Here is a 57,671-nt window from a genome sequence, read left to right as displayed (position 1 = left end):
CGCATCCATGCTCTCCCAAACAGACATATTGATGATTAAGAATAGGTTATCAAATACGGTTATGGCAGTTGCATTTCCTTCATCACCTTTTAATCTCCATACAAAACCATCGCTTTGTTCTGCTAATTCGTTAATTCGATCCAGGTTGTTTACAAAATCAGCCATGATAGGATCGTTAATAGGGGCTAACATTTCGGCAATATTTACTTGTGCTAATTGCATATATTATTTGGTATTAAATGTTCCATTATCCACATCTTTGATAAATCTTATCAAACCATCGAAGAAGTTTTTTTGATCATCAAATTGTGATAAATGACTCCCATTTGGACAATGTAGATATCGACCATATTGCACTTCATTGGCAATCCATTCCATTTCTTTAGGATCCATAGTGTCGTATTTTGCGCCAATAGTTAGGGTAGGAACAGTGATTTTAGATAATTCATTTTTTACATCCCAATTTTTAAGGGTAGCATCACCTTTAATCCCAAATTCACTAGGTCCCTGCATAGTAACATATACATCCGGATTAAGATGTTTAAAAGATCTATTGATAGGTTCTGGCCATTTATCAACAGGCATTCTTATGACATGTTTTGTGTAGTAATGTTGTACTATAAGATTTAAGTATCGTTCATTAGAATAATCTTCCTTTTCTTCATAACTCATAATTTCCTTTAATACTTCTGGATCTAACTGAGGAGCCAATATTTCATCAGAATACTTTTGATACTCAGGAATAGATGCAACCATATTAGAGATTATAAGCCCCTTTAAATTCTTTTGATATTTTAATGCATATTGCATTCCTAAAATTCCTCCCCAAGACTGCCCATATAGATAAAAATTATCTTTATTTAATCCTAAAGCAATGCGTACTTGTTCGACTTCTTCTACAAATCGATCTAGATCCCATAGACTTTTGTCTTTAGGCTGATCACTGTAGTAAGACCCCAATTGATCATAATAGTAGTATTCTATGCCTTCTTGAGGAAAAAAACCATCAAAACATTCATAGATCTCATGTGTCATTCCTGGACCTCCGTGTAGCAACAGTACTTTGACTTTTGGATTATTACCTATTCGTTTTGTCCAGACTTTAAAATCTCCTTTTGGAGTGGTAATAGGTATCATTTTGATACCTCCCATGAATTGATCATCCCGATTGGTGTAATCAAAGTAGTTGATTGTTTGTTGTTCTTGTTCTTTTTTGACTATAACTTTTTCTTCGGTCTTAATTTTGGTGCAGCTTTGGACTAGTATTGTAATGAGTATAAAAAAAGAAATTATGTTTTTCATCGTCTTATATTTTAATTATGCCCTATATGGCACCCACAGCCAGGTTTCATAAAACTCTGTGAAACTTCATGCCAAGGAAATGCAGTGTTAGATTTTGAGTTTTCCCACCAGAACTTAGTTCTTTCTTTAGTAGTGTTACCAATTTCGTTCATCGTATCGGTATCATATAATCTACCATTAACCATGGTATATTTTACAGATTCCGTATTTCTAATATCTTCTAATGGGTTTTTATCGAGTACAATTAGATCGGCTAATTTCCCTTCTTTAAGCGATCCAATATCATTTCCTGCTCCAATATAATTAGCACCATTAATGGTGGCTGCTTGTAAGGCCTGCATATTGGTCATACCTCCTTGATGGAGCATCCATAGTTCCCAATGAGCTCCAAGACCTTGTAATTGTCCATGAGCACCAAGGTTTACTTTTACACCTTCATTGGTTAATTTTGTAGCTGTTTTAGAAACTAAAATATGTCCATTTTCATATTCTTCGTCAGGAACCATAGTTCTATGACGTGACCTGGCATCTACAATTGCTCTAGGAGTGTATTTTAGTAGTTTTTCATTTTCCCAAATATTATCTTTTTGGTAGAAGAAATATTCACCATTCATTCCTCCATAATTTACGATAAGTGTAGGCGTATATCCTGTTTTACTAGTTTTCCATAATTCATATACATCTTTATAGACAGGAGCTACCGGAATATTATGTTCCACACCAGTATGACCATCCATAATCATGGTCATATTATGATAAAAGGTAGAACCGCCTTCGGGAACTACATTGATCTCTAATTCACGAGCGGCTTGCATCACCTGTTGTCGTTGATCTCTGCGAGGTTGGTTATAGCTTTTTACAGATTTTGCTCCAAAGGCTTTTGTTCGTCTTATAGAAGATCTGGCATCCTCCAGGTTATTGACTACTGCTTTAAAATCCCCATCAGCACCGTATAATATAAAACCGGTAGAGTAGAGGCGTGGCCCAACCATTTCTCCACTTTTTATGAGCTCTGAAATGCTAAATACTGTTTCTGTATTCGCCGAAGGATCATGAGCGGTCGTAACTCCAAAAGCCAGATTAGCGTATAATTGCCAATGTTTTTGAGTAGTCAATCCGTATCTAAATGCTCCCACGTGGGCATGCGCATCAACAATACCTGGCATAATTGTTTTACCTTTTACATCAAAAACTTTAGCACCTACAGGAACTTGTACATCACTTGTTTTTCCGATTTTTTCGATAGTATTTCCATTAATAATGATGGTTCCTTCTTCTATTACTTTATCATTTTCCATAGTAATGATACGAGCATTGGTAAAAGCAATTTTTCCGGATGGGACATCCGTTTTAGCAACCAAATCGATAGCAATACCTTGGGATGTAACTTCTCCAACTTTTTCTGGAGAATTAGGTAAAAATGTGAATCGATCCTTAATCTCATTCGAAAAATATTCATCTCCTAATGTCCAGAATACTTTTTTACTGTCTTTAGACCAATGTAGATTAATCCCAGCATCTTTGGATAATTGGGATACCGGAACAGATTTAGATTTGTTATCCAGATCAATTTCTTTTCCATTGATGACTAATGGAGCAATATAGGCTTTATGTAAATTGGTAAAAGCAATCCACTTATTATCAGGACTAGGTACTAATCTGTTTGCGTATTTTGATTTAATATGTGTTTTTTTGTCTTTTCCATTAAGGTCAACTGATTTTAATTCTTTGGTAAGATTTCCAAAATAGGTTCCTCCTGTTTGATAGAAAATACGTTGTCCATCTTTAGTAAAAGTTGGATATGCTCCTTCTTTAGAAATTAACTTAGCATTAGCTCCAGAATCAGACATTGTATATATTCCGGTTTTTTTACCAAAACTTCTTCCTTGATCATTATTTCCACCTTCTTTTCTATAGGTAATTAGATTACCAGAAGGGTTATATGCAGGAGTTCTATAGATTCCTTTTTCTGATGTTAACTTGGTAGCAGTTCCTCCAGAAGCAGGTATTTTGCATACAGATCCCAGTGTTTCATCATTCCAGGTTACATATACAATTTGCTGACCGTTTGGAGAGAAGTTTGGTTCGAATTCGAAATCAGATTTTTGTGTGGTTAGACGCTGAGGTTTTCCTTTAGGTAGTTTTTTACTCCAAAGATATCCAAGAGCACTAAACACCAGCGTTTTTCCATCTGGAGAAGTCACCGCATGACGGATTACTTTAGTGATGAATTCTTTTGGTGAAACCGGAGCTTCAAAGTGAACGGTCTCTGCGATTTTTAAAGTAGCATCTAAAGTAAAAGGAATATTAGTTACTTGAGAATTTTCAATATTAATTGTATGAATCTTTCCGGCAGACCAGAATATGATTTCATTATTGTTAGGCATCCAACTGAAATTAGGATACACTCCAAATATCGCCCATGCTTCTTGTTGATCTTTATTTAATTGATCATAAATAGGCCATTCCTGACCTGTTTCTAAATCATGAATGTATAAAACGGTTTTTGTTCGAACTCTTTTTACAAAAGCCAGTTTTTTACCATCGGGTGATATTGTTGGTCTTGCAGCTCCACCAGGACCTCCAGTTATCGTGGTGGTTTTTCCTGTTTCAAAATCATATCTTTTAATCACATAGATTTGCTTGTTTGGGTCTTTGTTATATTGAAAAAATCCTCCGGAATACATATCTTCACTGTAGTACATATATTTTCCATCTGGGGAAATCGTCGGTTCATTTACGTCTTGTTGATCATTTTTCCTTTTGGTTAGCTGGATTCCGGAACCTCCAGTAATATGGTATTGCCACATTTCTCCTGCTCCTAATGAGCGTTGAGAAGTAAAGTGCTTTCTGGCGATAAGATAATTTCCATCAGGTGTCCAAACAGCGTTGTTCAATAGCCTGAATTTCTCTTTGGTAATTTGTTTCACATTACTACCATCTGCATTCATTATCCAAATGTTATCTCCGCCACCAGCATCACTGGTAAAGGATATTTTCTTTCCATCCGGACTAAAACGAGGTTGTATTTCAAAAGGGATTCCTGTACGTAAAACTTTTGCTTTTCCTCCAGAAATAGGCATAGTATAGATATCTCCCATAAGGTCAAAAACGATTGTTTTCCCATCAGGACTAACATCCAGATTCATCCAGGTTCCTTCATCCGTAGTAAAAGTGTGATTTTTATAGTTAAATTGACCATTAGGGTTAGATACATCCCATGTATCTTCTTTTTTCTCGTCTTTTTTTCCTTTCTGTGCTTGTGTATTGAATACTAGTAATACTCCTAAGAATAGGGTAGTGATGATGTGTTTGTGCATGATATTAGATTTATCTAAGCCGAAAATAATGAATTCGAGAATAAAATGTCTTAAAGTGTTGTTAAGGGAAACACTGCATTTTATCGTTTCTTGATGATACTACTCATCATATCCAACTAGAACTTTAAAAGATCCTTTAGTGTAATCCAAGGTTTTAGTTTCTATAACTTTTTATCAATGTCATGCTATAGCTATTTTTATCAAATAGAAAATAGTCTAAATTCTTTTCTTTTCGTCTTCCAATCCTGTTTTACGTTTTCTGGTTGCTTTTATTTCTTTTCTTCCGAAATTATAGGTTACATTAAATTGAACTTGTCTGCTATCCCAGCCACCGTTTCCTTCTATTCTAAGATCTCCAAATTGTGTATCACCTTTCCAAGGAGATGTATATAATATATCATTAAACCCAAGTCTTGCGGTTAATTTATTATCAAGAAAACGCTTTTGGAATGCGATATTAAGAGATCCTAAGCTTTCGGTTTGATACGTTCCTCCCCAAATTGAAGGAGAATTAAACCATCCTGAGACTTCCATCTTAATTCCTGCTGGTAAGGAAAAAGTATTTTGACCATAAAGGCTTACCGTATTTTGAGAAACAGAAACGAAATCATCGTTGGTTGCTTCAAAAATACTTCTAAACGCATTTAGACTATAATATATACTCCACCAGTTATTGATTTTTGTTGGATAAGAAATACTCAGGTTAATAATTTTTTGATTAGCAACATTTCTAGTAATGATAAAATTTTGATCTTGACCTTGTGCTTCTGTTACTTGTGCAAAATAGTCACCAATAAAACTATAGCTCAAAGCAGTCGTGAATCGATAATTATAGGTGTGAGAAAGTTTGATGTTATCCGTATACTGTGGTTGTAAAAAAGGATTCCCTTTTCTAAAAGATAATTCATCAATTTTGATTTCAAATGGATTTAAGTTTTGATAATTGGGGCGTTGTATTCTTCTACTATAGTTAAGAGCAATAGTATTTTTCTGATTTGCCTGATATGTAATTCCGCCACTTGGAAAGAAATCGGTATAATCTCTTTTTACTCGGTCATCTGCATTTTGTTGCTCACTAAATAATTGGCCATCTGATTGGGTTTGTTCAACACGCAATCCAAATTGCAAAGACATTTTTTTAAACTTACGATTATAATTGAAATAAGCCGCATTAATTTGTTCGTTATAAGTGAAATCATTAGATCTTTCTATATTAATAATATCATTTCCGTTGATGCGATCAAAGAAATCAAATTCATTATCTGTACTAATGTTAGAATACTTTAAGCCAGCAGCTAATGTACCCTTCCAAAGAGGTTGTTCATAATCAATTTTTGCCGTAAAAATTGAAATGTTAATAGGAGTAATCATAAAGTTTATTGTTTCACTTATAACTTCTGTTTCAGCACCATTAAAATATCTATTAGGTTGTAAATTTGTTCGATCACTCGAATATTTTCCATAATCCATATCGATATTTAGAGCGTGTCCCAATGTATCTTTATACTTGTAATTGATATTGCTATAAAGGTTGTTCGTTTTGTTTTCTACATCACTACCTGCGACTAATACCTGATCTGGAGTAGTATTACCTTGTTGGATAATTGGTGTTCTAGAATCACTATCGGAGCCACCATTGTTAAAATTACCACTTACGATGATTCCAAAAATTGATTTTGAATTAGCATAATAGTCAAAACCAAGTTTTAGATTATTACTATTATTATCGCTGATGGTTTCTGTCTTCGAATCGAAAATAGTGTTGTTTTGCGTTCTGTATAGGTTAATGAAACTAAAACTTTTTCCAAATCGATTACTGTAAGTTCCATAAAAGTTAGTTTTTTTGCTTCTATTGTTGAAGGAAAGAGAACTGGTATACCTAGCAAAATCTCCGTAGGTAATTCCTCCGGCAATCGACCCGTTTGTTCCTAATGTTTTATCTCTTTTTAGTTTGATATTAATTATTCCAGCATTTCCTTCTGCATCATATCTTGATGAAGGTTGTGTTATAATTTCTATGGTTTCAATATCACTAGATTGAATTGTTTTAAGGTAATTCACTAAATCTGGACCTCTTAGAACTGATGGCTTATCGTCTATATAAATAAGTACCCCTGTTTTTCCTTCTACAATTAGATTATCGTTATTATCAACAATAACACCAGGAGCTCTTCGCAATAATTCATAGCCAGATATTCCTGTTGCACCCAAGGTATTTTGAACATTAAAGACTGTTTTGTCAGCCATTACCTGTACTACAGGTTTTTCTGAAGTTATTATTACTTCGTCTAAATTTTCTGTTTTAATGATAAGTGTAATATCTCCCAAAGTATGATCTGTATCATCTAGAGAGAACGTATTCGAAGTATAATCTTTATATCCTAAACTTGATATGATAACTCTATAATCTCCTTTGCCAATATTCTGAATTTTAAAAGCACCGGTAGCATCAGAAATAACCCCTTTTATAAATTCATTATTAGGAACTTTTAGAAGTGAAATGGTAGCTGCCGATATAGAAGTAGCTTGTTCATTTATAACTTTACCCGTAATTGTAGATTGAGCATTTATGTTACTTAGAATAAAGTTACTCAATAGAATTAATACTATAATTGTTTTCTTATACATAATTAAATAATTTGATAGAGCAAATATGAGTATTAGCTTAGCGTCAGTCACGTGTAAACCGACGAGTGGTCTTTGGTATCGGTGAATGGGAAATCCCATTCATCTTGCTATAGGACCATTCATCGATTTTTGATATGTACATCGTATTTTAATTTTAGTTTTGTAGGTGTTGAATATAATTATGAAAAGAACATTATTACATAGAAGTTTTGCTGGTATTCGAGTTGTAGAATTTATTGCTTTTATAGGGTTTTATTTATTTTTTGCTAGTGCTTATCATATTGCATTGTGGATTAATCGCGGAGCATATAATGGAGAATCAGGAACCTTATTTGATCCAAGAAGTTTTATGGATGACAGTGGATTAGGTTATTCATTAAAATTATTAATTACATTACCAATTTGGTGGCTTTTGTTTAGAAAACTAAAAGCTTGGCCAATGAAAAAAAGGGTACTCTTGCATATTATATTACTACCTGCTTTTGTACTTATATGGAAACAAGGGTATTATTTGTTTAGTGAATTCTTTGGTTTTTTCTATTTAAAAGGAGTAGTGCAGATCTGGGACATATATCTACCCGCATTATTTTATGTACTACAGTTTGGGATTTTACATTCTTATCAATATCATATTGATAATCAGAAAAAAATAAAGGTTGAAGGAGAGTTAAGATCAGCAGCTTTAAAAAGTGAATTGTCTGCACTAAAAGCACAATTAAATCCTCATTTTTTATATAATGTTTTTAATACAATTAGTGCTTCAGTTCCTCCAGGTAATGAAAAAACAAGGCATATGATTGCTGAGTTATCTGATTTGTTTAGATATCAATTACAAGCTTCCAAAGTAGAAAAAGTACCTCTACAAGAAGAACTTAGTTTTGTGAAAAAATATCTAGCATTAGAAAAAGAAAGATTTCAGGAACGTCTTCAAGTTAATATTGAGGTAGCTCAAGAAGTAATGAATGAAATGATTCCTCCAATGCTATTGCAACCGCTGGTCGAAAATTCTGTCAAACATGGTTTAGCCTCTTTAATAAATGGAGGTACAATTTCTATTACAATCCAAAAAAGGGAGAATGGGTTGTTTTTTGAGGTTGCAGATACTGGTGTAGGAATTGAAGATAAGGAAGCAATATTCGGGAAGGGAATAGGGCTAACTAATACTAAAATGCGTTTGGAAAAAATGTATCAAACGACATTACATCTTACTGAAAATATTCCTCAGGGGCTAAAAATTAATTTTACTATTTAAAAAATGAAGAAAGTAATAATTGTAGATGATGAGGTTGCTGGGAGAAAGCTTATAAAGGAATACTTGTTAGACTTTCCTGAATTAGTTCTGTTGGGTGAAGCGAATAATGGTGTAGATGCAGTGAAGATGATTAACGAATTTAAACCAGATCTTGTTTTTTTAGATATACAAATGCCTGGAATGACTGGTTTTGATGTACTTACTCATATAGAAGAAATACCCCAAATCATTTTTTCGACAGCATATGATAAATATGCGCTACAGGCTTTTGAAGTTCACGCAATTGATTATTTACTTAAACCTTATACAAAAGAACGATTTAAAATAGCTGTCGAACGATTAACGGATCATAGTAAGGAAAGTGCGATAAGACCTTTAGCTGAAAGCCTGTTAATGGATCGAAATAGTTATCCAGAACGTATTTTAGTTCAGTCGCGTAATAAGCTTATTACCATAGCAGTAGAAGAAATTATTCGTGTAGAAGCCTACGGAGATTACTCGAAGCTAATCACGATAGAAGGAACGTATTTAAGTAATTTTGGAATTTCAGTTTTAGAAGAAAAACTTGATCCATCTTTATTTATTAGGGTACACAGATCTTCTATTATCAATCTTAATAAAGTAAAAGAACTCAATAAATATACAAAGACATATGATATCGTGATGCATAATCAAGATGTTGTTCGTGTAAGCCGCGGATATATGGATAATATCAAAAAAATAATGTTTTAAAGCTACCTACCATTATCTCTTGTTTTGATATTGGCTTTACAAAGTCTTATGATTTCCAGAATTCTTTTGTCCCTCGTTTCTTGTCGTTTTGCTTGATTGAGCCAATATAAGTAGTTTTTCCGATAGCTTGGTGCAAAATTTTGATAGTTAGTAAATGCTTTAGAATTAGTGTTAAAAGCTCTTTTTAGATCCTGAGGAATAACACCGTTTTCTACATCATCCAGTGCTGTCCAGGAGTTATTCTTTTTTGCAATTTCAATGATATTCAATCCACTTTGATGCATTAAATTATCTTTGATTAGATCAATGATATACGTTTTATTTAATTTACTCCATACGCTTTTAGGTTTTCGTGGGCAGAAATATTGTCTTCTTCGTTCTTCATCCAATCTTTTTACGGTAGAATCAATCCATCCATAACAAAGTGCTACCTTCACCGCTTCTTCCCAGCGCATACTAGGTTCCTTACTTTCTACTTTATAAAAAATCAAATATATACCATCACTGGTCGCATGATTTTCATGAAGCCAGGTACGCCATTCTGTATCATTTTTGAAATATAATTCGAGTTTAGTTTTCATTTTTGATAGATTTTAACCAGTCCATTGCATAGTAGTAATTAAAACTCAACCATAATCGATTTTTGGTTCCAGATTCGAGTAATTGACTTAACCGATAATCTGGTCCAATTTCAAGTTTACTTTTCGGATTAACTGCATATCCAATGAAAGGAATGATTCTTATTTCTAAATCCGCATTAGAACCTTGATAAGACCCTAAGTACTCATTATTTATTTTAATATAAAATTCTCCTGAGTCTACTCTGTATCCATTAAACGGTAATTCTACAGTAAAACGATATCGAAGTCTGAATTCTGGAGATTCTTTTCTGCTAAATGTTTGATCTGTAACAAAACGGTGAGCAACTCTTAAGTTTTCTAGTTGTTGTGCGATAGAATGTTGAAAGATGGAGCGATGAATTAGTTCATCTTCTTCGATTCGTAACAAGTATCCAATATTAAAAACCTTATCGGCTGATAACTTAAAAGAAAGGATATTAGTAAAATCGGTTAACAAATAATCATAAGATAAATCATTATCCGGTTGATGTTCCCATAATTGCTGACGAGATTCAATGCTATTAATTAATTTGATGTTATCCGAAAGTTTATTAGACACAACTATCTTAGGCAATAATCCTGAAGTGAAGGATGTTTGTGCTATCATTTGATAACAAATAACATTGAATACATAAACCAATATGAAAGCTCTTTTAGTTTTCATAACTTAATAAAGAAGATTATCTGTATTGGCGTGTATAATTTTCAGCATTTTTAATCGAACACCTTTGTCGTTATAAAGTATCTCATAGTAAGCATATTGAGTGTCTTTTTTACCCTTTACTATCAATTCATAGTTAACATCATAATTTTCTGTTACTATAGTTTGATTGATTAATGAAATAAGAGCTGAGCGAGAACCAACCCATTGTTTTTGAGTTTTTTTGACTTTTGATTTAGTGAAAATACTATCTAAAGAATTTTGAATTTGTTTTCTCAAATCTTCTGGAATGGAAGTGAAAGGAATCTTTTGTTCTACATCCTGTGGTTTTCCATCTACATTAAATTCGATGCTATACTTTTTGTTTTTATAAATCGTTTTTGCTTCGATACTTTTGCCATCCTGGCTTTCTTCCGCATACCATTTGATTTTTTTATCAAAAGGTCCATCAGTCATAAAATCTAAAGCCGATTTGGGAACAATCGAAGTTTTAATCCGATATTCTTTTTCAAACTTATTTTGAGCGTGAGCCGAAGAAGCAAAAAATATCGAAAAACAAAATAACCAAACGAGCGAATTGAGGTATGACATATACTTTAAAGTTGCTTTTGGAGTATACTAAAATAGTAAGAATCTATTATTGGAAAGAATCAACTATGGTAAATCTTTCTGAAATTTAATACTAATAAAATGAACCCTTAACATCACTAATGATGTTAAGGGCTCCATTATTTTTTGTGTAATATGGTTTTCTAGAAGAATCTAGTATAGGCTCTAAAAGAACCACTATTAGTTGGTCTTGTTCTTCTTACTTCTCTTTCTGTATAATCAGATGAATAGTAATTCGCATACCATATACCGTTGGTGAAATCTACCTGGTAATGTAATTGCCAAGAGTAACTGTTAAATGGCCAGATTCCGCTGCTTTTCCAAGCGTAGAACTGAACTCTGGTCAATCCACATTTTACATTAGTCCAGGTGTTTATGTCATCTCGTTCTCTCCAAGATCCACCATAATGTGAATTACGGGTATTGGAATACCATAATCCATTATCACAGAATCGGATATCGGTAGGAGTTGATGTAACCGGAGTACCACCACAATATGAGTTTCTAAACCCTGTAGAACCTACATCATAACAAGCTTTTTCAATAGTACTATCCGTATAGCTAGGGTCTAAGATTTCTATTGGTGCTAGAGACTCGTTAATTTGTCTTCCTGAATTAGCCAAAGCTGATCCTTCTGCAGTTTTTGCGATACGTTCCGGAACCTGAATACTAGCATTAGTCAAAGAAACAAAGATATCGAATGGTGTTAAGTCTTCGCCTAAGTTACTGTCTTCGTTGCTTTTTTCTGCAGTACCATATAGTTTTTCGATAACAACCATATCATCATTTTCTCCTACTGCTATAAAGCGATATTCATGGCCGTTTTTTTGGATTTTTGCCACTTCTAGTGAAGTCTCACTTACTTCTGTTGGGTAAATAGCGTCTTTTGTTGGAGTTTCATGTACTTCTTGTAATTGTTCATCTTGTAACTCTTCTTCTCTGTCTTCACATGCTACGAATACTACTCCAAAAGTCATAACGATGGCTAGTGTTTTAAAAATTGATTTTTTCATAATTAATAGGTTTTAAAAGTATGTAATTAATTTACTTAGGTATTCCGGAATTACCTTTGTGGGAGCAAATGTATTATGCAAGTGTTTGTCAATCAACAAGTAAAAAACGGTTTATGCACAGGTGTACAACCGGTAATGTTAGGGTTTTTTTCCCTTTCTTGACGTCCTAGGCAGGAAACAAAAGGAATAAAAATGCTTGTTTTATTTAAGGAAATAGAATGAAAAGCGATATAATTACACCTAGGTAAATACAATAGATATCATTAGAAGTAAACTAAAAATATTGCTGGATATGTTTTATGAGGATAGCGATAGTCTAAAACCATAAACGGAAAGTTCTTCTTGTTTAAAATCTAAATCTTCCGATCGTTTAAATCCAATTTTTTCATACATTTTCCAGGCAATTTGCATTGCCTTGGTTGAATGAATGATTACTTGATGTTGTTTTTCATCTTTTGCTAGTTCAATACAGGCTTCAGTAAGGAGTTTGCCAATTCCTTTTCCTCTAGCCGTTGGAGCCACAGCTAATAACCTAAAACCTGAAGCATTTTTTTCTTGGGTAGCAGTTCCGCCGGAGCCATAATATTTCATATCACTAAAATAAACAACACCACCACCGATTTCACCATTTTCAGAAATGGCAATTAATAACCTGGTTTTGGGTTTCTCTGTGAAACTCCCAATATTGGCAAGTGTTCTGTAATAGTTAGGTTGTTCTTTTTGACTAGGAAATCCATCTAGTTGGGAATAGACTTTAACCATGAGTTCTCCTATTTTGATAAATTCATTAGGATTAGCATCTCTTATCAGGTATTCTTGACTCATATATTTCAAAAACTATTATTTTGGTTCCAGTGACATTACATAATCATAGCTTTCATCGAGATAGACTGCTAAAGAATCCAAATCTTCCCACATAGATTCGGGAATTAAAACATATCCTTTCATCACCGCTCCATACGATTTATATAAGGTTGTGGGGATTTCTTCCATATATTTTTGTTGTACCTCTTTAGAGAATCTAATTCCGATTTCGCCCGCTTTATTAAATAAAGAAAACATATATCCGTTAGCAGATGTGTAAGGCATTGTCTTGCCTTTTCGTTTGAACCTGGAACATTTGGCAACTAGTTGATCATAGATTTTTAGTTTCTCCTCCCACATGACGTACTTGTATTTATATATTAATGTATAGCGTATAGCATTATTGTTTCTCTACAAAAACTTTAAAATTCTGCATCCATTTTTCACCTTGTTTTCTATACATACCAGGAAATAAGATTGCCATTAGTTTTGGCATAAACCAATTAATTCTAGTATACTTTACTTCGTATTCATACCTAGTTTTATTCTCATCAATAGAAATAAAAGAACATTTCATGGTATTGTCCATATGTTTATGATGATAAAAAGCTTCAAAAGTATCTGGAAGTCGATTAGCAGTGATCGTTTCGGTCAGCTCCATGTCGTACTTGTTTGATTTATAGTACATTTTCGAAATAGCACCATCTTGACCCTCAGTTCCGCTAATTAATTCTTTTCTTACAAACCCCTCTTGGTATTCTCCTAAGTACTTAGGGTCTTTAAAAATTTCTACAACTAACGATCTGGGTTTATCAATATCTTTAAATCCTTTGAAGTTCATTGTGGTTGGTTTTAATGATTTTATGTTGCGTTTTCTGATGTTATAGCATTACTAATATACTTATTATTCTTTTAGTGAAGTTATTAGAATATGAGTATTTCTATGCGTTGTTTTCTGATTTGTTTGGCAATAACAATAGTATGTATCTCTGTAGTTTCATCTTTTTTAGGATACTGTTTATGAATAATTTTAAGTATAGAAAAATGATGATCTGTCAACTCTTTTTTCAAGTTATTTAGATTATGATAATGGAAATAAACTTTATGCCCTGTACTGCCAGTTTGATAACCCGAATTGTTCTGGTCACCTTCTACAAAACTTATATATAAAATCCCGTTATTATTTAATAATCGTTCACAATCTTTTATGAAATTGAAACGATATGATTTTGACAAATATGGCAAATAAAAACCACTAATAATACCATCAAATTTGGATTGTATGGTGTTGATTTTTCTTCCATCCATTACTTTGAAATCCGCAGCAGGATTATTTTTTTGTGCTAATTTTACCATATTGGGTGCAATATCGATTCCCAGTATGGAGCAATCAGGTATTTTAGAGAGTATGTGCTTCGTAATATTGCCAGGGCCACAACCTATTTCTAAGATAGAAGGTTTTTTTTTATTCACTTGCTTACAAAAAAATGAATAGGTGTCATTATATAGCTCAATATCCATAAAGACTTCTTCATAAAGAGAAGCTATTTTGTTCCATGTTTCAAATGTTGTTTTGTAACGGTTCATGAATTGTCAGAGTACATTGTTGTGTTTAGTTTTAGATTAGATTAATCACTTCTTGTTTTTATTTTTTATTCTTTTGTAAAGCTGTGCTACTGACTATTAAGAATTTCATTTACTAAAACTGATCCTTGTAACAAATAATCTCTAATCTCGTGATCTTCGGTTTTCTGAATAGACTGGGCCTCGTCCAATATAATGCTAGCCATTTCTACTAACTCGGGATCTAGCTTGTTTCCTTGAGCTCCTTGCGCAATAATAATCTCTGTTAAAGATCCAGGTACATAATCAGACATATGTTTTGGTGGTCCAGATTGAAGATAAGTTTGACATCTTATAGCTAAATCTTTTTTTCTTTTTTTAAATATATTTTTAAACATTACATTCAGAATTTGTTTCTATAGAAAGTGGTTTTGTTGCGTGCAACTTTTGCCTTTTAAGAATTACTAAATTAAACTAAATTGTAATCATTTGTAAAGTATATATTGAAATTAGCTAGGATATTAACAGACCAATAATACATTAACTTTTATTTATCTTACCTACAATTAAAAATTCTATAAGAGCATTATATAATTGATCGCCTTTGTTACTATTGGTGAATACGACAAATCCCATATTAAGATCTTGATACATTCTAGCCAGGCATTTAAAGTCTCCATTATTACCTCCGTGACCAAATGTATTTCCAAAAGGTGTTTTTTCCATGTGTATACTAAGCCCAAAATACTCATCCCAACTAGGTCGGTTTTCACCTTTGTCTTTGGGTATTTCTGTTTCTATATGAAACATCTGTTTGTACGTTTCTGGTTTTAATCCTTTTCTTGTTGATAATCCAAGTAAGAAGTTGGTAAACGTTTTGGCTTCCGTATGCATACTCCATGCCATGCCTGCTTCATTTGGTAAATCCATCCTAGTAGCCATATTATCAAAATGGCCATTGGCAACTACCTTTTCCAAATACTCATTTTTTTCGAAATAGGTATGCTCCAAGCCTAATGGAGTTAGTACTTCCTCTTTAAGTAATACATTAATATCCTTCTTAGTAATATGAGCCACCACTCGTTTTAGGTATTCAAAACCTTCTCCGGAGTAATTATAATCTGTTCCGGGAGTGAATTTGATATCGAGTTTACCATCATCATTCATCCATGCCCAGTTAGGAAAACCGGTTTTATGAGTTAGCACATGTCTTGCTGTAATCAATTTATAACGTTCATCATGTGCAATAGCTTCAAAAGGTAAGTATTCATATAATGGTTTGTCCAGATCAATTTCACCACGTTCTACTAATCGCATTACTGCAAATCCAAAAACGGGTTTCGTTATTGAGGCTGCTTCAAATAAGGTAGTTTTGTCTACTTTTTCTTCTGTATATACGTTTTTTACTCCATAGGTTTGGTGATAAGCTAACTTTCCATCTTTGATTAGGGCAAGAGATACTCCTGGAATTTGATAATATTCCTGATATGCTTTTATAAACTGATCTACTAATGCTTCTTTGTTATCATCAAAATCGTGTAGTATTCCTTTTTTTGCTATAAGATCCAATTCTGGTGCGATTGATAATGTAATGACAGGGACAGTAATGGTATTGTTGTCTGATACAGTAACTTTTTGCTGAGAGTTTTTAGTATCTATTCTAAAAGCTTTATTATCTTGATTGTAAAACTTTTGAGTAGAAGAAATAGTATACTCTCCAGCAGGAAGATCAATTTTGTAGATACCTGTAGAATCTACAGAGGCCTGAGTCCAGAGAGAAGGATTAGTGGTAGATGTAAACCGAATACTGTTTGGATATCCTTTTATGGTTTTGTCTTTCCATGCCAATCGACCAGATAGTTTTCCGGTAGTTTCTTTTGTTTTCATCAGAATGACATCTCCTAATCTAGAAGATGACTGGCTTTTACCGCCTCCTTTTCCCCAGGAAATAAAAGTATTTGTAGTAGAATCATCTTCATCTTTATCTATAATTACGTGATCAATTCCGATAGTTTTTCCTTCAGCTAATTGGCCTGTTAATTTTATTTTACATTCATAGATAGTAGTGGTTCCTTTTCGACTAAATTTTATTTCAAGTTGATCCCAACTGTGATTTTTTGTTTCGGGATCCCAACTTGTAGTTGGATCCATCATTTCCTTATAATTTTCCCCAAACTGATATAAATCCAAACCAGATCCTTTTGGTGAATGTTGACCATCTACATAGAGATTATAGGTGTCTTGTGTGTTCCAGTCCGCCTTTTCTGTGGTATCCACGATATGAGAATCATCTATCACTGTTACCAAAACATATAAGGATTGTTCAGATAGATTATACCCTACCTGAAAATGTGCGGAAAAGTCATCTTTGTTTTTTGGATGGTCGCCAAAAGGAACATCTTCGATGGAAAACTTGGTAAGGTCTTTTGGCCAGTCAGAGGAGTTACCATCGATTTTGATATTAGCAATAGGATAAGCATATGCAATAGCTCCGTTAGAATCGTATTTGAAGCTATTCATATTAGATGGTAGCATATTGTTACTATACCCCAGATAACTTATGATTAAGGCAAATCCTAGAGATATGCTTTTATGAATGGCTTGAGAACTTAGGAAAACGTTGATTAGATGATTGATTAGTGACCTCATAATGAATGTGTTTACCTATAAAGATATTTGTTTTAGGAGATTGTTACAGTTTTACTCGATAATCGAGATGTAAGTGTTTCTAGGCTCGTCTCGAATCTAAATTAATTTTCAATCTAATGTCCAGTGTACTTGTTCTAAGATAGTTTACTAGTTAAAAGTTTTAGTATCTATTATTAATAATTCCTTTGCAGTGGTTTGCTTTTTTATAGTTTTGCATTTTTAAAATAAGATGATATGATTTCTGTAGATGGAATTGCAGTAGAGTTTAGTGGAGAAACCTTATTTAGTAATGTTTCTTTTGTTATTAATGAAAATGACAAAATTGCCTTGATGGGCAAGAATGGAGCTGGTAAATCTACTATGATGAAGATCATTGCAGGTGTACAAAAAGCTACCAGAGGAAATGTGAGATGTCCTAAAGAAGCAGTGATTGCTTATCTGCCGCAGCATTTATTGACAGATGATGATTGTACGGTATTTGAAGAAGCATCAAAAGCATTTGGTCAGATTCATGAGATGCAGAGCGAGATGGATCGTCTTAATAAAGAGTTGGAAACTCGTACGGATTACGATTCTGATGAATATATGGGTATTATTCAGAAAGTAACGGATTTAGGGGAGAAGTTTTATGCAATAGAAGAAGTGAACTATGATGCAGAGGTGGAAAAAGCATTGCAGGGATTAGGTTTTAAAAGAGAAGATTTCACAAGACCTACCAGTGAATTTAGCGGTGGATGGAGAATGCGTATTGAATTAGCCAAGATATTGCTTCAAAAACCAGACCTTATTCTATTAGATGAGCCTACGAATCATGTGGATATAGAATCTGTAATATGGTTAGAGGATTTCTTACTTAATAAAGCAAAGGCAGTAATTGTAATTTCTCATGATAAGGCATTTATAGATAATATTACCAATAGAACTATTGAAGTAACTATGGGTAGAATCTATGATTATAAGGCCAATTATACACATTATTTACAACTAAGAGAAGAAAGACGTTCACATCAAATAAAAGCATATCAGGAACAACAAAAGTTTATTGCTGATACAAAACAATTTATAGAAAGGTTTAAAGGAACCTATTCTAAGACGAATCAGGTGAATTCTCGTGAGCGTATGTTAGAGAAGCTAGATATCATTGAAATTGATGAAGTTGACACTTCTTCTTTAAAACTTAGGTTTCCACCTTCTGCACGCTCCGGTGATTACCCTGTAATTGCTAAAGATTTATCAAAAAAATACGACAATCATGTAGTTTTTAAAGAAGCTAGTATGTCTATAGCGAGAGGAGAAAAAGTCTCTTTTGTAGGGAGAAATGGAGAAGGAAAATCTACTATGATCAAAGCGATTATGGGAGAAATTGATTTTGATGGACAATGTGATTTAGGTCATAATGCCAAGGTTGGGTATTTTGCCCAGAATCAGGCCGCTTTGTTGGATCCTAATCTCACAGTTTTTCAAACAGTTGATGAGGTTGCCAAAGGAGATGTAAGAACACAGATCAAAAATATACTCGGACAATTTATGTTTGGCGGCGATCATATCGATAAAAAGGTAGGAGTACTTTCTGGTGGAGAAAGAACCAGATTAGCTATGGTAAAGTTACTTTTAGAACCTGTAAATGTGTTAATTCTTGATGAGCCGACCAATCATCTGGATATTAGATCCAAAGATGTTCTGAAAGAAGCCTTATTGGCTTTTGATGGTACCTTGATACTCGTTTCTCACGATCGTGATTTTTTAAGAGGATTGTCTAATAAAGTTTTTGAATTTAAAGACAAACGTGTTATTGAACATTTTGAAACTATTGATGCGTTTTTGGAAAGAAATAGAATGGAAAATCTGAGTGAGATTCATCTTAAGAATTAGTATTCGAGTCTTCTTATTCTTATTTATTAAGTTTCTTATAAATTATTTCAGGATTTTTTGAAGATGTATAACCAGTGATCTCATTATTTTTATTTCTTAAAAAAGTAATTTTATCATTATTTAGGTTAGCGAAAACATCTTTTTCTTGATAGAAGACAGGATATTTTATTTTGTCTAAGACGGCATAAAGAGATTTTTCTCTAGAGTTTATTTTTAATACTACTTCTTGGTTATCAATATATTGATAAGTTCCGGTGTAACTTTCAAGATTTGGAATATTTAGGAAGTTGTGATAAGGATTATCCTGAGATAAATTTAGTCCTTCTCCAGGAACCCATTTATCATATTCCATATGATAAGCAATTTTTCTAGCTTCGTTAAATCCTTGTAGTTTGGCTACAAGATGTAATGCTCCATCAATCCCTGCAGAAATTCCTGCAGTAGTTATAACTTTCCCGTTATCCACAAAACGAGCATCTTTTACCACAGTAATATTAGGATAATTGCGCTCCAATCCGTCTAAGGCATTATGAAAAGTAGTAGCTGTCATACCTTCTAATGTTCCCGCATTTGCTAAGGCGAACACACCTGTACAAACAGAGAAATGATATTCAATATCTTTTTGAGATTGAATCCAATTTATAATTTCTGCATCTTTGAATGATTGTGCAGCATTTCCTCCGAAAAAGGCTAAAATATCTGCTTTAGGAGCATCTTGTATACTATAGTCGGGTAATACTGTTAAAATTCCTTGTGAAATAATAGGTTCTTTGGTTTTAGAAACTGTAAAAACTTCGAAATCAGCATAAGCAAAAACTTCCATAGGGCCTGCAAAATCTAATACCTCGATACCTGGTTGTAAATAGAATGCAATTCTTTTCTTTTTGATTACGTTATGTTTTTTACTTAATTCTTTTTTGGTAATTAGCTGCATTTCACAATGACCACATTTTCCGGGTGTACCAAAGGTCAAAGTATCACAGGAACTATTACAAGGTGGACATACATATGTTTTGTTGGAGGTATTCGATAATTGTGAGTATATCGATATATAGGTCAAAAATGAGATGAATATTAACAATGTTTTCATTATTTCTTTGTTTAAAGATTGATGTATGTCAAAATTAGCAACTTCCTAATAGGCTCAAAGGACAACCATACGAAGTATCAGGACATTTTAGAACAAAGACTTTATATCTTTTGGCAGTATTTCTTTATGTTTTTTGAGAAGGTTTCTTAGTTGATTTGTACTTTTTAATCCACATTGATCAGAGACATAACTCACCTTATTTCCTTCTTCTAATAGTAGTATTGCTCTATCCACTCGAAGCTTTTCTAAATAATTTCCAACTGTTATTCCTGTAGTTTTTTTGAATAACCGAGTTAGATTTCTAGGACTCATATATACATTTTCAGCAATACCCTCTAGAGTAAAAGATGAACTAATATTTTTAATCATATAATCCTGCGCATCATGAATTCTAGTGTCTAGATGATTTCTGTATTGCAGAAAAATACTAAGTTGAGGATCAGATTCACTTCTTCTGAAGTATATTACTACTTCTTTTGCTACATCTGCAGCCAGTTTTGAAGAAAATTGAACTTCTAAAACATACAAAGCTAAATCTATACCAGAGGTCACACCTGCGCTAGAGTACAATCCTTCTTCTATCACGAATAGTCTATTCTTGATGAGTTCAATCTCAGGATGTTTTTGATTAAATTCAGAAAAATATTTCCAGTGAGTAGTACAGTTTTTTCCATCTAATATCCCAGATGCTGCTACTAAAAAAGTTCCGGTGCATACCGAACATATTTGGGCCTTGTTATCATATTGATCCTTGATCCATTTAAAAAATAATCTATTTTTTAAATAAAAATTAGTATCCGAAATTAAGGAAAATTCAATACCAGGGATGAATATGAAATCTTCTGTGGATAATTGAAATTCATGGAATGGAACTAATTCATTAAAATGTAATCCAGCACTGCTATTAATTTGTGTATGATCATTTATTGTTACGAAATGTAATTCAATATTAGCTCCATATTCCTTGGCTTCATAAAAAATATGTGCAGGTCCTGTGATATCTAATAAATGAACTTTTGGGGGTATTATGAAAAGAATTCTTTTGATGATCTTAGATGAATTAAATAGATCTATAAATATACTATTTATATGATGAGTTATTTATTCTCTGCGGAGTATTGTTTAATCTATTTAAAAAGTTTATTTCAATTCTATTTTGTCTATTTCTAATCTAAATTGTTCTGCTTTTTTATTACCAATAAGAAATGCAATTTCTTGCATAGTTTCTATTGGATAATTTGGTAAATCTAATTTCCTACCTCTAAATGCTGGATACATTTCTGATAATGAAACCTCGACAGTTTGCCAATCTCCAGTAGTTTTAAAATGAGCGATATAAGAATAACGATCGGAACTATTGGTTTTTATTCTAAATTGATATTTTTTTTGATCTCCTTTTAGCCTGATTAAAACCTTGGTAAATTCCTTTACCTTTTTGGAGTTAAAACGATAGCGTACAGAAGAAAATCCGCCATTGTTTTCTAAAGATACATTGCCTTTAAAAACAGCATTCCCTTCCTTATTAATCTCAAATTTTCCTTGTGAGATACCGCCCATTACGCCATCATCAACCACATTCCAATTGGATAGGTTGCTATCTTTAGTGAAATCAAAAATAATAAGGGATGAGATCATTATAAATAAATAGACACAAGATAATGCCGTGTTCATAATTTTATAAACTAATGGATTTTATCAATTACTCCTTAATCTGTTCAATCTTTTTTAGTATTTCTTCTGCTTCTGCTTGTTTGTTATCACTAGCTTTACGATTGGTATGTGATAACTTATAAGAATCTTCCATTAAAGCTCTATACTTTTTCTGAAGTTGTTCTTTTTCCGACTTTTTCTTGAATAATGTAAACATAGCAAAGGTTTTATTATAAAGGTAAAGTAGAAGCCCTTAAACATATTAAAAAGTTATCTTAAATAACTTTTTAATATGATTCCTCTGCGTAGTGACATTAATACAATTCGATAATTTGCCTTTACTTTCTTGTTCAGGTTTTGTAGTTACTTTTCTTTAGTTTTCGAATCAAGGATTTGTAGTAAGCTTGGCATTCTGAATTCACCGTGCATCTTTTGTATATGATTTTTGGCTTTATCTACATCCAATCCTACAGCAGTAATATATAATGGTTTTGTACTTTCTCCTCTAATTACTTCTCGAACATACTTTTTATTATCATGAAAACTGGACTTAGCCACACCGATTATAGGGATGTTGTTATTCAGCTTTTCATATAAATAACCGCCTAAACCTAATTTTTTATCATCATTAAGATACACATATCCATCTACTATAATAAGTTCAATATCATTAGGATGGATGTCTTCTAGAATAACTTCTATACAAGGAAGTTCTCTCTTATAAAATTCTCCAGGTACATAAGGAGCAATATTATGCACTTTTTTTATTATAATTTCTGAAGGAGTTTCATCTTGCCAATCATTAAAAACTATACAAACAGATTTTGCATATGTTTCATAATACTGAACATCAAATGCTAATTTCATTGACATTTATTTTAGTTAGGTCATGGTTTTAGATAAAGATTTAATAAATCTAAGGCTTCTTGATTTTGTTTTTCGGTTGCTACTGATAAAGCTGTATCTCCACTAAAACCTTCTTTAGCGTATACATCTGCACCATTCTCCAAGAGGAATTTAGCAATAGCTATATGTTCAAATCTAAAACTCTCAATAAGAGGAGTAGTCATAGCTTCAGGATGTTGATAATTAATATCAATTCCTGTTCTAACATAATATTTGACTAATTCTAAATCTCCGGTTTGTGATGCTAATAGCATATCTTTCCAATTACCTCCTGACATAAATTTATGTGTTATTTCATTAACAATTTGATAATCTCATCGATAGGTTTTAATTCTATAGTGTTTGTTGTAATAGATTCTAAAACACTACTGCCAACAATAGAGAAATTTTCTTGCAATGCTTTTATACAAGCCTCTGCTTCAGCAATAGTTACTCCATTTGAGACTTGATAATAGGTTTTGTTATAGTCATTAGGTTCTAAACAATCAAAATCAAAGTGTAAATAAAGATGTGTTATGTTTTTTGACTTTAGTGTATCCACTAAATGAGTGATATCAGTTTTTTTTGGAGCATAAATTTCACCAGTATCAATTCTGATTTGCTCTGTATCATCGATATCCCTTACACCAACATAATGGATCTGAGAAGTTTTAATAGTAGAAAATAGTAGTGGATTCATATACTCAGAACCTTCACCTAATAAGGTTCTTAGTGGCATGCCATGAAAGTTACAGCTTGGAGAGTCACAAGGTTTATTGATATCTGCGTGTGCATCAAACCAAATAATACCAAGATTAGGATATTTTTCATTAAGATAAGAGACTGGAACTATTTCTAATCCACAATCTCCACCAATAGTTTTGATAGTATTGGGCTGTTGATCTTCAATCTTTTTTTTTAAACGTGTTAGTTGTTCCGTAATTGCATCATAATTATGAATGTCATGTTTCTTTGTACCATTTTTTCCGGCGGATATCTCTGATAATGGTATATGAACAAATTCTGGATCTTCTAGATAGTCCAATATTGTTTTTGCTCCATATTCTATAATCTTACCAGTTCCGGATCCTTGCCATTGAGGAAAATATATTTTCATTAAATTGATTTAGCATTTATATAAAAATTCGGATCGATGCTGATTTCGTCGGCGTTAATTTTTAATACTTGCCATTTTGAATTTGGTTGTACCCATTGATCTTTTCCATCAATTTTTAAACGAACAGGCATATCAAAATCCTCGACAATATCAATATACCGGTATTTTAGTCCATTTTCATCAAAACCATATTCTAAAGTGGGTATTCTTGTATCTCTTAGATATTGATTAAAGAATGCCGTTAGATCGATTTTAGTTTTCTCACTAAGGTAATTTTCGATTTGCTTTGTAGTAACCGTTTGATGATAAAATTCTTCGTTCAAACCTCTTAAAATGGATCTCCATAACTCATCATCTTCTAATAGTTGACGTAAAGTATGCAGCATATTGGCTCCTTTGTAATACATATCGCTAGACCCTTCGTGGTTTACATCATATTGTCCAATAATAGGTTTATCGTTACTAATACCACGTCTGGTTCCAATCACGTATTCAGAAGAAGCTTCTTTGCCATAGTGGTAATCCAGGAATAGATTTTCTGAGTATGCAGTGAAACTTTCATGAATCCACATATCGGCGATATCTTTATATGTTATATTATTAGCAAACCATTCGTGGCCTGATTCATGAATGATAATAAAATCAAATTTTAATCCCCATCCGGTTCCAGATAAATCATTGCCTAGATATCCATTAACATACTTATTTCCGTAGGTAACAGAGCTTTGATGTTCCATTCCTAAATAAGGAACTTCCACTAGTTTAAAACTATCTTCATAAAAAGGATACGGTCCAAACCAGTGTTCGAATGCTTTCATTGTTCTTGGAGCATCTTTAAATTGTTTTTTGGCAGCTTCTAGATTATCTTTTAGTACATAGTAATCCATATCTAAGGTTCCTTTCTCTCCTTTGTATTTTTCTCCAAAATATACATAATCACCGATATTGATATTAACTCCATAGTTATTAATAGGATTGCTTACAAACCAATGATATGTTTTTGTGTTAGAAGAACGCTCTTCTATTTTACGTAATCTACCATTAGATACATTCATCAAACCTTTTGGAACGGTTACACTTACTAACATACTATCTACTTCGTCATACATATGATCTTTGTTTGGCCACCAAACACTGGCTCCTAATCCTTGACAAGAAGAGGCGATAAAGTGTTTCCCATTACTGTCTTTTTTCCAGGAAATACCACCATCCCAAGGTGCGCGTATAGCCTCCCTTGGTTTTCCACCATAGTAGACCTCTAAAGCATTGATACTACCTTTCTTTTGTTTTTTATTGAGTGTTACAAAATGAGCATTTCCTTCTGAAGATACTTTTAATTCTTCTCCGTCTTGTAAAACTTTTTCTATCACCAAAGGTGGTTGTAAATCCACTTGTAAGACATTATGATTTTCTAATACTTTATAGTGTATGGTGTTTTTTCCTTTTATGGTTTTCTTTTCGGGGTTTACTGATATGTCTAGATGGTTATAAGTAAGATCCCACCAAACTCTTTCTGGAGTAATAGAACCTCTTAGCGTATCTTGCCTGGTAAATTGTTGTTGTTGATCAAAAAGAGATGTTTGCGAAAAAATTGATGATAATCCACAAACAAGACATAATGCTAAGAAAAACTTATTCATTTCTACGTTAATTTATTTCAATAAAAATTCAAGAGGAATATGTACTCGTTCATTCCAACTTTTTTCATCGTGCGATGCGCCTTCAAACTTTTTAGTAATCCAATTTTCGCCTTTGGTATATCCCTTATCTATCATCATTTGATCCACTTGTTTCTGATAAGGTTCATATTGAGCATCTAATGTTTCCGTTCCAAAATCAAAGTATATTTTATGCGTTTTTGGATCTGGAAGGGTAGTAGGTAATGTTTTTATATACGCTTCTCCTAATACAGGAATAGGCCAATGTGTAGATACACATCCGGCGGCACCAAATACTTCTGGGTATTTACAGATTGCATATAATGATATTAATCCTCCCATGGAAGACCCCATTATAGAAGTGTTTTCTGCTTTAGTAGATACATTATATGTTTTGTCTATAAATGGTTTTAACTCTTCTACTAAGAATTTTAGATACTCGTCAGAATACAAATCATCAAAACCAGTATTTTGCTTCAAAGCAGCCTTTACTTCTGCGCTATTGGTAACCTCAGATGGAGCTTCGGGCATATATTCAGAAAAACGTTTTTTTACCGTATTCCAAGGGGCGACAACGATCGTGTTTTTAATCTTTCCAATTTTAATTAAACTATCTATAGTTTCATCAACACCCCAATCAATACCTGTATAGGAGGTTTTTGAATTAAATACATTTTGACCATCATGCATATACAGTACATTATATGTATCCTTAGAATTGGCGTCATAGCCATCAGGTAGAAAAACTTCTACATTTCTTGGAATAACATGTTCTGATTTAAAGTTTTCATGAATGATAACTTTACCTTTTGTTATCACTGATAATTTTTCTGCTATATCTAGTTGAGCCAATAATTTTCTTTTGGCTGGTTCTTGTTTACAAGAAAAGAGCAGTAACAATGTTAAGATGGATATAGATTTAATAAGTTTCATTTGGTGTGGTTAGATTATCATGGTTAATATAATGAGAATTCGGTTATTTTCTAAAAACTTCAGAAGGGAATACTACGGGGCTTTCGTGACCATTTTTCCCAACTGTCGCAATACCAAAGAAGTAATTATCAATAACAATACCGTTTAGTGTAAAGTTATCTACATTCCCTACAAAACGACTATGATCCCAGGTAGGAGAGGTCGTATCTCTCCAATAGATTTTGTATCCTTTGATATTAGAGTCATTCGTTTTCTTCCACATAAACTTAGCAGAAGGTTCTACGATTCCTCCAATTTTTACTTCGGTAGGAGCTGGGGGAGCCCAAGCAATACTGGCCAGGTTGATCGCATTGACGGCAGTTAGTTTTGCCGCGTAGTCAAAATTCACATGTTCTACAACATCTCCATATTTAATGCCATTTTCTTCTCTAATATCTTGATGTTGTTGTGTATAGTTTTCATGGGCTTCCATTATACGTATTCCTGCAAAACCAGCATCATTAAAAGGGCGATGATGTCCACCACGACCAAAACGATCTAAACGATACACCATCATTGGATTCATCTCTGGCATATAAGTCTGGGTAGTTTTATGGATATATCGTGCTAATTGACGCGAAATCCCATCTACTTCACCACCATAAAATCGTCTTCTATCTACCGTTTTTTTATCATCTGTAAGATTTGTTGGTTCAGAGAAAATCCTAAAGGTTCTGTTATCAATTACCCCATCCACTCCTTTGATATTTCCGATCATATCATTATTCATAACCCCAATGATATCCCAATTGTTTTCTTTTGCATATTTGGCTAGTCCTTGACCTCCAAAAAGTCCTTGTTCTTCTCCCGATAAACCAACATATATAATACTACTTTCGAACTTATATTTAGATAAAACTCTAGCTGCTTCAATAGCTCCAGCCATTCCGGTGGCATTATCATTTGCTCCGGGAGCATCATCCGTAAAATTGGTAGGATCTGTGATCCTTGAATCGATGTCACCGCTCATCATAATAAAGCGATTAGGATATTTTGTCCCTCGCTGTATAGCGACAACATTCACTACCATAACATCTTTAACAATACGTTGGTTAGTCCCTTTTTTTACCAAATCTTTTTGATAAAAAACTTCGAGACAATTATTACATTTTTTAGATATGTTATCGAACTCTGATTTAATCCATCTTCTTGCTGCACCAATTCCTCTTGTCGTCGAAACCGTATCGCTTAGCGTATGTCGTGTACCGAATCCGGCTAGTTTTTTTATATCTGTTTCGATTCTTTCTGCAGAAACAGCATCAATGATATCATATATTCTTTGATCGGTTTGCGCGGTTGTAATAATTGTAAATAATAATAATGTTGAGGTAAGAATGATCTTCATTTGTGTTAATTTGATCGCCTAATTTAAGTAAAAGCGATCATTGGATACTACTCCTTAACAAATTTATAAGACCACCTACTTGTATCATCTTTAAGAAATAAAATATAGACTCCAGGACTTAAATCAGAAACCATAATTTTATTTGATGCTTTCCCTTGAGATAGTTTCTTACCCATGAGATCATAAATTGTATAGGTATAATCTCCGTTAGAAGTAGAAAAATTGATGACTTCTTTAACTGGGTTAGGATAAGTCATTGGTGTTGGTTTTTCCTGAATATCATCAACTACTAAAGTATTACTAAATTCTGAAGCTCCTAGATCAATAGTATTAACAAATCTATTGTTTCCATTGTAATCTGTAGTCCCGTGTGCTGGTAGTGTTCCATTAGGAGGAAAATTAGTGTCCCAAAAAGGATCTGTCCAAGTGTTAAGATCGTTTTGAAGAATACCGACATCAATAGCAGCTATAGAAGCTGCTTGTATATCTAAATTACCAGTATTGGGATCTGTAAAATTAGGGTTTTGGGTTATTGATGTTCCAGGAACAGATCCAGAAACAGAACTTCCCCACCAAAGATTAGTACCCCAAACATTGTTTGTATTAGAACTAGGGTTGAAATTTTCATGACATGCTGAAGTAGATGCTTCACCAAAGAAAATGTTATTGGCAACGCGACTGTTTTTTACACGATTTTGGAATACGACTTCGCTTCCCCATCCTTTATTTTTATAGAAAGAGTTGTTATAAATGTATATTCTAACTGCATCACCACCGCCACCATTAGGATCATCTTCGGTTTCTGAATATCCACCAGTAATTACTCCATTTTCTTTATTGTTATATACATAATTATTAATCATTAAGATATCAGAGGTCTCTCTAAATCGGTTTTCACTTCCAAATTCGAAACCCAGGTCATTTTCCGCAGATAAATTACTATCAAAAAGAATGTTACGACCACCATCTACATAAAAACCACCTGCATTTCCTTCATTATTATTGATTTCTGATTGATACCAAGGGTTTGCAGGAACACCTAAAGAAGGATTTCCGAAAATGGTATTTCTGATAGAACGGTTGCCACGTACAATCCCATTTCTGGCTTGATTGTCATCACCACATGCTGAACAAACATCATCTTCGAAACCTATAAAGTCGAATCCAATGTTATTGTTATCATGAACGTAATTATCGATAACTTTAAATCCATTGACGTTTCCATTTATGGTAAATGATTCACTAGATGAAGTAACACATTCATAGACTTCATTTCCTATTAATTCTATATTTTGAATTCCTGAAGTGGTATCGCCATACACTGCAATTCCATTAGCTCCTGTACCACATCCGCTATTCTGAGTACAGGAAGAAAAATTCTTTATATCGTGAATCTTATTATTTCTTATAATCAAATTACTAGAAGTCCCTTCCACCAGAATCCCAATAGGAGTACTGTTGTCATTATTTACTGGATTTGGTGTTTGATAGTTTTGTAACTCAAAACCATCTATAATAAGATTACTTGCCCCAGCAATTGTGATGAGCCCTTTTCTTCCGGTTGGAGTTATAGAACTTCCGTCGATGATAACATTTCCGATAGCTTGCAGCGTAATAGGGTTTCCAGATGTTCCTGAGTCTGCATTGCCATTAAATGTAACAATCTCCGTATAAGTTCCTGTTTCTACATTTAGAATATCACCTGGGTCTAATTGATCAACTCCGTACTGTATGGTTTTCCAGGGAGATCCTTGTGATCCATCACCATTATTATTGCCAGACATATCGGAAACATAATAAGTGTTTTGAGAAAATATTGTTAAAAATGAGATAGAAAAGAGCAGTAGGAGGTAGGTCTTCATAATGATTTAGGCATGTGAGTTATACTCATAACGTTAAATAAAGAAGAAAAAGTATATACTAGGTTAGATACCATAAATCGAACTATTTTAGATAGATCATGTTTTTATAATTAGCTAAAATTGTTCATTTGTTAATTCTAGATTTATTACAGCACCAGTTATGTTTCCTGATGCCACTGCATTAGCTACAGAACGCATTCCAGAGCAGTTGTCTCCACATGCAAAAACACCATCTATTGTTGTTCTATGCATTGCATCTACTTGTATGTATCCTTGTTCGTTAAGTTCACAGCCTATTAGTTCGGGTATGTCGGAGTGTTGTTTAAATGGAAGTGCAGCATATGTTGCTTCAAAGGACTCCTTACTGGTATCATTAAAAATCACATTTTTAATGATACCATTTTCGTGTTGGATTTCTGAAATCTCTTTTTCAATGATTTTTATATTGTTCTTCTTTAATTTTGACATTTGTCCGAGATTAAACTCAGCTTTTCCTCTAGTTAGTATGCTAAGATCATTAGTAAGATTATTTACTAAAGATGCTAAATGAAATGCAGTTTCTCCATTTGCAATGATTCCTGTTTTTTTGTTTTTTATTTCGTACCCATGGCAATAAGGACAATGAACAACTGAAATCCCCCAACAATCTGAAAACCCTTTAATGGGATGCATTATATCTTTAATACCAGTAGCAAAAATCAATTTTTTGGTTTCAAATTCTTTTCCTGAAGCAGTTAGAATATGAAAAGTATTGTTTGTTTTTCTTCCTTTGATTGCTTTATCTTCAATAAAATGTATAGTATCATATTTTAAAACTTGTGATTTCGCTTTTTGTGAAATTTCGTTTGGTGTTGCACCATCTTGAGTAATAAAGTTATGTGAATGTGGTGTTTGTCGGTTACAAGGCAAGCCACTATCAATAATTAAAACATTGCGTAATGAACGTCCAAGCGCCATAGCAGCTGATAAGCCAGAGTAACTTCCGCCTATTATGATTACATCGAGTTTTTTTGTAGTATTCATGTGATTACATTTTTAAAACTGGTTATTATAATTTGAAGTGATGGGTAACGGTTAAAGCAATTATATTTTAATGCAATAGTGTCGCGTTAACTCTTGCAAATATAAAAATGTTTTGTATTATTGCGATAATGTCGCAATAAACATTTTGTAATGAAAAGAAGAAATACAGCTACAAAAGAAGCAGTTCTCTCTGTGCTACATTCATCGGGTAAGGCAATGAGTCAAGGTGCTATTGAAAAGAAGATTAGTGTAGATATTAACAGAGCAACTATCTACAGAGTATTAAATAATTATTGCGAAGATGGTATTTTACATAGGATTGTTGCAGATGATGGGAGACAATATTTTGCTATTTGTTTAGAATGTGATGAGGATCGTAAACCATTACATCATTTTCATTTTCGCTGTAAAAAATGTGAAACGATATCGTGTTTACCTGAACCTGTGAATTTTTCATTGTCAAATGATTATATAGTAGAAAAGGTTAATTGTGTTCTTACTGGAGTTTGTAAAGATTGTGTTAAAGTTTAGTTGGTATTTTTTTATACACAACTTGAAGCCATTTTTCATGAAATTTCTTTTGCTTGTGTATTATTTATTTAGAACATTATAATTCCTTAGAATCGTTTAATACATATTTTTTGGTGATTTTACTTTTCTTCTATAATGGTTCAATTAAAAATAAATTCAGGAAATATCTAGATATATTCTTCCATCTCTTCTAGGTTATACATAATCCGCTTATCCAATGTGATAAATTGAGCAATTTTTTCTTTATAGATATCTAAATCTTTTTCTTGATACTTGGCAATCACAGGTAATAATTGACTAGCTTGATAATAACGCTTATTTGAAATTGCAGATTCTATAGCCAATTTTATATCAAGTAAGAATGTTTTAGTTAAACTCATTTTTAGTAAAACATGTTTTAATCTACTTTCAAAAAACTTATCCCCGTATATTTTCAAGAACTGGCTTATATAAGGAAGAATTTTATGTTCGTCATCTGTATTATAAGTAGAAATATATAGAGCATCTGAGATAACATCAAACACATTATCCTCTCCATAAATACGATGTGGTTCAAATTTAGTCTCAGTATCTAAATTGTTATCAATAAATTTATCTAATTCTTGAAAGCCTTCATCTAACCCCCAAGCAATTAGTATAAGCATAGATTGATAAGATATATAAGTGTCTTTATGATTTATAAGCTCTATTAATTTATCGATCCTTTCTTGTGAAAAATCCTCCATAAGTTGAACCTCACGAAGATCCTCCCCTTCATTACCATCTTCATCAATATAATGATATAATATATTGTAGATTTCTTTATTCGTTTTCATTCATGAAAATGGAATTTAAAAATGAAAAATATCAAACTCTTATAAAGAATGATAATTTTTGAACTTTTTCTCTTACCTTTTTTATTCACTTAGTTCAGGTAATCATTTATTTTTTGTTCTAAACTTATTTTCGTAGACTTATTATTAAGAAACAGATAGTGAATTCTCTTTCATAAATATGTAAAGCTTTTCTAAATAGCTATAAATTTCATCATTAGAAAATCTATCACTTTCATATGGCTTAATATTGTTAAAATCAATATTGGGGTTTTTCATAGCCCATTCTAGAGATAAAAAAATCTTTTTTCTATCTTCTAAAGAATAATCTCTTTTAAATAAAATTACATCTTCTTGTTTATAATTAACATTTTCGATTGAATCAATATAATGTAATCCATACATAGGTATAGTAAGTCCTTGTTTTAAATCTTGCATATTTAATAGTTTAATAGCCAGTTACGTCTATATTATCAATATTAATACCTTCAGAATTAATTTGCTCTAATACTTGTTTGTTTATTTCTTGAGTTGGTTGGTAATGACCACTCCTATTGGAAACTTCAGTAATGACACCATTTTTTACTGTAATTTCACCAGCTCCAGCAACTGGCTCTCCACCGAGAATACTTGAATGATGAAATTCTCCTACTTCTTGATATTTTGAAGCATAAATGTTTCCTTGAGAATCCATAACAAATATAGACTTTCCTTTTCCACTAAAAAAAGTTCCCGCATCAGAAGTATCATATAAGTTGCCTTTTGCATCGTATACTTTTCCATCTTTTATAGTTAATTTTAATTCTGCTCGTTGCGCATCTGAAAGGTATTTTACTTTTTTAGGAGTGCACCATCCGTTTCCAGTTTCTTCCCCTTTATAATGCTCTGACATTTTAGTAGTCTTATGATTTTTTAGAGGTTTAGGAACATCTTCATACGCCTCTCCATCTTTATCAGGTTTAGTTGGAGATTCACTCTCAGTATTTTTGTTGGTAGTTCCTTCATCTTCCTCTGTTTTTGTGTTTTCGGGATCATCAGATTTGGTCGTTTCTGGTTCATCCGTTCTAGCAGTTTCGCTTTCATCTGTTTTCGAAGATGTTTCTCCTTCATCTGTTCTTGTGGGTTCTGTATCTCTAACAGGAACATCTGCATCATCAGCACCTTTGCGAAAACTATTTTCTACATCTTGTTTTTCTTAATATCTCTCGTTTCTTGATCTAAAATTTTTAATATAGTAGGGAATCTATAATTACCGTGCATATTTCGAACAAGTTCTGCTGACAATTCTAAGTCCTGTCCTATCGAACTAATGTATAATGGTTTTTTACTATCACCCCTATATACTTCGATTACATTTTTTTTATTGAGATGAAAAGAATTCTTAGCTACACCTAGAATGGGCATATTACCTTCAAGATATTCATGTAAATACCCACCTAATCCTAATTTTTTATTGTCGTCTAAATAGACAAAACTATCAACTATGATAATTTCTATTTTTGATAAATCTATTTTTTGTAATAGACTTATAATACAGGGAAGTTCTCGTTTATAAAAGTTACCTGATTCATATTGTTGGATATCCGATAGATATACGCTTTTAATTTCTTTTGGTCGGCTATCGTTCCATTTTTCAAATATAACTCCTACGGCTTTAGCCTTTGTGCTATAATAATAAACATCGATTGCTAATATCATTATATTAGTTCTAAAAACAAACAAAAGCTATGTTTCAGAATTAAAGGTGTTTATTGAAGTCATATTTTATCAAATCATCGTTTGATAAATTTAACAAGTTAAGAATTTTTTCTGGGTATATTATCTTTATACTCCGTAATTTGTTCTAAAATATCAGTCCCTTCGTGATAAGTTTTTTCAATTACATTTTGTAATCCATCTCTAACCTCGAATATCCAACTAACTTGATCATCAAAAGTATCATATACTTGACCTGTGAATTTTTCTTCTCCATAAAAAAAAGTCCTCCCAAGATCCGTCATTACTATGATTTTTGTTCTCTATGCCTTTAATATGTAATTTTATTATTGCAAAATTATATTTTTAATTATGAATATTATTATGGTTCTTTTTAGAATATTGAATATCCAAATATTATTGATAATGTTTTATATTTTGAACTCCAAGATCTAACGTAGTTTCCTAAAATGTCTCTATCAGTTTGATACCTTACCTCTAAGCTATATTTATCATTTTGTTTATAACCAATTCCCAAAGCAAAGTTATTTCTTGATTCAACCTCTAATGAATTTATATTTGAACCATCATTTCTAGTAAAATGAATGGATGATTTAGAACTAATATCAATAACGTAAGAGGCATTTATAAAAATTTTGGAATTATTATTTAAAAAGAAATAATGTCTTATGGTTAAAGGAATTTCAATAGAACTGTAATCGACATTTGCTATTAACACTTCTCCAGAAGTATCATTTAAGTTAGTTGTTTTTTCGGATTTGAAATTTTGATAAGTTGGCTCAATAGAAACCGCCCATTTACTCTTATTGAAAGGGAATACGAATTCAGCTTCTACTCCAAAACCGAAACCTATTTTATTTCCAAAATTAGTATTTCTAGAATCGGATGAAGAGTTTTGTATTGATAATGAAGAACTATTCAAACGAGGTCTGATTGTCAGATTAAATAAATCTCTTTTTTGTTTTTCTTCAAAATTGACAATCTTTTCATTATTACAATTATTGTATTCTATAAAAAAATCCACTAGCTCATTTTTTTTATAATCTAAATTTTCAATTTTACTAATTTTGAAATTTGGACATTTCAAATCAATCCATAGTTGTTGTTTAAATCTATTGTTTTCGGCAATTTTATTCTCAACGGTTTTATATCTTTTAAAAATTAATTGTTCAATACTAGAGTTGTCTTTATTATAAAAATACCTTTCTATATTACCGTCAACGTATTGATATAATGAAGATTTACCTTCAATTAATACTTTTAAAAAAAGCTCTTCTTGTTTGAATATAGGCCTTTTGTCATAGAATATATTATTGATGTTATCAGTAGACCTGTCTATATCAACGGTATTTCTTATGTATTTTGAGATATTGTTAACACCAAATTCTTTAACTGATTTTATTGTTGCATTTTTAGATTCACTATTTTCAGATAATTTATACTCGAATTTATCTGGGTTATTTCTCCAGTCAATATTCTTTATTAAACAATTAATTTTTTGATTTGCATTATTAATATAATATCCTTTTTCAAAAGTAATTTGTGAATAGGATTTTAGGCTTAAAATTGTGATTAAAATTAATAAAAGTTGTTTTTTCATTATTATGTTAATTTGTGAAATTTACTTAGTTTGAGTTTAAAAGCTCATAGCGTTTAATATATGTGTCGTAGTTGTGTGAAATGTTACCTTGTTTTTTGATTTATTTTATATGGTGATTGCTTTATTTTAGTTTTAAAGCTTTATGTCTTTCTAAAAACTAGGATAATTTGATTCTTTAAATAGTGACTATAATCATCTATATGAGGTGTATAATGTTTTTTTAAATCATTCAGATATTATATCTGAGAAGTTTCTATGCTGAATCTTTATATTTTGAATTTTGAAGAATATTTTTTAATAATTATCTGGTTTATTGCACTAGGTTTAATGACTATGAATATTGATGCCCTAATGATTATTTTAAATTAAAAATTTAATAGTTAGTGATTTGTAAAGTAAAAATAGTTGTATAAAGAAACTGTTATGCACGTGTTTTTTAAATCACAAAAGATAAAAATGAAATAAAAGATAATAGTGGTATAGAGTTTTTAAAATGAATTAGTCAAGCGAGCTATATCTATAACAATTAAAGTAGGGAAAAGTATACACGTTAGTATAGCTTATTAACCCGATTTACTATAAGAAAGTAACTTTAGAGATTTTTCCATTTTCTACTTCATAAATAGCAACAGCTTTAATTTCGTTACCATTTATAAGTACCAATTCTTCATCAATAACTTTATTACCATGAACAATTCTGCTTTTGATTTTGCAATGTAAATCTGGTGTTCTATCAAAAAATGGGGCATATATACTTCTCATCTTTTCTTTACCTTCATAGGTAAATTCATTCGGGTAGTTATATACTTTTACTTGATCCGAATAGGTAGCTAAAAAATCCTCGATATTACGTTTGTTATATGCATCTAGTTGTTTTTGTACTACGTGTTCTGGAGAAACATCAGAAACTAATGCGAGCATGGTACCTGTTTCATTTGTAGTAATTCTGCTAATACTAGCAATCTCTTTATTAAGGAAGGTATGAAAGATGCTCCAATGAGTATCTGTCTTAGGATTAAACTTATAGATGATATTATCTTTTGGCATTAGAATAGTCCCGTTTATTAACCAACACATATCTTCTGCTTTAGTGATGGTGTTAATTATCTTTTCTGTTTTTCCTGTAACGGGATTTAAGGATTTTATTTCCCATTGATCATTTTCTTTACTGATGTAACTAATGAGCGATGAATTAGGAATTTTATGTAATGATCTTCCTATTTTCTTTTGGAATGTTTTATTGGTGTTAGCTATTAGATTCGTAACTACCAATGACAATCCACCTTCTTCCAGTACCGAAGAAACTAACATGTCTTTGCTAAACCATGTATGATATCCAACCACAAGATTTTCAGCTACTACTTTTGATTTTCCTGTTTTATAATCATATTGATACAGTAACTGCTTTCCAGTAGTATCTAATCTAATAGCCGATATTGCTTTTTGATCTGGGACTTTGATAGGAGAATATTCACTGCCTTGCAATGTTTCGGAAATCCAATCAATTTTGTTATCTCTTATCGAATATTTAGCAATATCGGTCTGTCCATTTCTGGTAGATGCAAAAAGTATAATATTCTCATTATAAAATGATGGCTGGTTATCATAACCATCATTATTAGAAATATTTTTTTGATTTTTTAATTTTAAAACATTTTTGTTTAAAGAGATGTCAAATAAGTAAATTTCAGTATCTGATTGTGCTGATACGATAAAGACACTTAATAGTGTGAATAGAATGAAACGGTTTTGCATACTTTTTGTTTTCTAAAATACACTGAAATATCAAGGATTATCTTAAGTATTTGTTAAGAGAGTGATTCACTGTTTTGTAGAAATATGATTTTGCTTATTGATCTATTTAATAAGATCAGAAAAATAATTTTTGCTGTTAAATTTTCCGTTTTAATCTTTTCTTAACACGTAATGAGATTTTAATTTTGAATATTTACCTACATTGGAAATTGTTAAAAAACTATAGGGGATAGTTTTTAAATCTTTAAATTAATTTATCGATAGACTAACGAGTTTTTAGAGATGTGATTGTTTTACTGTTAGGGAATATACTCGAGATGTAAAAAGCAGCATACAACCGCGGACAAAAGCCAGACCAATGACCAGAGTGTTTTTGTAGTGGTTAAGGTCTAATCGAAGAAAAGCGATAAGAAAATCAAAATAAATCGAAAAATGGGTAACATTTTGCCCTTTCGCGACATTTATATATAACGTTAAGTTTACCATATAAGAGTTAGACATTCGTTAATGTATATCACACATCGTTATCAATATGGGGAAAAGTAGTAAGTGCACAATTGTTTTATTATTCCTACCGTTTGTTTTTTTTAGTCAGGTTAAAGAAAATGAAAATCTTTACTATAATTGGTTTGATCAGGTTGTAGGACAGGAACATACTGGATTATATAATGGGAAACAGTATGTGAACCTTGATGTTAATCGTATATACGAAGGAAGGCATTCATTCTTTCTAACCGATGATGTTGTAACTGGTTCTATTTTATATGATAATCAGGTTTATTATGATGTCGATATGAAGTACAATCTTGAAACGGATAACCTTTTAATAGCGCTTAAATCTGGTGCAGTAACTTCTATTTTGGAATTGATACGTGATAAAGTAGATCGATTTACTATTGAGGATTATTCGTTTATAAGAATCGACGGATTTGAGGAGAATAATAGCGTAATTAATGGTTTCCATCAAGTATTACTGAAAAATGATACGTATTCTCTGTTAAAGAGATATCAGAAAATAAGAAGAAAAAAAATTGGAAATGTCGGAGATAACAAACTGTATTTTGAATTTGTAAGTAAGAATACCTATGTTCTTTTTGCCAATGGTCATTATAAACGTATTAATTCTAAAGGAGATGTCATTAAGATGTATCCTACCTTAAAAAAAGCAATCAATCAGTTTTATATTAAAAATAGAACACTTAAAAAATCAAACTCGGATAGATTTATGCAACGATTATTCGAAACGATTATTAAGCAATCATCACCATTAAAAGCAGCGTAGTATTATGAGAAAATGTTTTGTTTTATTTTTTTCGTTACTAGTTTTTAATGGCTGGACTCAACAAAACGATCCTTTAGTAACTCTTTCTTTTGAAAATTCTGATTTAATTTCTGTTTTAAATCAGATAGAAGACAAGACTGAGTTTCATTTCTATTTTATTGATTCATGGCTAATCGAGTATAAAGGTATGTCGGGTAATTATAACAATGTACCTATGACTAAAGTTTTGAAAGAACTTTTCGAAAATACCGTTGTTAACTTTTATGTATTGGATAATAATAAGGTGATTCTTGCTAAAAATAGTATCATATATGACACCTTACCTGATCGATTTTTTGGAGAATACGAGAAAGAAGATTCCGTTGAAATAAAAAAGGAAGTAACTAAAGTAATATCTCCTGTTTTTGCTTCGTCCAAGAGTACATCTAAAAAGAGTACAATGGAAACAATTACTATTGGTAGAGCACTTAGAGGAAATTCAAGGGAGAAGTTTAAGTTTTATGGTTACCTCACGAATATCCAAACTGGCAAACCATTACCTAATGCTATTATTGTGGTGAATGGTAACGATGTAGGCGCGGATACAGATGCTAAAGGATATTTTGAGACAGAACTAACCGTCGGATCCAATATCGTAGAGATTAGTGCTATAGGAATGGAGCGTTTTAAAAAGCAAGTGATTATATATAACGATGGTAGATATGATGTAGAGCTCAATGAGAAAATAGAGTTTTTAGATGAAGTCATTTTGAATGCAGAGGTTAATGATAATGTAAGTGAGGTAGTTACCAAAACCAAAATCGATGTAAAGGAGTCTAAAAATATTCCTTTGGCATTAGGAGAACGAGATGTTCTTAAAGTGGCAACAACTTTACCAGGTATTACTACTGCAGGAGAAGGAGCATCTGGTTACAATGTTAGAGGAGGAAAGTCGGATCAGAATCTAATACTTCTGGATGATGCTGTTATATACAATCCTCAACACTTTTTTGGAATTTTTTCCGCTCTAAATCCTTTTGCTTTAGGAGATGTGAGCATATATAAAAATAATATTCCGGCACAATATGGAGGTAGATTATCATCTGTTTTTGACTTAACTACCAAAGACGCTAGTGTTACCGAGTTTAAAGGTGAAGCTTCTATAGGACCAGTTACAGGAAACGTACTGATAGAAACGCCAATTGTTAAAGATAAAGCAGGAGTAATGATAGGAGGAAGAGGAGCATATGCCAACTGGGTTTTACGTTCTCTGGATGAAGAATCTCTTAATGATAGCGAAGCCTCATTTTATGATGTTGTAGCAAAGTATAATCATCAGATTACAGAAAGATCAAAAGTAGAAGCAACAGCCTACTTAAGTAGAGATGACTTTAGTATTACTTCGGATTCATTATATGTATATAACAACAGAGCGTTTTCTTTAAGATGGAATTATCGTTTTAATGAAAAAAACACCGGAAAACTAGCTTTATCTAATAGCCAGTATAAATTCAATATAGAGTTTGATGGCCAGTCGAATGATGATTTTGACTTAGGATACCATATAGATGAAACCGAGTTAAAACTTCAGTTTAAATATTTATATAGTAGTAAGCTTAAATTTGATTATGGTGTTGCTAGTAAACTATATAATGTAAATCCTGGAAGTATTGATCCTGTAGGAGGAGAATCTATTGTGACTCCATTTGAGATCGAAAAAGAACGAGCGCTAGAATCAGCAGTGTTTTTAGCAACAGAAATAGATCTTACTAAAAATCTAACCTTAGATGCAGGGATTAGATACTCTATATATAATTTTTTAGGAGAAGGAACACAAAATGTATATCAGGATGGAGTGCCAAGAAGCGAGCAGACAATACAAGAAACCTTATCGTTTGATAATAATGAGGTGATAGAAACATATGGTGGTCCAGAGTTTAGAATATCAGGAAGGTACTTAATAGGAGAGGACTTTTCTGTAAAAGCATCTTACAATAAGACTTTTCAATTTATTCATACATTATCTAATAACACTACAGTTTCGCCAATCGATACCTGGAAACTTTCTGATCTTAATATAGAACCACAGAGTTCGCAACAATATGCTCTAGGTGGTTATAAAAACTTTGACAGTGGTGCATATGAATTGAGTTTAGAAGGATTTTACAAGGAATCCAAAAATATTGTTGATTTTAAAACTGGTGCAGAAATATTACTTAATGAGAATATAGAAACCGAAGTATTACAAGGAAATGGACGATCATACGGAGTAGAATTCTTACTTAAGAAACAAAAGGGAAGGCTTTATGGTTGGTTAGGATATACATATTCTCGTTCTTTAATTCAATTAGATAGCCAGTTTAGAGAAGAACGAGTGAATGGAGGAGAGTTTTTTCCTTCTAATTTTGATAAGCCTCATGATTTTAGTTTAGTAGCAAATTACAAGTTTACTAGGCGTTTTAGTTTGGCAACTAATTTTGTATATCAAACAGGTCGCCCTGTCACTTTTCCTGTTGGGAGTTTTACTTTTAATGGATCAGATTTTACTGTTTTTAGTGATCGGAATAAATTTAGAATTCCAGATTTTTATCGATTAGATATTGGGTTTAATATTGAAGGAAATCATAAAAAAAATAAAGTAGGACATAGTTTTTGGACAATATCAATTTATAATGTTCTAGGTCGAAACAACCCATTCTCTGTATTTTTTGTTACAGAAGATGGAGAGGTCAAAGCGTTACAGAGCTCTATTTTTTCCGTACCTGTTCCTTCTATTACTTATAATTTTAAATTTTAAATAAGTGATGTTTTTGGTAAGATATAATAAAGATATAATGAGTGTTAGAAGGTTACTTCTGGTATTGATTTTTAGCACGATGTCTGGTTGTATCGATCCTTTTGAAATTGAAACGGAAAATTTTGAAAATATTCTAGTCATAAATGCTATTATTACTAACGAGGTGAAAAATCAAGAAATTCTATTATCAAGAACATTTAGGTTTGAAGATGATGGCCAGCTTTCCGAAGAAGGAGCAACGGTAAAGGTAATAGAAGACTCGAGTGTAGAATATCTTTTTGAAGAAAGCTCTGCGGGTACATATCGCTCTATACAAGAATTTGCAGTTAACTCGGGTAGAGAATATCAATTGTCAATCCGGACTTCTGATGGGAAATCTTATGTTTCGGATAAGGTAACTTTACCACAAGAAACATCAATAGAAAGAGTATATCCCCAAAGAATCACAAATGATGATGGAGTAGAGGGATTAGGAATATTTGTGGATACATTTGATCCAACAGGGAATTCACAGTATTATCGTTATGAATTTGAAGAGACGTATAGAGTAATTCCTCCTAAATGGTATCCTTTTGATCTTGTAGTTACTAGGGAAAGACCGCTATTTTTTGAGTTTGATTTGGTCGAAAGATCAGAGAGTCAAAGAATATGTTATGCGAATAATGTGTCGAATAATATTAAGATAACGAATACTATTAATTTTGAAGAAGATCGTATCACAGGATTAGAAGTTAGTTTTATACCGGCAGAAGATATACGAATAGAAAATAGGTATAGTATATTAGTCAGACAATATGTACAATCTAGAGAAGCAAATGGATTTTATGAAATATTAAGTAGTTTTTCGGAATCAGAGAGCTTGTTTTCACAAATACAGCCTGGATTTATTACAGGTAATATTACTTCAGAAAGTAATCAAGATGATAAAGTGCTAGGTTATTTTGATGTTTCTTCGGTTTCAGAACAACGTATTTTTGTCGATCGTGATGATTTTTTAGCAGATTTGCCATCTTACGAATTAAAGTGTGAGATATTTAGGCCAGAGCCAGGATTTGGGACCTTACTGGAGTATCATATGCTTATTAGAGACTTTATAGAAAGTAATACGGTTAGATATTATACTGATGTACCACTTCCTCCTGATGGATCCTTTCCCTTTACTTTTATGCGCACAGAGTGTGCAGATTGTACAACAGCAGGAGTTAGTGAGGTTCCGGATTTTTGGATAGACTAAAGAGTTAATATGTGATAAATTATAATGATGCAATAGAGTAGTTTTAAGAACTCCTGAAACAAACAATGTTTTATAATTTTACAATGGAAAATGTATTTAAATTGATAAAGTTGATGCGAATATTAGTCACTATATTATTGTGCAGTACTCTGAATAGCTGTATCGATCCTTTTGAAATAGAAACTGAAAATTTTGAGAATATTCTAGTCGTAAACGCCACTATTACTAATGAGGTAAAAAACCAGGAAATTCTATTGTCAAGAACATTTAGGTTCGAGGATAATGGCCCACTTTCAGAAGAAGGAGCGATAGTAAAGGTAATAGAAGATGCTAGTATAGAATATCTTTTTACGGAAAGCGCTCCTGGAACATATCGTTCCGTACAGGAATTTGCAGCCAGCTCAGGTAAAGAATATGAATTGTCAGTCCAAACATCGGACGGAAAATCTTATGTTTCCGATAATGTAACTTTGCCTCAGGAGACATCAATTGAAAGAGTCTACGCTCAAAGAAGTGCAAATGATAGTGGAGTAGAAGGATTAGGAATATTTGTTGACACATTTGACCCAACAGGGAATTCACAATATTATCGCTATGAGTTTGAAGAAACGTATAGAATAGTTGCTCCGTTATGGTCTCCTTTTGATCTTGTAGTGACTGCAGAAGGGGCAGATATGTTTGAGTTTGGTTTAGTAAATAGATCTGTAGATCAAAAGGTGTGTTATGCAAGTAATGTATCTAACAATATAAAGATTACAAATACTACCATTTTTGAAGAAGACCGTATTACAGCACTAGAAGTTAATTTTATACCCGCAGAAGATATACGAATAGAAAATAGGTATAGTATTTTAGTTAGGCAATATGTACAATCCAGAGAAGCTAATGGTTTTTATGAAATACTAAGTAATTTTTCTGAATCAGAGAGTTTGTTTTCTCAAATACAACCTGGATTTATAGCAGGTAATATTAGTTCAGAAGGTAATCAAGATGATAAAGTGTTAGGTTATTTTGATGTTTCTTCTGTCTCAGAACAACGCATTTTTGTAAATCGTGATGATGTTCTTACAGATTTACCAAAATTTGCTTTAGAATGTGAGCAAATAGAATTAAAGAAAGGTCGTGATGAAGTTATAACTTTTCACCAACGTATTGGTGTTTTTATAGATAGTGATGAAGTCAGATATTTACCGGATTCGCCACCCACACCCGGTGAGCCTGTAGTATTTCCAGGTATTTTACGTTATTTTATACCCAGAGCTTGTGGGGATTGTACGGCATTAGGTGTTAGTGAAGCTCCAGATTTTTGGATGGATTAAAGATTTGGTGTGTTATAATGTGAAGGAAATGATTTTATAATATCATAAAAGATAAATAATGTTTTAGAAATTTTAAAATGGTAGGAGTATTTAAGTTTATAAACTCAGTTAGAATATTAATAGTGATATTAATATGCAGTACTCTGAATAGCTGTATCGATCCTTTTGAAATTGAAACAGAAAATTTTGAAAATATTTTGGTTATTAACACTACTATTACGAATGAAATGAAAAATCAAGAAGTACTATTGTCAAGAACATTTAGGTTCGAGGATGATGGTCCCTTGTCTGAGGAAGGAGCAACAATAAAAGTAATAGAAGATGGCAGTGTAGAATATCTTTTTGAAGAAAGCGCTCCGGGCACATATCGTTCTGTGCAGGAATTTGCCGCTAGCTCTGGTAGAGAATATGAGTTGTCAATCCAGACTACTGATGGAAGATCATATGTTTCGGATAAGGTAACTCTACCACAAGAAACGTCAATCGAAAGAGTATATCCTCAAAGAATTACTAATGATAGTGGAGTAGAGGGGCTAGGGATATTTGTGGATACCTTTGATCCAACAGGAAATTCACAATATTATCGCTATGAGTTTGAAGAATCTTATAGAATAGTTACTCCTTTATGGTATCCTTTTGATATTGTAGTGACCGCAGAATTGGAAAATCGTTTTGAGTTTGGCTTAGTAGATAGACCGGTAGATCAACAAGTATGTTATGCAAGCAATGCGTCTAATAATATAAAAATTACAAATACAACGGTTTTGGAAGAAGATCGTATAACAGGGCTAGAAGTTAACTTTATACCAGCAGAAGATATACGAATAGATAATAGATATAGTATATTGGTTAGGCAATATGTGCAATCTAGAGAAGCTAATGGATTTTATGAAATACTAAGTAATTTTTCGGAATCAGAGAGTTTGTTTTCTCAAATACAACCTGGATTTATTGCGGGTAATATTGTTTCCCAGAGTAATCAAGATGATAAAGTCTTAGGTTATTTTGATGTTTCTTCGGTTTCAGAACAACGCATTTTTGTGAACCGCGATGATGTTCTTGTGGATTTACCAAGGTTTGTCTTAGAATGTGACTTAATAGAACCAAAGCAAGATCGTGATCTACTTATAACTTTTCATGAACGTCTTGGTGCTTTTATAGATAGTAATATGTTCAGATATTTACCCGGTTCACCGCTCGAACCCGATGAACCTATAGAACCTTCTGGTTCTTTTCGTTTTTTCATACCGAGAGCTTGTGGCGATTGTACAGCCTTAGGTGTTAGTACAGCTCCGGATTTTTGGGTAGATTAAATGATAAAAATATACTATTAAAGAAATGAAAAATTTTAATATAAAATCATACTAGTGAGAATATTATCAATTATATGTGTCCTGTTTTTTTTAACGTTTAATATTTATGGACAACGACAGTCGGTCTTAAAAACCAATAAGGATGCTTATGGCTATAATCTTGTTCCGCAAGAGAAGGTATTTGTACATTATAATTCATCATTATTGTTTTCGGGAGAATATTTTTACTATCGTGTATATTGCTTTAATGCAAAGACTGATGCATTGAGTACTATAAGTAAAGTTGCATACCTAATGCTTTTAGATGAAGATCAAAAGGCAGTATTTAAGCATAAAATAGAATTAGATAAAGGATTGGGACAAGGTGATTTCTTTGTCCCAGTATCCATACCGTCTGGAAACTATAAATTAGTGGGTTATACACAATGGATGTTAAATGAAACTTCTAGGTTTTTTCAAGCAGATATTAGTATACTAAATCCATATCAGGGAAACCAAAATAAAATTCTTTCTGCTGATACTCCTCAAGATTCTTTAACCAATGCTCAAATAGAGGTTTTAAAAGGAAGTGAGTTAACAAAGGTGTCAGCAGAGAATGCTAAAACGGATTTAAAAATATCTACTGACACTAAATCTTATGAAAAAAGAAGTTTGGTGAAACTTACTATAGAAAATACCCAATTAAATACTATGGGAGGTAATTATTCTATTTCCGTAAGAAAAACTGACCCTTTTGCTAAAGCCTTACCAGTAAGAGCTAAAGACTTCTCTGTTATGTATAGTAATGGTGTTAAAAGTTCAACTAAATCAGTTGGAGCTTCTGTTTTTTTACCGGAAATGCGAGGAGAACTGATTTACGGAAAAATTCTTTCTAAAGAAGCTGCTTTTTCAGTTTCAGAACAATCTGTAGGTTTGTCTATTCCCGGTAAGATGAGTGATATGAAAGTTGTTTTAACAGATGGTACAGGTAATTTTGTGTTTAATGTAAACAATAGAAATGATAGGGATGAAGTATTGATTCAGGTTTTAGGAAAAGATAGAGAAAATTATACGGTACAAATTTTTGAAATACCAGAAGTAAAACCCCAAAACTTAGATTTTTATCAATTTAAAATTTCACCTTCTTTAAAGGATGAAATTATAAAAAGAAGTGTTCACAATCAAATCGATAATGTTTTTTATAGTGTAAAACCAGATACATTGCAAGCACTTAAAAAAGCTTTTCCTTTTCATGGAACTGAGATAGAAACCTACGTTCTGGATGATTACACAAGGTTTGGTACTGTTAAAGAAACATTGGTTGAGGTGGTAGAAAATGTATGGGCTAAGAAAAATGAACTTGGAAATGAAGTTTTTGCAGTAAGAGGATACTATCCTACTGTTAAGAAACAAAATTTTTCATCATTATTGGTTGTCGATGGTATTTTTGTTCAAGATCAAGAAAGTATCATAAACTATGATGCCAGAAAGATTAAAAGTATCAGTTTTATCCGAGATCGATATTATTTAGGTACCCAAATTTTTGAAGGTGTAGTAATCATAGAAACAATAGAAGGAGATTACTTAAATTCAATTAATAATAGTGCTAAAATTACATTATCTTCTTTACAAACAAATAAAAAATATTTCAGGCAAAAATATGATGATGATACATCTTATAATAGAATTCCTGATTTTAGAAACCAATTGTTATGGCAACCAAATGTAAAAATGACAAAAGGGAAGAGTAGTATCGAATTTTATACATCGGATGTTGTTGGGGATTTCGAAATATGTTTAGAAGGTTTTAAAGATAATGGATTTCCTGTTTCAATTAAGACGTATATCACTGTAGACTGATATATTAGATTCTTTATTTTCTAGAACTATATAATCCTATTATTGGACCAATTGCTAAAAACAAAAACAAATAAGCAGGATTAATTTTGGTTACTAAATATGAGAGTAACTGAATACTTATAATAGTAATGGCAAAGCCTATGCAATTGACTATAGTAAGCCCTGTTCCTCTTAACTCGGCAGGAGCTGCGGCTGCTACCAAAGTAGAGAATTGAGGGGAATCTGATATAACGACCATCCCCCAAAGACAAAGCAAGATTAAAAATATCTCCATTGGTAGTTGGAAAAGAAGAGGAGAGAAGAGACAGAAAAATCCTGAAATAATAAGCGAGTATCTAGCTACTTTTCTACTTCCAGTTTTTAAAGAAATATACCCTCCTATGATGCAAGAAAAAAAGCCAATTGCAATAACAATGAATGACCAAAATGATATAGGAAGCCCAATTCGATTTTGTTCTACATATATTTTCAATAGTACTGGGATAAAGCCCCAAAAAGCATATAATTCCCACATATGTCCAAAATAACCTAAAGCAGCTTTTCTAAAACTTACTATTCCAAAAAGCTCCGTGATTACACCTAATTGTAGTTTTGTTACCGGTTTTCTATAAGGACCATTCGGAACAAATAAGAAAATTAATAAACCGCCGATACATGCGAGTATACTGGTAGATTGAATAACAACTTTATAATCACTGTTCCAGGAAAGTTCTTTTAATAAATGAGGTAATGCGGTACCCAAAACTAAAGCACCTACTAAATACCCCAAAGCTTTTCCAAGTCCATCTTTATAATAATCCGAAGCTATTTTCATGCCAACTGGATAAATTCCTGCAAGAAAAAAACCGGTGCCAAAACGTGCAGTTAATACATTTAGTACTGTGATATTTGGTATTAACAGAGCAATATTACAAAGTGCTCCCAGAATAGCAGATATCATAAATACTTTTGAAGGAGGAAATCTATCAACTAAGGTTAACAAGGCAAAGGTTAATGTACCTACAATAAAGCCAAACTGAACTGTGGATAGAAGATATCCAAGAATATTAAAACCTACATTAAACTGAGTAGCAAAATCGTCAATAACTGCATTTCCTGCGAACCATAAAGAAGTACAGAAGAATTGCGCAATTATAATTACTGGAAGTATATAGAATTTTGGTTTCAGAGATGTACGTTTACTAGTGTTAATTAAATTCTTTTAATAATTCGTGTACTTGATTTGTGTCTTCTATATAGTATTTGGCTATTGTTTTCTTTAATCCCACTTTTACAGTATAAGACGTTGCAGGTAATTCTTTAAACATATATTCATCAGTCCAATCATCACCAATAGCAAAAATAAAATCATAATTCTTTTCTACTAACATTTTACAAGCTGATTTACCTTTATTAATTCCGCTTACTTTTATTTCTAATACTTTGTCACCTTCTAGAATTTCCAGATTATGATTTGCTATTAGATGTTGTATAGTAGTTTTTAATTCCATAGATCTTAATTTCCCTAAATCGGGATCTACATTTCTAAAATGCCATGCCAACGAGTAATTTTTTTCTTCTATAAGAGAGCCAGGTGTTCTATCTGTAAATGACTCTAATACCGGAGCAATTGATTCGAACCAATCGTTACTAACACGTTCTAAAAGTTCCCAGTCTTTAGTTGGCTCTTTTAGCCAAGCTCCGTGTTCTGTTATTAATGTATAGTCTTTATGTCCAAACCATTTATTGAAAGTAAATTTATCTCTTCCTGTTATTAGTATAACTTTCGTGTTTTTATCTTCTTGTAACTTATCTAAAATATTAAATATTTCTGGAGTTGGTTTTGCATTTTCAGGAATTTTTTCGAAAGGTGCTAATGTTCCGTCATAATCTATATAAAGAATTCTATTTTTAGAGTTCTTAAAATCACGAAGCATCTCTCCTTTGATTGATGAAGTTAATTTCTTAAGTGAATATTTTTTAGCACTTGTCTTTGTGGCTTCAAGAGATTCCATAAAATCATTTGCCCATTTTTCTACATTATATCTTTTTAACCTTTTTTGTAGAGCTTTGTTCCTTTTTATCTGCTCTTCTTCTGGCATTTCTAAAGCAAATTTCAAAGTGTCTGCTATTTCCTCAAAGTTATTAGGATTTATAATTAGTGCTTCGCTCATTTCTTTTGAAGCTCCAGTCATTTCACTCAAAATAAGTACTCCTTTTTGATCAACTCTAGAAGCAATATATTCTTTTGCTACCAGATTCATTCCATCCCTAATAGGAGTAAGCAATGCTACATCACTAGAAGTGTATAAATCGATTAAGTTTTCGAAAGGCATGGAACGATAAAAATACCAAATAGGCGTCCAACTTACTTCAGAAAATTTACCGTTAATCCTACCTACTAATTGATCTATTTCATTTTTTAGGAGTTGATATTGCGGTACATTTGATCTTGATGGTACTGCTAGCATTACCAACCTTGCTTTCCCTTTGAATTGAGGGTATTTATCCAGAAAATATTCAAAAGCTCTTAATCTATTGGCAATTCCTTTAGTATAATCCAGTCGGTCAATAGATAAGATTAGTTTTGCTCGATCACCATTAACAAGATGTTCATCTATTTTTTGTTGTATTTCTGTCTGATCTTTTTTCTCTTTTTCATTATGTATTTTAGCCGCATTATGAAATTTTTCATAATCAATACCCATTGGAAAAGAATCAACCTTAACAATTCTATTATCCATATGAACATTATTGAAGTTGATTTCTAATCCTAAAATTCTTTGTGCGGAACTTAGAAAATGGCGTTCGTAATCATATGTATGAAAACCAATTAAATCAGCACCTAGTAATCCTTTTAATAATTCTTCTCTACAAGGAATAGTTCTAAAAACTTCATATGAAGGAAAAGGTATATGTAAAAAGAAACCTATGGTAACATTGGGTTTCTTTTTGCGAATCATCTCTGGTAATAATAATAATTGATAATCATGTACCCAAATGGTGTCATTTTCTCCCAGATTCTCGATAATAACATCAGCAAACTTTTGATTTACTAATTGATACGTTTCCCAACTTTCTTTATCAAACTCCGTATATTCCATAAAGTAATGGAATAGCGGCCATAGGGTATTATTACTAAAACCATAATAAAAACCATCTATTTCAGATTCGGTTAGCGGTACACCAACACATTGGTGTTTTTTTAAAGCTTTTTGTACCAGTTTTCTTTTTTCAGAGTCTAATTGTTCCTCTGTAAGACCACTCCATCCAATCCAAATACTATCGGTTCCAGAATGAACTGACTTCATTCCTGTTGCTAATCCTCCAACACTTGGCAATGCATTGATCGAATTATTATCAATTTCTAATTGTAAGGGTAGTCGATTTGAGATTATGATAGTTTTACTCATAAAGCGTGGCGAAAGTTGGTTGACTTATTTTGATTTATTAAATTTCGGTTTAGCGAATAAAGGTACGTTTATTTAAAAGAACTACGAATCATATGAACAATTTAGACTACGGAATTATTGGAAATTGTAAAAGCGCAGCGTTGATTTCAAAAAGTGGATCAATCGATTGGTGTTGTTTGCCAAACTTTGATTCTTCTTCTGTTTTTGCAAAAATTCTTGATAATGAAAAAGGAGGTTCTTTTGAAATTTTAGTTTCTGATGAATATACTATTTCCCAAAAGTATATTGCTAAAACAAATATTTTAGTTACTGAATTTAATAATGGTATTGATGTTTTCGAAAGTATTGATTTTATGCCTAGATATCAGAATGAAGATGGTACTTATCATACACCAGCTGATATTATAAGATATGTTAAATTAATTTCAGGAAAACCATCTTTTAGGGTTAAATATAATCCGAGATTGGAGTATGCTAAAGAAGATACATATTCTAAGAAAACTGAAGAGTACATAAAAAGTATTACGGATAAAGATAAATATGATACTTTATACCTTTATTCGGATTTAGACTTAGAAGCTATTTTAAATTCAGAAGAAATTGTTTTATCTGGGAATGCTTATTTTTTAATTAGTTATCATGAAAAAATTCTAAAGCAATCCTTGGAACTATGTTACCTTAAGTTGCAGAGAACAAGAGTGTACTGGATGAATTGGAGTGAGAAAACCACTTCATATGCGATTTACAATGATCAGATTTTAAGAAGTGCATTAGTACTCAAATTACTTAGTTATGAGAAATCTGGAGCTGTTTTGGCTGCTGCAACTACATCTTTACCAGAAACGATAGGAGAAGTTCGTAACTGGGATTACCGTTTTTGTTGGATTAGAGATGCTTCTATGGTGATAAAGGTTATTTCTGATTTAGGACATAAAAGAGTAGCACAACGTTTTCTCCAGTTTATTATCGATATCATACCTGATAAAGATGAAAAGATCCAGATTATGTATGGAATTAATGGAGAAAAGGATCTTACCGAGAAAACATTGGATCATTTAAGCGGTTATAAAAATTCTAGTCCAGTACGTATTGGTAATGCTGCTTTTCACCAAAAACAAAATGATATTTATGGAATTTTGATGAATGTAATTTACCAACAATTCGTAAAATTTGATTGTGCGGTAGATGATAGTGAAAGTTTGTGGACAATTAGTAAAAGTATTGTTCATATTGTAAATGTAAACTGGGAAAAACCAGATAAAGGTATTTGGGAATTTAGAACAGAAGAAAGGCATTTTACATTCTCAAAATTGTTATGTTGGGTTGCTGTAGATAGAGCAATTAAGATAGGAGAACTCATTGGTAAAACAGAAAATAATCCTAGGTGGATTGAACTTAGGGATAGAATTTATAATGATATTTATAAGAATGCCTGGAACGAAGAAGTAAAGGCTTATACCCAGTCTTATGGATCATCTGATTTGGATGCTTCTACATTATTAATGGAATCTTATGGTTTTATAGAAGCTTTGGATCCTAGATTTATAAGTACTGTAAAAGCTACAGAGAAGGAACTATGTAATGATGGGTTATTATATCGTTATAAGAACAAAGATGATTTTGGATTGCCATCTTCATCTTTTACCATTTGTAGTTTTTGGTTTATTAATAGTTTGAATAAAATAGGGGAGAAGGAAAAAGCAAAAGCAATGTTCGATCAATTATTATCTTATAGTAATCATTTAGGCCTTTTTAGTGAGGATATCGATTTTAAATCTAAAAGGTTGCTCGGAAATTTTCCACAAGCTTATTCTCACTTAGCACTAATAGAAACAGCGGTTAATTTTTCTGAAGACGTGTAACTAAAGGAGAATGACTGATGGAAACATTTACTTAAAGAATTCTCATTTATTAAACAGGCGATTATTTCATATAATTACTATAAAGTTCAGTATTTTTAATCTTAGAAATTATCTGATTAGGTTTAAGTTTTTGCAAATTTTGAATATCAATAGTAAAAGGCGGTGAAACAAGTTTTAATGAGTTGGAATATTTTTTTTCTAGATTAGTTTCTAATTGTGTAAGAAATTTTACTACTCGATTATTGCCCAATTCTTTTGCTGTATTTAGCATAAGTTGATTAATTTCACTTATGTGTCCATTACAATTTAATAATGCCCCTATAAGATGTAATAACCCATACTCACTTGCTGCTATACCATTATGAGCAACAGCTTCTACAAATACCAATTCTTCATTCTCTAATTTAATTTCTTTTAGGTTTTTTGATTTTAAGGCAAAACCAGGTACTGATTTGATATATGGTAATGTACCAAGAACTAAGGCATGTTTTTTATTATTCTTTAAAATATCGAGTTTATAATGCGCAGCCAAATGCTGAATGTTAACCAAATTCTTTTTTTGATTTTCATTAGATTTTTCTATAATGTCTTTGACGCTAAAAGAATTGTCCATAATGTAGCTAATTTCTTCATGAGCCATATAAAAAGTCTTGTTTTCTAAATATTTAATACAGTTGTCTACTGATTTTTGAAACGCCTCATTATTAGCAAATTCTTTCGTTTTTCTTAAAATTAACAATCCCTTGATGAAATTATTTATTTCTTTATGATGATAAAATATTTCAGGATCAATCTCGGCTTTTGTAAATTGTTTTAGAGGTTTATTTGTTTCATTAACTGGAGTACTACGGGATTGTTTCTTTAAATTTTTATAAAATTTGGAATTAAAAACTTTTGATTTACAAGAAGTAATATTCTCAACAAAAGAAGAAAAAGTGATACTTTTTTCATCAAATACATATTTTAATTTGTGTTCTTTGGTTGTTTCCAAAGTGGAAAGCATGGCCTCCAATTTTGGAATAAAAGTAGTTGCATCAAGAAACTTAGCAGATTCTTCCAATTTCTCCGAAAGATGATTTCCAAAACTTTGTCCATTCATAAGATTATGTAATAAATGAAGTGAAGCGAGTTCAAAATCATTTAGTTTAAAATATGCTTCAGAAATATCAAATTCCATTCGCAGGTAATCTTTATTAACCGTTGTGCCGCTGGATGAATAATAGGTATGTTTTGTGCGGGCTATATTAAAATACGTAATCGCATCAGAGTATTCTTTTTTCGTCATATAGATATCACCAAGACTATGCGCTGCCAGATGGTTGATATTTTTTAATGTGTTCATTTCTCTTTCACTCAAATAATAGGTTTTGTTATATGACTCAGAGATTTTAATGTTTTCTACAAGATATTGTAGTTGCTCATTATAGTTGGCGATATTAAAACGATCAAGTTTTTCGTTGAAGCTATTTAGAACTTTTGCAAAAGTTTTATCACTTTTATATGGTTCATACTGACTCAAAGTTTTGAGACTTTCCCGAAGTTCATCTATTCGGTAATCATGATATAATCTGAATTTCTTATTTTTTTCAAGCTTTGCTAATCTATTTTTTTCCATAGCATCAAGCATTGCTTTTTCTTCTGGTGTTCGCTTAGCATTGTATTTTTTCATGCGAGCTTTAGTTTCAGATCGATTACGAGCTAAAAGCTCTGTTCTGGAGGGATAATAAACATTTTTATCAACCTTAACTACTAGAATTCCAGATTCGACTAGCGCTTTAGGTAGTGTTTTTATATTATTATTTTTAAAATTCATTTGAGCTCGCTTCAATTGGGCGAAGGATGCAGGAACCTCAGAAATCTGATTTTTATCCGCATTGAGGTAGTTTAAATTCACTAAATTCCCTAAAGACTTCGGTAATAACGTTATCTTATTTTTACTAAAGCTCAATGATTTAAGGTGAATTAAATTTCCTAAAGACTCAGGTAATTCCTCGAGAAGCATGTATCCTATACTGAGCTTCTCTAATTTACTAGCATTACCAATAGATGTCGGCAAATTACGTATGGGATTCTTATTAAGATAAAGCAGTTCTAAGTTTTCTAGATCTCCTATAGATTCTGGTAGATGCGTAATTTGGTTGACTTGTAATTGTAATTCTTTTATATTTTTTAATTGTCCCAGGCTTTTAGAAATTGTAGTTAATTGATTTTCAGTTAAATTTAACTCTTGGAGATTTGGTGTTTTGAACAAACTTTCCGGAAGATCAGAGATCTTGTTTTTTGAGAGATCTAAATCTTTTAGTTGTGTCAATTCTCCTATACGTTTAGGAAGTTGTTTTAGTTCGTTGTTACTTACATCTAATTTTTCAAGTTTATAAAGTTTATAGATGCTTTTAGGTAGCTCTGTTAGTTGATTTTTACTTATATTTAAATAGGTCAGTTCTGAACAGTTACCAATAGATTCTGGTAAGGTCTTTAATTTAGTCCTATGAATTTTAAGAAATGTCAATTTTTTCAAGCCACCAAAACTTTCAGGTAAACTTGTTAATTCGCTCCCACTAATTGTTAACACATCTAATAAACTGAGATTACCAATACTTTTGGGCAAACTTGTTAAATTGTTGGATCCCAAATCCAATTTTTTTAATACTGTCAAATTGCCAAGTGTTTCCGGTAGAGTGGTAAGCTCATTTTTGGCTAGATATAGCTTCTTTAGTTTAATTAAATTTCCGATCGATGCCGGTAATGTACGTAAATGATTACGACTTAGATAAAGGACTTCTAGATTAACCAGTTCTCCAATTTTATCAGGTAATTCACTCAAGTTTTGAGAAGATAAATCTAGGCTTTTGGCAAATTCCTTATTTTTTATTGCATCATCTAAGTTTGTGTAGTTTGTGTTTTGTGAAATAGCAGTACCGCTAATAATTAAAGTAATTAATAAAAGCGAAAGTGTTTTTTTATAAATAATAGTTTTGATAAGTGAGAGTTTTAATTAGATGTTCCGTAACATAATGGAGACTAAAATATAATCTTTTTAAGATACTACCTAATATGAAAAATCTTCTATTTATTCTATCAGCACAATAGTTCCAAAAATATCTGCATTGATCCAACCCTGATTTTTATCTTCTCCAGGTACGAAGACAGAACCCATAAAATTTTCTCTTTCTTTACTCTTGTCATTATCATTATAAGCAATTGCGAAACCTAGTTTTTGATTTTTAGATAATACTACGGGGTCATTAGTTTTGCCTTCTTGATACGTATGATCATATACTGTAAGCTCAAATTCCCAAATAGAAACATCACCTTCAGTCTTGCGTTTAGTTTTTACATGATTATTATAAAGTACTGGTTTTTTTTGAGAGTCAAGATCCACAACATTACCGTCTAAAGCTATGTGATATGCAAAGGCATTATTGTTATATTGATGTTCTCCACCAGAGTTATCCGCATCTATAAAAATCTCTACGCAATCATCATCCCACCATAATTTTAAAGGATCTTTATGTTGGTCGTATAAAGTGTCATCTTTTACTTCTACCAGGATATAAAGTGCTTCTGTAGTCCATGTAATCTTGTATCTACCTAAAAAATCTTTAAAATCCGGAAATTCTCCGATCCAGTTTTGATCCATAGGGTACCATTGTGTTTGACTCCAAATAGGATCATTCATGTCTCCGTCTAAATTTGGAGCTATTTCAGCCTTTTTTACCTCTCGTATTTGGTGATCTTTTTTTTCTTGTTTGATTTCTGTTAGTTGCGGATTTTTATCAATAACTGCCTTTTCAGAATTCTTATTTCCTTCCTTTTTACAGGATACAATTAAAATTAAGACTAGTATTATCGTTATTTTTTTCACAATGATCATATTTCGAAATTCGTTTTTACTTTTAAAAAAGAATGGAAAGATATTAAAAACATTTACTATTTATAGAAGGATATGATGAAGTTAAGATTTTGTAAAGTTGAAAAACGCAAAAGTTTCCAAAAGAAAAAGCGATCGTTTAGGGCAAACGATCGCTTTTGACTAATATATCAATTTAAGATATATGCATTATATAGGGACAAAAAAATTATTGTTTTATAACTTTTAATCTCTGTAGTTGTGTGCCATTTAGTTTTATCGTATAAAAATACATACCCTGATCTCTCATATCAGAGCTGTTAATTTCTATCGTTTGGTTTCCTGCTTGAGTGTTTTTACTATATACAATTTTGGTTTGTCCTAGTATATTAGAAATCGATACTTCCAAAAGTCCATTTTTTGATGTGTTTACACTAAGAGTACCTCTGTCTCTAGTAGGGTTTGGCCAAAAAGAAACACTACTTTCGGTTATAGGAGAATTTTCTTTGTCAGCATTATCTGCTAATTCCATAGCTCTGTTAGAAGGGCAATTGTTTGTGCAATTGTTAGACCAAGTTCCGGTTCTTTTTCCATTACTACTGCCGGTAACTCTAAACCATCCATCCGTACCTCTAGTAAGGTCTACAGTTTGTTGTCCATTTCCATTATTGAAAACTACACCAACATTATTGGTATTAACTCCATTTGGTAATGTAAAAGTTTTTCTGCACCAAGATGTACCACTCAGATTATTCATGCTCATTCCTGGCCAACCTGTAGTACCAGAAAGGGTTTGATTTGTAGATTTATTATACAGGTACATATTGGTGTTATTACCCCATCCACTTGGTTTTTGGAAGTTTAACGTAACATCATTGGATGTTCCACCTCCGTTGCTGCTGCAATCACCTGGACATGTATTACTCCAAGCATTTCCTCTATACCATCCATCTGTACTTCTGGATAGGTCACCAGTTTGGTTATTTCCATCATTAAAGATTACTCTAAGATTATTTGCAGATACACCTGCTGGAGGTGTTATAGAGAAAGAATACCAATTTGTACCTGAAATATTCGTCATGCTGTTTCCAGGCCATCCATTAGTTCCAGGAAGTGTTGCATTTGCTCCAGCATCATATACATATGCATTGATATTAGATCCCCAACCTGCTGGTTTGAAGAAATTAACCGTGTAAGGAGGTACTGTTTCTCCACCGCCAGTATTTCCACCTTGCGTCCATACAGCATAGTCTGTACCGGATGTTTGTAGTGTCCATCCGCTTCCATTAGGAGACCAATTACCTGATCCTAATTTCATTGCTAGTGTTCCGGACTTACCATCTATGTAAGCAGCATATAAATCTCCTCTAGCTTCATCAATACTGATCGTAGATGCAGAATGTACTCTTACACTTTTTCTAGCAGCAATAAGATCTCTAATAGCATTTTGTACTCCAGCACCAGTATCAAAGAAATGAGTCCAGAATACCATTGGATTTCCCGGGTGTGTTAAGATGTAAGCATATCCTTTTCTAAGATTAGTTTCTCCACCAGGGAAAACAAAGTTAGATCCACAGCATTGTTGTGCAAATCCAGTATCATGATTATCAAGAAAAGTTACAGACTTAGAAGGATTAATTCCTATCATTCCAGAAGGATTACCAGAGAAATCTCTTAAGTATGATAGATTATTATCTCTGATTGCATTTTGAAGGCTTACTTTGGTGTTAAAATCAAAAGCTGAAGATGAACCTTGTGTTCGA

50 protein-coding genes (2 of these 50 cut by a window edge) are annotated in these 57,671 nt (G+C 32.1%); 12 read left to right on the top strand and 38 right to left on the bottom strand.

Going from position 1 to position 57,671, the window contains the following annotated elements:
- The 4 genes from Q0829_RS20005 to Q0829_RS19990 all read right to left on the bottom strand — a co-directional run.
- Positions 1 to 222, bottom strand: the start of a protein-coding gene (locus Q0829_RS20005) for a DUF3291 domain-containing protein (RefSeq protein WP_298546315.1). The gene continues 240 nt to the left of window position 1, outside the view; the window shows 222 of its 462 coding nt (coding positions 1-222); its start codon is at positions 220 to 222; its stop codon lies off the left edge, out of view.
- 3 nt (positions 223 to 225) lie between these two features.
- Entirely contained in the window at positions 226 to 1,302 is a 1,077-nt protein-coding gene (locus tag Q0829_RS20000) for a proline iminopeptidase-family hydrolase (protein WP_298546314.1), read from the bottom strand.
- A gap of 11 nt (positions 1,303 to 1,313) precedes the next feature.
- Positions 1,314 to 4,622, bottom strand: coding sequence for an amidohydrolase family protein (locus Q0829_RS19995; protein ID WP_298546313.1), 3,309 nt, complete (start codon positions 4,620 to 4,622; stop codon positions 1,314 to 1,316).
- A 216-nt stretch (positions 4,623 to 4,838) separates the two neighbouring features.
- Complete coding sequence (locus tag Q0829_RS19990) at positions 4,839 to 7,250, bottom strand: TonB-dependent receptor (RefSeq protein WP_298546312.1); 2,412 nt, start codon at positions 7,248 to 7,250, stop codon at positions 4,839 to 4,841.
- A 181-nt stretch (positions 7,251 to 7,431) separates the two neighbouring features.
- On the opposite strand from Q0829_RS19990, the gene Q0829_RS19985 reads away from it, so the two are divergent.
- Together Q0829_RS19985 and Q0829_RS19980 are read left to right on the top strand one after the other, a co-directional pair.
- A complete protein-coding gene (locus Q0829_RS19985) occupies positions 7,432 to 8,502 on the top strand; it encodes a histidine kinase (RefSeq protein WP_298546311.1) in 1,071 nt (356 codons plus the stop codon).
- A 3-nt stretch (positions 8,503 to 8,505) separates the two neighbouring features.
- Positions 8,506 to 9,234, top strand: a complete 729-nt coding sequence (locus tag Q0829_RS19980) for a response regulator (RefSeq protein ID WP_298546310.1) — start codon at positions 8,506 to 8,508, stop codon at positions 9,232 to 9,234.
- Positions 9,235 to 9,236: 2 nt separating this feature from the next.
- Here the strand turns inward: Q0829_RS19980 and Q0829_RS19975 are convergent, their stop codons facing one another.
- From Q0829_RS19975 to Q0829_RS19930, 10 genes are all read right to left on the bottom strand, one after another.
- Positions 9,237 to 9,815 (bottom strand): YdeI/OmpD-associated family protein, encoded by a 579-nt coding sequence (locus Q0829_RS19975; RefSeq protein ID WP_298546309.1) that lies wholly within the window; start codon positions 9,813 to 9,815, stop codon positions 9,237 to 9,239.
- Positions 9,805 to 10,518, bottom strand: coding sequence for a DUF2490 domain-containing protein (locus tag Q0829_RS19970; RefSeq protein ID WP_298546308.1), 714 nt, complete (start codon positions 10,516 to 10,518; stop codon positions 9,805 to 9,807). The genes Q0829_RS19975 and Q0829_RS19970 overlap by 11 nt, the downstream gene beginning before the upstream one ends.
- Before the next feature lie 3 nt (positions 10,519 to 10,521).
- Positions 10,522 to 11,106 (bottom strand): hypothetical protein, encoded by a 585-nt coding sequence (locus tag Q0829_RS19965; RefSeq protein ID WP_298546307.1) that lies wholly within the window; start codon positions 11,104 to 11,106, stop codon positions 10,522 to 10,524.
- Between the two features lie 161 nt (positions 11,107 to 11,267).
- Complete coding sequence (locus Q0829_RS19960; RefSeq protein WP_298546306.1) at positions 11,268 to 12,137, bottom strand: hypothetical protein; 870 nt, start codon at positions 12,135 to 12,137, stop codon at positions 11,268 to 11,270.
- 297 nt (positions 12,138 to 12,434) lie between these two features.
- Positions 12,435 to 12,962, bottom strand: coding sequence for a GNAT family N-acetyltransferase (locus Q0829_RS19955; RefSeq protein WP_298546305.1), 528 nt, complete (start codon positions 12,960 to 12,962; stop codon positions 12,435 to 12,437).
- Between the two features lie 15 nt (positions 12,963 to 12,977).
- Complete coding sequence (locus Q0829_RS19950) at positions 12,978 to 13,301, bottom strand: hypothetical protein (protein ID WP_298546304.1); 324 nt, start codon at positions 13,299 to 13,301, stop codon at positions 12,978 to 12,980.
- A 40-nt stretch (positions 13,302 to 13,341) separates the two neighbouring features.
- Positions 13,342 to 13,782, bottom strand: coding sequence for an SRPBCC family protein (locus Q0829_RS19945; RefSeq protein WP_298546303.1), 441 nt, complete (start codon positions 13,780 to 13,782; stop codon positions 13,342 to 13,344).
- Between the two features lie 83 nt (positions 13,783 to 13,865).
- A complete protein-coding gene (locus Q0829_RS19940) occupies positions 13,866 to 14,528 on the bottom strand; it encodes a class I SAM-dependent methyltransferase (RefSeq protein WP_298546302.1) in 663 nt (220 codons plus the stop codon).
- Between the two features lie 86 nt (positions 14,529 to 14,614).
- A complete protein-coding gene (locus Q0829_RS19935; protein WP_298546301.1) occupies positions 14,615 to 14,902 on the bottom strand; it encodes a hypothetical protein in 288 nt (95 codons plus the stop codon).
- A 142-nt stretch (positions 14,903 to 15,044) separates the two neighbouring features.
- Positions 15,045 to 17,153 (bottom strand): serine hydrolase, encoded by a 2,109-nt coding sequence (locus Q0829_RS19930; protein WP_298546300.1) that lies wholly within the window; start codon positions 17,151 to 17,153, stop codon positions 15,045 to 15,047.
- Between the two features lie 234 nt (positions 17,154 to 17,387).
- Between Q0829_RS19930 and Q0829_RS19925 the strand changes: the two genes are divergently transcribed.
- The gene (locus Q0829_RS19925) at positions 17,388 to 19,025 is read left to right on the top strand and encodes an ABC-F family ATP-binding cassette domain-containing protein (RefSeq protein ID WP_298546299.1); all 1,638 of its coding nucleotides are present in this window, start codon (positions 17,388 to 17,390) and stop codon (positions 19,023 to 19,025) included.
- 19 nt (positions 19,026 to 19,044) lie between these two features.
- Here Q0829_RS19925 and Q0829_RS19920 read toward each other — a convergent pair whose 3' ends face one another.
- The 12 genes from Q0829_RS19920 to Q0829_RS19865 all read right to left on the bottom strand — a co-directional run bounded on the left by Q0829_RS19920 (position 19,045) and on the right by Q0829_RS19865 (position 30,627).
- Complete coding sequence (locus Q0829_RS19920) at positions 19,045 to 20,115, bottom strand: DJ-1/PfpI family protein (RefSeq protein WP_298546298.1); 1,071 nt, start codon at positions 20,113 to 20,115, stop codon at positions 19,045 to 19,047.
- Positions 20,116 to 20,202: 87 nt separating this feature from the next.
- On the bottom strand, positions 20,203 to 21,153 hold the full coding sequence (locus Q0829_RS19915; protein ID WP_298546881.1) for a DJ-1/PfpI family protein: 951 nt from the start codon (positions 21,151 to 21,153) through the stop codon (positions 20,203 to 20,205).
- A 102-nt stretch (positions 21,154 to 21,255) separates the two neighbouring features.
- Positions 21,256 to 21,786: a CIA30 family protein gene (locus Q0829_RS19910; protein ID WP_298546297.1), complete on the bottom strand. Its 531-nt coding sequence runs from the start codon at positions 21,784 to 21,786 to the stop codon at positions 21,256 to 21,258.
- 28 nt (positions 21,787 to 21,814) lie between these two features.
- A complete protein-coding gene (locus Q0829_RS19905; protein ID WP_298546296.1) occupies positions 21,815 to 21,982 on the bottom strand; it encodes a Lacal_2735 family protein in 168 nt (55 codons plus the stop codon).
- A gap of 146 nt (positions 21,983 to 22,128) precedes the next feature.
- Positions 22,129 to 22,632, bottom strand: coding sequence for an endonuclease V (locus Q0829_RS19900; RefSeq protein ID WP_298546295.1), 504 nt, complete (start codon positions 22,630 to 22,632; stop codon positions 22,129 to 22,131).
- A gap of 20 nt (positions 22,633 to 22,652) precedes the next feature.
- Positions 22,653 to 22,949 carry an ankyrin repeat domain-containing protein gene (locus Q0829_RS19895; RefSeq protein ID WP_298546294.1) on the bottom strand — a complete coding sequence of 99 codons (297 nt, stop codon included), beginning with the start codon at positions 22,947 to 22,949 and terminating at the stop codon, positions 22,653 to 22,655.
- A gap of 11 nt (positions 22,950 to 22,960) precedes the next feature.
- On the bottom strand, positions 22,961 to 23,767 hold the full coding sequence (locus Q0829_RS19890) for an arginase family protein (RefSeq protein WP_298546293.1): 807 nt from the start codon (positions 23,765 to 23,767) through the stop codon (positions 22,961 to 22,963).
- Positions 23,767 to 25,407, bottom strand: a complete 1,641-nt coding sequence (locus Q0829_RS19885) for a M1 family metallopeptidase (protein WP_298546292.1) — start codon at positions 25,405 to 25,407, stop codon at positions 23,767 to 23,769. The genes Q0829_RS19890 and Q0829_RS19885 overlap by 1 nt, the downstream gene beginning before the upstream one ends.
- Before the next feature lie 12 nt (positions 25,408 to 25,419).
- On the bottom strand, positions 25,420 to 26,358 hold the full coding sequence (locus tag Q0829_RS19880; protein ID WP_298546291.1) for an alpha/beta hydrolase-fold protein: 939 nt from the start codon (positions 26,356 to 26,358) through the stop codon (positions 25,420 to 25,422).
- A gap of 43 nt (positions 26,359 to 26,401) precedes the next feature.
- Positions 26,402 to 27,742, bottom strand: a complete 1,341-nt coding sequence (locus Q0829_RS19875; RefSeq protein ID WP_298546290.1) for a M28 family peptidase — start codon at positions 27,740 to 27,742, stop codon at positions 26,402 to 26,404.
- A 47-nt stretch (positions 27,743 to 27,789) separates the two neighbouring features.
- A complete protein-coding gene (locus Q0829_RS19870) occupies positions 27,790 to 29,604 on the bottom strand; it encodes a T9SS type A sorting domain-containing protein (protein WP_298546289.1) in 1,815 nt (604 codons plus the stop codon).
- Between the two features lie 114 nt (positions 29,605 to 29,718).
- On the bottom strand, positions 29,719 to 30,627 hold the full coding sequence (locus tag Q0829_RS19865; RefSeq protein ID WP_298546288.1) for an NAD(P)/FAD-dependent oxidoreductase: 909 nt from the start codon (positions 30,625 to 30,627) through the stop codon (positions 29,719 to 29,721).
- 150 nt (positions 30,628 to 30,777) lie between these two features.
- On the opposite strand from Q0829_RS19865, the gene Q0829_RS19860 reads away from it, so the two are divergent.
- Entirely contained in the window at positions 30,778 to 31,158 is a 381-nt protein-coding gene (locus Q0829_RS19860) for a transcriptional repressor (RefSeq protein ID WP_298546287.1), read from the top strand.
- A gap of 167 nt (positions 31,159 to 31,325) precedes the next feature.
- Here the strand turns inward: Q0829_RS19860 and Q0829_RS19855 are convergent, their stop codons facing one another.
- The 3 genes from Q0829_RS19855 to Q0829_RS19845 form a co-directional block, all read right to left on the bottom strand.
- Positions 31,326 to 31,973 carry a hypothetical protein gene (locus Q0829_RS19855; RefSeq protein ID WP_298546286.1) on the bottom strand — a complete coding sequence of 216 codons (648 nt, stop codon included), beginning with the start codon at positions 31,971 to 31,973 and terminating at the stop codon, positions 31,326 to 31,328.
- A 144-nt stretch (positions 31,974 to 32,117) separates the two neighbouring features.
- Entirely contained in the window at positions 32,118 to 32,408 is a 291-nt protein-coding gene (locus tag Q0829_RS19850; protein WP_298546285.1) for a hypothetical protein, read from the bottom strand.
- A gap of 10 nt (positions 32,409 to 32,418) precedes the next feature.
- The gene (locus tag Q0829_RS19845; RefSeq protein ID WP_298546284.1) at positions 32,419 to 32,862 is read right to left on the bottom strand and encodes a hypothetical protein; all 444 of its coding nucleotides are present in this window, start codon (positions 32,860 to 32,862) and stop codon (positions 32,419 to 32,421) included.
- 94 nt (positions 32,863 to 32,956) lie between these two features.
- Between Q0829_RS19845 and Q0829_RS19840 the strand changes: the two genes are divergently transcribed.
- A complete protein-coding gene (locus tag Q0829_RS19840; protein WP_298546283.1) occupies positions 32,957 to 33,169 on the top strand; it encodes a hypothetical protein in 213 nt (70 codons plus the stop codon).
- Here Q0829_RS19840 and Q0829_RS19835 read toward each other — a convergent pair.
- From Q0829_RS19835 to Q0829_RS19820, 4 genes are all read right to left on the bottom strand, one after another.
- A complete protein-coding gene (locus tag Q0829_RS19835; RefSeq protein WP_298546282.1) occupies positions 33,150 to 33,668 on the bottom strand; it encodes an endonuclease V in 519 nt (172 codons plus the stop codon). The two genes, Q0829_RS19840 and Q0829_RS19835, sit on opposite strands and share 20 nt — an antisense overlap.
- A gap of 98 nt (positions 33,669 to 33,766) precedes the next feature.
- Positions 33,767 to 33,970: a hypothetical protein gene (locus Q0829_RS19830; protein ID WP_298546281.1), complete on the bottom strand. Its 204-nt coding sequence runs from the start codon at positions 33,968 to 33,970 to the stop codon at positions 33,767 to 33,769.
- An 89-nt stretch (positions 33,971 to 34,059) separates the two neighbouring features.
- Positions 34,060 to 35,286, bottom strand: a complete 1,227-nt coding sequence (locus tag Q0829_RS19825; RefSeq protein ID WP_298546280.1) for a tRNA modification GTPase — start codon at positions 35,284 to 35,286, stop codon at positions 34,060 to 34,062.
- Positions 35,287 to 35,862: 576 nt separating this feature from the next.
- The gene (locus Q0829_RS19820) at positions 35,863 to 37,041 is read right to left on the bottom strand and encodes a nuclear transport factor 2 family protein (protein WP_298546279.1); all 1,179 of its coding nucleotides are present in this window, start codon (positions 37,039 to 37,041) and stop codon (positions 35,863 to 35,865) included.
- A 532-nt stretch (positions 37,042 to 37,573) separates the two neighbouring features.
- Here Q0829_RS19820 and Q0829_RS19815 point away from each other — a divergent pair.
- From Q0829_RS19815 to Q0829_RS19790, 6 genes are all read left to right on the top strand, one after another.
- Positions 37,574 to 38,323: a hypothetical protein gene (locus Q0829_RS19815; protein WP_298546278.1), complete on the top strand. Its 750-nt coding sequence runs from the start codon at positions 37,574 to 37,576 to the stop codon at positions 38,321 to 38,323.
- Positions 38,324 to 38,327: 4 nt separating this feature from the next.
- Entirely contained in the window at positions 38,328 to 41,099 is a 2,772-nt protein-coding gene (locus tag Q0829_RS19810) for a TonB-dependent receptor (protein WP_298546277.1), read from the top strand.
- A 37-nt stretch (positions 41,100 to 41,136) separates the two neighbouring features.
- Positions 41,137 to 42,333, top strand: coding sequence for a DUF4249 domain-containing protein (locus Q0829_RS19805; RefSeq protein WP_298546276.1), 1,197 nt, complete (start codon positions 41,137 to 41,139; stop codon positions 42,331 to 42,333).
- Positions 42,334 to 42,446: 113 nt separating this feature from the next.
- Positions 42,447 to 43,652, top strand: coding sequence for a DUF4249 domain-containing protein (locus Q0829_RS19800; protein ID WP_298546275.1), 1,206 nt, complete (start codon positions 42,447 to 42,449; stop codon positions 43,650 to 43,652).
- Between the two features lie 77 nt (positions 43,653 to 43,729).
- Positions 43,730 to 44,965, top strand: coding sequence for a DUF4249 domain-containing protein (locus Q0829_RS19795; RefSeq protein WP_298546274.1), 1,236 nt, complete (start codon positions 43,730 to 43,732; stop codon positions 44,963 to 44,965).
- Between the two features lie 54 nt (positions 44,966 to 45,019).
- Positions 45,020 to 46,804 (top strand): hypothetical protein, encoded by a 1,785-nt coding sequence (locus Q0829_RS19790; protein WP_298546273.1) that lies wholly within the window; start codon positions 45,020 to 45,022, stop codon positions 46,802 to 46,804.
- 13 nt (positions 46,805 to 46,817) lie between these two features.
- On the opposite strand, the gene Q0829_RS19785 is transcribed toward Q0829_RS19790, so the two are convergent.
- Both Q0829_RS19785 and Q0829_RS19780 read right to left on the bottom strand, forming a co-directional pair.
- A complete protein-coding gene (locus Q0829_RS19785) occupies positions 46,818 to 47,936 on the bottom strand; it encodes an MFS transporter (RefSeq protein ID WP_366893768.1) in 1,119 nt (372 codons plus the stop codon).
- A gap of 55 nt (positions 47,937 to 47,991) precedes the next feature.
- Positions 47,992 to 50,196, bottom strand: a complete 2,205-nt coding sequence (locus Q0829_RS19780; protein ID WP_298546272.1) for a bifunctional alpha,alpha-trehalose-phosphate synthase (UDP-forming)/trehalose-phosphatase — start codon at positions 50,194 to 50,196, stop codon at positions 47,992 to 47,994.
- Positions 50,197 to 50,288: 92 nt separating this feature from the next.
- Between Q0829_RS19780 and Q0829_RS19775 the strand changes: the two genes are divergently transcribed.
- On the top strand, positions 50,289 to 52,058 hold the full coding sequence (locus tag Q0829_RS19775; protein WP_298546271.1) for a glycoside hydrolase family 15 protein: 1,770 nt from the start codon (positions 50,289 to 50,291) through the stop codon (positions 52,056 to 52,058).
- A 61-nt stretch (positions 52,059 to 52,119) separates the two neighbouring features.
- On the opposite strand, the gene Q0829_RS19770 is transcribed toward Q0829_RS19775, so the two are convergent.
- The 3 genes from Q0829_RS19770 to Q0829_RS19760 form a co-directional block, all read right to left on the bottom strand.
- Complete coding sequence (locus Q0829_RS19770; protein WP_298546878.1) at positions 52,120 to 54,930, bottom strand: leucine-rich repeat domain-containing protein; 2,811 nt, start codon at positions 54,928 to 54,930, stop codon at positions 52,120 to 52,122.
- Positions 54,931 to 55,128: 198 nt separating this feature from the next.
- The gene (locus Q0829_RS19765; RefSeq protein ID WP_298546270.1) at positions 55,129 to 55,923 is read right to left on the bottom strand and encodes a sugar-binding protein; all 795 of its coding nucleotides are present in this window, start codon (positions 55,921 to 55,923) and stop codon (positions 55,129 to 55,131) included.
- A gap of 214 nt (positions 55,924 to 56,137) precedes the next feature.
- Positions 56,138 to 57,671, bottom strand: partial view of a starch-binding protein gene (locus Q0829_RS19760; RefSeq protein WP_298546269.1) — the 3' portion only. Its footprint extends 755 nt past the window's final position; only the last 1,534 of its 2,289 coding nucleotides appear in the window; its start codon lies beyond the right edge, outside the window — the gene reads right to left on this strand; the stop codon is at positions 56,138 to 56,140.

Origin of the sequence: uncultured Aquimarina sp., assembly GCF_947492405.1 — a bacterium.
Lineage (GTDB): Bacteria > Bacteroidota > Bacteroidia > Flavobacteriales > Flavobacteriaceae > Aquimarina.
This window is presented reverse-complemented; position numbering and strand designations above follow the sequence as displayed.

What these genes read in the sequence shown, in the direction of transcription:
- Q0829_RS19995 (WP_298546313.1), bottom strand. Translation starts at nt 4,622, where the DNA reads ATGCACAAACACATCATCACTACCCTATTCTTAGGAGTATTACTAGTA.
- Q0829_RS19895 (WP_298546294.1), bottom strand. Translation starts at nt 22,949, where the DNA reads ATGTCAGGAGGTAATTGGAAAGATATGCTATTAGCATCACAAACCGGA.
- Q0829_RS19865 (WP_298546288.1), bottom strand. Translation starts at nt 30,627, where the DNA reads ATGAATACTACAAAAAAACTCGATGTAATCATAATAGGCGGAAGTTAC.
- Q0829_RS19830 (WP_298546281.1), bottom strand. Translation starts at nt 33,970, where the DNA reads ATGACGGATCTTGGGAGGACTTTTTTTTATGGAGAAGAAAAATTCACA.
- Q0829_RS19880 (WP_298546291.1), bottom strand. Translation starts at nt 26,358, where the DNA reads ATGAAACTTATTAAATCTATATCCATCTTAACATTGTTACTGCTCTTT.
- Q0829_RS19890 (WP_298546293.1), bottom strand. Translation starts at nt 23,767, where the DNA reads ATGAAAATATATTTTCCTCAATGGCAAGGATCCGGAACTGGTAAGATT.
- Q0829_RS19795 (WP_298546274.1), top strand. Translation starts at nt 43,730, where the DNA reads ATGGTAGGAGTATTTAAGTTTATAAACTCAGTTAGAATATTAATAGTG.
- Q0829_RS19985 (WP_298546311.1), top strand. Translation starts at nt 7,432, where the DNA reads ATGAAAAGAACATTATTACATAGAAGTTTTGCTGGTATTCGAGTTGTA.
- Q0829_RS19935 (WP_298546301.1), bottom strand. Translation starts at nt 14,902, where the DNA reads ATGTTTAAAAATATATTTAAAAAAAGAAAAAAAGATTTAGCTATAAGA.
- Q0829_RS19905 (WP_298546296.1), bottom strand. Translation starts at nt 21,982, where the DNA reads ATGTTTACATTATTCAAGAAAAAGTCGGAAAAAGAACAACTTCAGAAA.
- Q0829_RS19990 (WP_298546312.1), bottom strand. Translation starts at nt 7,250, where the DNA reads ATGTATAAGAAAACAATTATAGTATTAATTCTATTGAGTAACTTTATT.
- Q0829_RS19855 (WP_298546286.1), bottom strand. Translation starts at nt 31,973, where the DNA reads ATGAAAACGAATAAAGAAATCTACAATATATTATATCATTATATTGAT.
- Q0829_RS19805 (WP_298546276.1), top strand. Translation starts at nt 41,137, where the DNA reads ATGAGTGTTAGAAGGTTACTTCTGGTATTGATTTTTAGCACGATGTCT.
- Q0829_RS19910 (WP_298546297.1), bottom strand. Translation starts at nt 21,786, where the DNA reads ATGAACACGGCATTATCTTGTGTCTATTTATTTATAATGATCTCATCC.
- Q0829_RS19920 (WP_298546298.1), bottom strand. Translation starts at nt 20,115, where the DNA reads ATGAAAACATTGTTAATATTCATCTCATTTTTGACCTATATATCGATA.
- Q0829_RS19775 (WP_298546271.1), top strand. Translation starts at nt 50,289, where the DNA reads ATGAACAATTTAGACTACGGAATTATTGGAAATTGTAAAAGCGCAGCG.
- Q0829_RS19815 (WP_298546278.1), top strand. Translation starts at nt 37,574, where the DNA reads ATGGGGAAAAGTAGTAAGTGCACAATTGTTTTATTATTCCTACCGTTT.
- Q0829_RS19940 (WP_298546302.1), bottom strand. Translation starts at nt 14,528, where the DNA reads ATGAACCGTTACAAAACAACATTTGAAACATGGAACAAAATAGCTTCT.
- Q0829_RS19800 (WP_298546275.1), top strand. Translation starts at nt 42,447, where the DNA reads ATGCGAATATTAGTCACTATATTATTGTGCAGTACTCTGAATAGCTGT.
- Q0829_RS20000 (WP_298546314.1), bottom strand. Translation starts at nt 1,302, where the DNA reads ATGAAAAACATAATTTCTTTTTTTATACTCATTACAATACTAGTCCAA.
- Q0829_RS19875 (WP_298546290.1), bottom strand. Translation starts at nt 27,742, where the DNA reads ATGAAGATCATTCTTACCTCAACATTATTATTATTTACAATTATTACA.
- Q0829_RS19980 (WP_298546310.1), top strand. Translation starts at nt 8,506, where the DNA reads ATGAAGAAAGTAATAATTGTAGATGATGAGGTTGCTGGGAGAAAGCTT.
- Q0829_RS19955 (WP_298546305.1), bottom strand. Translation starts at nt 12,962, where the DNA reads ATGAGTCAAGAATACCTGATAAGAGATGCTAATCCTAATGAATTTATC.
- Q0829_RS19945 (WP_298546303.1), bottom strand. Translation starts at nt 13,782, where the DNA reads ATGAACTTCAAAGGATTTAAAGATATTGATAAACCCAGATCGTTAGTT.
- Q0829_RS19870 (WP_298546289.1), bottom strand. Translation starts at nt 29,604, where the DNA reads ATGAAGACCTACCTCCTACTGCTCTTTTCTATCTCATTTTTAACAATA.
- Q0829_RS19825 (WP_298546280.1), bottom strand. Translation starts at nt 35,286, where the DNA reads ATGAAAAAACAACTTTTATTAATTTTAATCACAATTTTAAGCCTAAAA.
- Q0829_RS19965 (WP_298546307.1), bottom strand. Translation starts at nt 11,106, where the DNA reads ATGTCATACCTCAATTCGCTCGTTTGGTTATTTTGTTTTTCGATATTT.
- Q0829_RS19975 (WP_298546309.1), bottom strand. Translation starts at nt 9,815, where the DNA reads ATGAAAACTAAACTCGAATTATATTTCAAAAATGATACAGAATGGCGT.
- Q0829_RS19970 (WP_298546308.1), bottom strand. Translation starts at nt 10,518, where the DNA reads ATGAAAACTAAAAGAGCTTTCATATTGGTTTATGTATTCAATGTTATT.
- Q0829_RS19845 (WP_298546284.1), bottom strand. Translation starts at nt 32,862, where the DNA reads ATGTCAGAGCATTATAAAGGGGAAGAAACTGGAAACGGATGGTGCACT.
- Q0829_RS19820 (WP_298546279.1), bottom strand. Translation starts at nt 37,041, where the DNA reads ATGCAAAACCGTTTCATTCTATTCACACTATTAAGTGTCTTTATCGTA.
- Q0829_RS19900 (WP_298546295.1), bottom strand. Translation starts at nt 22,632, where the DNA reads ATGAAATTAGCATTTGATGTTCAGTATTATGAAACATATGCAAAATCT.
- Q0829_RS19850 (WP_298546285.1), bottom strand. Translation starts at nt 32,408, where the DNA reads ATGCAAGATTTAAAACAAGGACTTACTATACCTATGTATGGATTACAT.
- Q0829_RS19780 (WP_298546272.1), bottom strand. Translation starts at nt 50,196, where the DNA reads ATGAGTAAAACTATCATAATCTCAAATCGACTACCCTTACAATTAGAA.
- Q0829_RS19860 (WP_298546287.1), top strand. Translation starts at nt 30,778, where the DNA reads ATGAAAAGAAGAAATACAGCTACAAAAGAAGCAGTTCTCTCTGTGCTA.
- Q0829_RS19925 (WP_298546299.1), top strand. Translation starts at nt 17,388, where the DNA reads ATGATTTCTGTAGATGGAATTGCAGTAGAGTTTAGTGGAGAAACCTTA.
- Q0829_RS19810 (WP_298546277.1), top strand. Translation starts at nt 38,328, where the DNA reads ATGAGAAAATGTTTTGTTTTATTTTTTTCGTTACTAGTTTTTAATGGC.
- Q0829_RS19885 (WP_298546292.1), bottom strand. Translation starts at nt 25,407, where the DNA reads ATGAATAAGTTTTTCTTAGCATTATGTCTTGTTTGTGGATTATCATCA.
- Q0829_RS19835 (WP_298546282.1), bottom strand. Translation starts at nt 33,668, where the DNA reads ATGATATTAGCAATCGATGTTTATTATTATAGCACAAAGGCTAAAGCC.
- Q0829_RS19930 (WP_298546300.1), bottom strand. Translation starts at nt 17,153, where the DNA reads ATGAGGTCACTAATCAATCATCTAATCAACGTTTTCCTAAGTTCTCAA.
- Q0829_RS19950 (WP_298546304.1), bottom strand. Translation starts at nt 13,301, where the DNA reads ATGTGGGAGGAGAAACTAAAAATCTATGATCAACTAGTTGCCAAATGT.
- Q0829_RS19960 (WP_298546306.1), bottom strand. Translation starts at nt 12,137, where the DNA reads ATGAAAAAATCAATTTTTAAAACACTAGCCATCGTTATGACTTTTGGA.